General features: G+C 48.5%; 68 protein-coding genes, 2 rRNA genes and 1 other annotated feature (1 of these 71 cut by a window edge). Of the genes, 3 read left to right on the top strand and 67 right to left on the bottom strand.

Annotation, left to right across the window (positions count from 1 at the left end; translation table 11 throughout):
• From BLQ82_RS28940 to BLQ82_RS28785, 32 genes are all read right to left on the bottom strand, one after another.
• Positions 1-805, bottom strand: the 5' portion of a protein-coding gene (locus BLQ82_RS28940; RefSeq protein WP_019908253.1) for a DNA-directed RNA polymerase subunit alpha. The gene continues 140 nt to the left of window position 1, outside the view; 805 of the gene's 945 nt are visible here — the first part of the coding sequence; its start codon is at positions 803-805; its stop codon lies off the left edge, out of view.
• Between the two features lie 131 nt (positions 806-936).
• Positions 937-1332 (bottom strand): 30S ribosomal protein S11, encoded by a 396-nt coding sequence (gene rpsK, locus BLQ82_RS28935; protein WP_062520357.1) that lies wholly within the window; start codon positions 1330-1332, stop codon positions 937-939.
• A gap of 19 nt (positions 1333-1351) precedes the next feature.
• Entirely contained in the window at positions 1352-1720 is a 369-nt protein-coding gene (gene rpsM, locus BLQ82_RS28930; RefSeq protein WP_062520353.1) for a 30S ribosomal protein S13, read from the bottom strand.
• Positions 1721-1739: 19 nt separating this feature from the next.
• Complete coding sequence (gene rpmJ / locus BLQ82_RS28925) at positions 1740-1853, bottom strand: 50S ribosomal protein L36 (protein WP_003322638.1); 114 nt, start codon at positions 1851-1853, stop codon at positions 1740-1742.
• Positions 1854-1906: 53 nt separating this feature from the next.
• Positions 1907-2122, bottom strand: coding sequence for a translation initiation factor IF-1 (gene infA, locus BLQ82_RS28920; protein ID WP_018753971.1), 216 nt, complete (start codon positions 2120-2122; stop codon positions 1907-1909).
• Positions 2123-2124: 2 nt separating this feature from the next.
• A complete protein-coding gene (locus tag BLQ82_RS28915; RefSeq protein WP_062520351.1) occupies positions 2125-2433 on the bottom strand; it encodes a KOW domain-containing RNA-binding protein in 309 nt (102 codons plus the stop codon).
• A gap of 9 nt (positions 2434-2442) precedes the next feature.
• The gene (gene map / locus BLQ82_RS28910; protein ID WP_062520349.1) at positions 2443-3195 is read right to left on the bottom strand and encodes a type I methionyl aminopeptidase; all 753 of its coding nucleotides are present in this window, start codon (positions 3193-3195) and stop codon (positions 2443-2445) included.
• 4 nt (positions 3196-3199) lie between these two features.
• The gene (locus BLQ82_RS28905) at positions 3200-3844 is read right to left on the bottom strand and encodes an adenylate kinase (protein ID WP_025706581.1); all 645 of its coding nucleotides are present in this window, start codon (positions 3842-3844) and stop codon (positions 3200-3202) included.
• A gap of 97 nt (positions 3845-3941) precedes the next feature.
• On the bottom strand, positions 3942-5240 hold the full coding sequence (secY, locus tag BLQ82_RS28900; RefSeq protein WP_062520346.1) for a preprotein translocase subunit SecY: 1299 nt from the start codon (positions 5238-5240) through the stop codon (positions 3942-3944).
• Positions 5240-5680 carry a 50S ribosomal protein L15 gene (gene rplO / locus BLQ82_RS28895; protein WP_020427058.1) on the bottom strand — a complete coding sequence of 147 codons (441 nt, stop codon included), beginning with the start codon at positions 5678-5680 and terminating at the stop codon, positions 5240-5242. Before rplO ends, secY begins: the two co-directional genes overlap by 1 nt.
• A 40-nt stretch (positions 5681-5720) precedes the next feature.
• Positions 5721-5906, bottom strand: a complete 186-nt coding sequence (rpmD, locus tag BLQ82_RS28890; RefSeq protein ID WP_019908243.1) for a 50S ribosomal protein L30 — start codon at positions 5904-5906, stop codon at positions 5721-5723.
• Positions 5907-5920: 14 nt separating this feature from the next.
• Positions 5921-6418, bottom strand: a complete 498-nt coding sequence (rpsE, locus tag BLQ82_RS28885) for a 30S ribosomal protein S5 (protein ID WP_019908242.1) — start codon at positions 6416-6418, stop codon at positions 5921-5923.
• Positions 6419-6444: 26 nt separating this feature from the next.
• Positions 6445-6813 (bottom strand): 50S ribosomal protein L18, encoded by a 369-nt coding sequence (rplR, locus tag BLQ82_RS28880; RefSeq protein WP_062520344.1) that lies wholly within the window; start codon positions 6811-6813, stop codon positions 6445-6447.
• Positions 6814-6897: 84 nt separating this feature from the next.
• Entirely contained in the window at positions 6898-7440 is a 543-nt protein-coding gene (gene rplF / locus BLQ82_RS28875) for a 50S ribosomal protein L6 (protein ID WP_025706584.1), read from the bottom strand.
• 30 nt (positions 7441-7470) lie between these two features.
• On the bottom strand, positions 7471-7869 hold the full coding sequence (gene rpsH / locus BLQ82_RS28870; RefSeq protein WP_019908239.1) for a 30S ribosomal protein S8: 399 nt from the start codon (positions 7867-7869) through the stop codon (positions 7471-7473).
• 32 nt (positions 7870-7901) lie between these two features.
• On the bottom strand, positions 7902-8087 hold the full coding sequence (locus BLQ82_RS28865; protein ID WP_036589425.1) for a type Z 30S ribosomal protein S14: 186 nt from the start codon (positions 8085-8087) through the stop codon (positions 7902-7904).
• A gap of 48 nt (positions 8088-8135) precedes the next feature.
• Positions 8136-8678 (bottom strand): 50S ribosomal protein L5, encoded by a 543-nt coding sequence (rplE, locus tag BLQ82_RS28860; protein ID WP_020427061.1) that lies wholly within the window; start codon positions 8676-8678, stop codon positions 8136-8138.
• A gap of 30 nt (positions 8679-8708) precedes the next feature.
• Positions 8709-9062 (bottom strand): 50S ribosomal protein L24, encoded by a 354-nt coding sequence (rplX, locus tag BLQ82_RS28855; protein WP_019908235.1) that lies wholly within the window; start codon positions 9060-9062, stop codon positions 8709-8711.
• 38 nt (positions 9063-9100) lie between these two features.
• A complete protein-coding gene (gene rplN / locus BLQ82_RS28850; protein ID WP_020427062.1) occupies positions 9101-9469 on the bottom strand; it encodes a 50S ribosomal protein L14 in 369 nt (122 codons plus the stop codon).
• Positions 9470-9508: 39 nt separating this feature from the next.
• On the bottom strand, positions 9509-9775 hold the full coding sequence (rpsQ, locus tag BLQ82_RS28845) for a 30S ribosomal protein S17 (protein WP_020427063.1): 267 nt from the start codon (positions 9773-9775) through the stop codon (positions 9509-9511).
• 43 nt (positions 9776-9818) lie between these two features.
• The gene (gene rpmC / locus BLQ82_RS28840; RefSeq protein WP_019908232.1) at positions 9819-10016 is read right to left on the bottom strand and encodes a 50S ribosomal protein L29; all 198 of its coding nucleotides are present in this window, start codon (positions 10014-10016) and stop codon (positions 9819-9821) included.
• Positions 10006-10440 carry a 50S ribosomal protein L16 gene (rplP, locus tag BLQ82_RS28835; protein WP_020427064.1) on the bottom strand — a complete coding sequence of 145 codons (435 nt, stop codon included), beginning with the start codon at positions 10438-10440 and terminating at the stop codon, positions 10006-10008. Before rplP ends, rpmC begins: the two co-directional genes overlap by 11 nt.
• A gap of 2 nt (positions 10441-10442) precedes the next feature.
• Positions 10443-11108 (bottom strand): 30S ribosomal protein S3, encoded by a 666-nt coding sequence (gene rpsC / locus BLQ82_RS28830; RefSeq protein WP_019908229.1) that lies wholly within the window; start codon positions 11106-11108, stop codon positions 10443-10445.
• Between the two features lie 13 nt (positions 11109-11121).
• Positions 11122-11454 carry a 50S ribosomal protein L22 gene (rplV, locus tag BLQ82_RS28825; RefSeq protein ID WP_019908228.1) on the bottom strand — a complete coding sequence of 111 codons (333 nt, stop codon included), beginning with the start codon at positions 11452-11454 and terminating at the stop codon, positions 11122-11124.
• Between the two features lie 31 nt (positions 11455-11485).
• Positions 11486-11764: a 30S ribosomal protein S19 gene (rpsS, locus tag BLQ82_RS28820; RefSeq protein WP_019908227.1), complete on the bottom strand. Its 279-nt coding sequence runs from the start codon at positions 11762-11764 to the stop codon at positions 11486-11488.
• A gap of 77 nt (positions 11765-11841) precedes the next feature.
• Complete coding sequence (rplB, locus tag BLQ82_RS28815) at positions 11842-12672, bottom strand: 50S ribosomal protein L2 (RefSeq protein WP_020427065.1); 831 nt, start codon at positions 12670-12672, stop codon at positions 11842-11844.
• A 27-nt stretch (positions 12673-12699) separates the two neighbouring features.
• Positions 12700-12993 carry a 50S ribosomal protein L23 gene (gene rplW, locus BLQ82_RS28810; protein WP_019908225.1) on the bottom strand — a complete coding sequence of 98 codons (294 nt, stop codon included), beginning with the start codon at positions 12991-12993 and terminating at the stop codon, positions 12700-12702.
• Positions 12993-13616, bottom strand: coding sequence for a 50S ribosomal protein L4 (rplD, locus tag BLQ82_RS28805; protein ID WP_062520343.1), 624 nt, complete (start codon positions 13614-13616; stop codon positions 12993-12995). The genes rplW and rplD overlap by 1 nt, the downstream gene beginning before the upstream one ends.
• Positions 13617-13641: 25 nt before the next feature.
• Positions 13642-14265: a 50S ribosomal protein L3 gene (gene rplC, locus BLQ82_RS28800; protein WP_074648785.1), complete on the bottom strand. Its 624-nt coding sequence runs from the start codon at positions 14263-14265 to the stop codon at positions 13642-13644.
• A 39-nt stretch (positions 14266-14304) separates the two neighbouring features.
• Positions 14305-14613 (bottom strand): 30S ribosomal protein S10, encoded by a 309-nt coding sequence (gene rpsJ / locus BLQ82_RS28795; protein WP_006676490.1) that lies wholly within the window; start codon positions 14611-14613, stop codon positions 14305-14307.
• A 257-nt stretch (positions 14614-14870) separates the two neighbouring features.
• On the bottom strand, positions 14871-16220 hold the full coding sequence (locus tag BLQ82_RS28790; RefSeq protein WP_074648780.1) for a globin-coupled sensor protein: 1350 nt from the start codon (positions 16218-16220) through the stop codon (positions 14871-14873).
• A 225-nt stretch (positions 16221-16445) separates the two neighbouring features.
• On the bottom strand, positions 16446-17156 hold the full coding sequence (locus tag BLQ82_RS28785) for a Crp/Fnr family transcriptional regulator (RefSeq protein WP_062520340.1): 711 nt from the start codon (positions 17154-17156) through the stop codon (positions 16446-16448).
• A 63-nt stretch (positions 17157-17219) separates the two neighbouring features.
• Between BLQ82_RS28785 and BLQ82_RS28780 the strand changes: the two genes are divergently transcribed.
• Together BLQ82_RS28780 and BLQ82_RS28775 are read left to right on the top strand one after the other, a co-directional pair.
• Entirely contained in the window at positions 17220-17777 is a 558-nt protein-coding gene (locus BLQ82_RS28780; RefSeq protein WP_341874807.1) for a V4R domain-containing protein, read from the top strand.
• 36 nt (positions 17778-17813) lie between these two features.
• A complete protein-coding gene (locus tag BLQ82_RS28775; RefSeq protein WP_062520338.1) occupies positions 17814-18155 on the top strand; it encodes a cupin domain-containing protein in 342 nt (113 codons plus the stop codon).
• A gap of 209 nt (positions 18156-18364) precedes the next feature.
• Here BLQ82_RS28775 and tuf read toward each other — a convergent pair whose 3' ends face one another.
• The 25 genes from tuf to BLQ82_RS28650 all read right to left on the bottom strand — a co-directional run bounded on the left by tuf (position 18365) and on the right by BLQ82_RS28650 (position 44732).
• Complete coding sequence (gene tuf / locus BLQ82_RS28770) at positions 18365-19555, bottom strand: elongation factor Tu (protein ID WP_020427072.1); 1191 nt, start codon at positions 19553-19555, stop codon at positions 18365-18367.
• A 108-nt stretch (positions 19556-19663) separates the two neighbouring features.
• Entirely contained in the window at positions 19664-21742 is a 2079-nt protein-coding gene (gene fusA, locus BLQ82_RS28765; protein ID WP_062520336.1) for an elongation factor G, read from the bottom strand.
• A gap of 48 nt (positions 21743-21790) precedes the next feature.
• The gene (gene rpsG, locus BLQ82_RS28760) at positions 21791-22261 is read right to left on the bottom strand and encodes a 30S ribosomal protein S7 (RefSeq protein ID WP_020427074.1); all 471 of its coding nucleotides are present in this window, start codon (positions 22259-22261) and stop codon (positions 21791-21793) included.
• A 45-nt stretch (positions 22262-22306) separates the two neighbouring features.
• On the bottom strand, positions 22307-22726 hold the full coding sequence (gene rpsL, locus BLQ82_RS28755) for a 30S ribosomal protein S12 (RefSeq protein WP_020427075.1): 420 nt from the start codon (positions 22724-22726) through the stop codon (positions 22307-22309).
• Between the two features lie 133 nt (positions 22727-22859).
• Positions 22860-23111: a ribosomal L7Ae/L30e/S12e/Gadd45 family protein gene (locus BLQ82_RS28750; RefSeq protein WP_020427076.1), complete on the bottom strand. Its 252-nt coding sequence runs from the start codon at positions 23109-23111 to the stop codon at positions 22860-22862.
• A 182-nt stretch (positions 23112-23293) separates the two neighbouring features.
• Positions 23294-26905, bottom strand: a complete 3612-nt coding sequence (rpoC, locus tag BLQ82_RS28745) for a DNA-directed RNA polymerase subunit beta' (protein ID WP_062520334.1) — start codon at positions 26903-26905, stop codon at positions 23294-23296.
• Between the two features lie 110 nt (positions 26906-27015).
• Positions 27016-30561, bottom strand: coding sequence for a DNA-directed RNA polymerase subunit beta (gene rpoB, locus BLQ82_RS28740; RefSeq protein WP_039832596.1), 3546 nt, complete (start codon positions 30559-30561; stop codon positions 27016-27018).
• A gap of 424 nt (positions 30562-30985) precedes the next feature.
• Positions 30986-31582, bottom strand: a complete 597-nt coding sequence (locus BLQ82_RS28735; protein WP_062520332.1) for a class I SAM-dependent methyltransferase — start codon at positions 31580-31582, stop codon at positions 30986-30988.
• Between the two features lie 139 nt (positions 31583-31721).
• Positions 31722-32084 carry a 50S ribosomal protein L7/L12 gene (gene rplL, locus BLQ82_RS28730; protein WP_062520330.1) on the bottom strand — a complete coding sequence of 121 codons (363 nt, stop codon included), beginning with the start codon at positions 32082-32084 and terminating at the stop codon, positions 31722-31724.
• A 65-nt stretch (positions 32085-32149) separates the two neighbouring features.
• Positions 32150-32653 (bottom strand): 50S ribosomal protein L10, encoded by a 504-nt coding sequence (rplJ, locus tag BLQ82_RS28725; RefSeq protein WP_062520328.1) that lies wholly within the window; start codon positions 32651-32653, stop codon positions 32150-32152.
• Positions 32654-32717: 64 nt separating this feature from the next.
• Positions 32718-32871: a sequence feature (ribosomal protein L10 leader region), on the bottom strand.
• Between the two features lie 68 nt (positions 32872-32939).
• A complete protein-coding gene (gene rplA, locus BLQ82_RS28720) occupies positions 32940-33632 on the bottom strand; it encodes a 50S ribosomal protein L1 (RefSeq protein ID WP_020427082.1) in 693 nt (230 codons plus the stop codon).
• A gap of 81 nt (positions 33633-33713) precedes the next feature.
• On the bottom strand, positions 33714-34139 hold the full coding sequence (gene rplK / locus BLQ82_RS28715) for a 50S ribosomal protein L11 (protein ID WP_020427083.1): 426 nt from the start codon (positions 34137-34139) through the stop codon (positions 33714-33716).
• A gap of 75 nt (positions 34140-34214) precedes the next feature.
• Positions 34215-34748, bottom strand: a complete 534-nt coding sequence (gene nusG, locus BLQ82_RS28710) for a transcription termination/antitermination protein NusG (protein WP_020427084.1) — start codon at positions 34746-34748, stop codon at positions 34215-34217.
• A gap of 21 nt (positions 34749-34769) precedes the next feature.
• Positions 34770-34961, bottom strand: coding sequence for a preprotein translocase subunit SecE (secE, locus tag BLQ82_RS28705; protein ID WP_020427085.1), 192 nt, complete (start codon positions 34959-34961; stop codon positions 34770-34772).
• 20 nt (positions 34962-34981) lie between these two features.
• On the bottom strand, positions 34982-35131 hold the full coding sequence (rpmG, locus tag BLQ82_RS28700) for a 50S ribosomal protein L33 (protein WP_074086515.1): 150 nt from the start codon (positions 35129-35131) through the stop codon (positions 34982-34984).
• A 483-nt stretch (positions 35132-35614) separates the two neighbouring features.
• Positions 35615-36259: an RNA polymerase sporulation sigma factor SigH gene (gene sigH, locus BLQ82_RS28695; RefSeq protein ID WP_019908203.1), complete on the bottom strand. Its 645-nt coding sequence runs from the start codon at positions 36257-36259 to the stop codon at positions 35615-35617.
• A 163-nt stretch (positions 36260-36422) separates the two neighbouring features.
• Positions 36423-36944, bottom strand: coding sequence for an NYN domain-containing protein (locus tag BLQ82_RS28690; RefSeq protein WP_062520327.1), 522 nt, complete (start codon positions 36942-36944; stop codon positions 36423-36425).
• A gap of 2 nt (positions 36945-36946) precedes the next feature.
• Positions 36947-37708 carry a 23S rRNA (guanosine(2251)-2'-O)-methyltransferase RlmB gene (gene rlmB / locus BLQ82_RS28685; protein WP_025706601.1) on the bottom strand — a complete coding sequence of 254 codons (762 nt, stop codon included), beginning with the start codon at positions 37706-37708 and terminating at the stop codon, positions 36947-36949.
• Between the two features lie 41 nt (positions 37709-37749).
• Positions 37750-38187, bottom strand: coding sequence for a Mini-ribonuclease 3 (locus BLQ82_RS28680; protein WP_062520325.1), 438 nt, complete (start codon positions 38185-38187; stop codon positions 37750-37752).
• Positions 38184-39590 (bottom strand): cysteine--tRNA ligase, encoded by a 1407-nt coding sequence (gene cysS, locus BLQ82_RS28675; RefSeq protein ID WP_062520323.1) that lies wholly within the window; start codon positions 39588-39590, stop codon positions 38184-38186. The genes BLQ82_RS28680 and cysS overlap by 4 nt, the downstream gene beginning before the upstream one ends.
• 57 nt (positions 39591-39647) lie before the next feature.
• Positions 39648-40340, bottom strand: coding sequence for a serine O-acetyltransferase (gene cysE, locus BLQ82_RS28670; RefSeq protein ID WP_020427091.1), 693 nt, complete (start codon positions 40338-40340; stop codon positions 39648-39650).
• 510 nt (positions 40341-40850) lie between these two features.
• On the bottom strand, positions 40851-42314 hold the full coding sequence (gene gltX, locus BLQ82_RS28665) for a glutamate--tRNA ligase (RefSeq protein ID WP_062520321.1): 1464 nt from the start codon (positions 42312-42314) through the stop codon (positions 40851-40853).
• Positions 42315-42364: 50 nt separating this feature from the next.
• Positions 42365-42853 carry a 2-C-methyl-D-erythritol 2,4-cyclodiphosphate synthase gene (gene ispF, locus BLQ82_RS28660; RefSeq protein ID WP_062520319.1) on the bottom strand — a complete coding sequence of 163 codons (489 nt, stop codon included), beginning with the start codon at positions 42851-42853 and terminating at the stop codon, positions 42365-42367.
• Positions 42850-43548: a 2-C-methyl-D-erythritol 4-phosphate cytidylyltransferase gene (gene ispD, locus BLQ82_RS28655; protein WP_062520317.1), complete on the bottom strand. Its 699-nt coding sequence runs from the start codon at positions 43546-43548 to the stop codon at positions 42850-42852. Before ispD ends, ispF begins: the two co-directional genes overlap by 4 nt.
• 95 nt (positions 43549-43643) lie before the next feature.
• A complete protein-coding gene (locus BLQ82_RS28650; RefSeq protein ID WP_062520315.1) occupies positions 43644-44732 on the bottom strand; it encodes a PIN/TRAM domain-containing protein in 1089 nt (362 codons plus the stop codon).
• A 215-nt stretch (positions 44733-44947) separates the two neighbouring features.
• Here BLQ82_RS28650 and BLQ82_RS28645 point away from each other — a divergent pair, with 215 nt between their 5' ends.
• Positions 44948-45343 carry a nucleoside triphosphate pyrophosphohydrolase family protein gene (locus BLQ82_RS28645; protein WP_025706608.1) on the top strand — a complete coding sequence of 132 codons (396 nt, stop codon included), beginning with the start codon at positions 44948-44950 and terminating at the stop codon, positions 45341-45343.
• A 146-nt stretch (positions 45344-45489) separates the two neighbouring features.
• On the opposite strand, the gene pssA is transcribed toward BLQ82_RS28645, so the two are convergent.
• From pssA to BLQ82_RS28595, 10 genes are all read right to left on the bottom strand, one after another.
• Positions 45490-46227, bottom strand: coding sequence for a CDP-diacylglycerol--serine O-phosphatidyltransferase (gene pssA, locus BLQ82_RS28640; RefSeq protein ID WP_062520313.1), 738 nt, complete (start codon positions 46225-46227; stop codon positions 45490-45492).
• Between the two features lie 64 nt (positions 46228-46291).
• Complete coding sequence (gene disA, locus BLQ82_RS28635; protein ID WP_020427098.1) at positions 46292-47359, bottom strand: DNA integrity scanning diadenylate cyclase DisA; 1068 nt, start codon at positions 47357-47359, stop codon at positions 46292-46294.
• A 13-nt stretch (positions 47360-47372) separates the two neighbouring features.
• Positions 47373-48740, bottom strand: coding sequence for a DNA repair protein RadA (radA, locus tag BLQ82_RS28630; protein WP_039832588.1), 1368 nt, complete (start codon positions 48738-48740; stop codon positions 47373-47375).
• A 243-nt stretch (positions 48741-48983) separates the two neighbouring features.
• The gene (clpC, locus tag BLQ82_RS28625; RefSeq protein WP_062520312.1) at positions 48984-51452 is read right to left on the bottom strand and encodes an ATP-dependent protease ATP-binding subunit ClpC; all 2469 of its coding nucleotides are present in this window, start codon (positions 51450-51452) and stop codon (positions 48984-48986) included.
• A gap of 36 nt (positions 51453-51488) precedes the next feature.
• Entirely contained in the window at positions 51489-52553 is a 1065-nt protein-coding gene (gene mcsB, locus BLQ82_RS28620) for a protein-arginine kinase McsB (RefSeq protein WP_062520310.1), read from the bottom strand.
• A gap of 28 nt (positions 52554-52581) precedes the next feature.
• On the bottom strand, positions 52582-53106 hold the full coding sequence (mcsA, locus tag BLQ82_RS28615; protein ID WP_062520308.1) for a protein-arginine kinase activator protein McsA: 525 nt from the start codon (positions 53104-53106) through the stop codon (positions 52582-52584).
• 29 nt (positions 53107-53135) lie between these two features.
• Positions 53136-53597 carry a CtsR family transcriptional regulator gene (locus BLQ82_RS28610; protein ID WP_020427103.1) on the bottom strand — a complete coding sequence of 154 codons (462 nt, stop codon included), beginning with the start codon at positions 53595-53597 and terminating at the stop codon, positions 53136-53138.
• 432 nt (positions 53598-54029) lie between these two features.
• The gene (locus BLQ82_RS28605; RefSeq protein ID WP_062520306.1) at positions 54030-55202 is read right to left on the bottom strand and encodes a GNAT family N-acetyltransferase; all 1173 of its coding nucleotides are present in this window, start codon (positions 55200-55202) and stop codon (positions 54030-54032) included.
• A 417-nt stretch (positions 55203-55619) separates the two neighbouring features.
• A 5S ribosomal RNA gene (gene rrf, locus BLQ82_RS28600) occupies positions 55620-55736 on the bottom strand.
• A gap of 208 nt (positions 55737-55944) precedes the next feature.
• Positions 55945-56260: ribosomal RNA gene (locus BLQ82_RS28595) — 23S ribosomal RNA — on the bottom strand; the annotation flags it as partial.

The raw sequence follows: 56260 nt of genomic DNA, 5'->3' as shown, positions 1-56260 counted from the left end.
CACGTTTGAGGCAGTTGTAAGAACGAACAGAAAGATCCAGCTCTTCGATTGTCATCTCAAGCACTTTTTCTTTTTTGTCTTCTTCTTTTTCCACCATAATTTCGGCGTCTTTCGCTTCATCCGTAAGACCTACGAACAAAACGAGGTGCTCGTTCAAAATTTTGGCTCCCAGGCTTACAGCCTCTTCCGGTCTAATACTGCCATCCGTCCAAATTTCCATCGTCAGCTTGTCGTAGTTGGTCACTTGACCGACACGAGTGTTGTCGATGCCGTAATTCACACGGGAGATAGGCGTATAGATGGAATCCACCGGAATAACGCCGATGGGCTGATCTTCGCGTTTGTTACGGTCCGCCTGGACGTAACCGCGGCCACGGCCTGCAAAAATTCGCATGTGAAGTCTCGCGCCAGGTCCCAGCGTTGCAATATGAAGATCCGGGTTCAGGATCTCAACATCGCTGTCCGCACGGATATCACCTGCGGTAACGATGCCTTCACCTTCAGCATCAATCTCGAACACTTTCTCTTCGTCTGAATGAATCTTCAGGGAAAGAGCTTTAAGGTTCAGAATGATCTCCGTCACATCTTCCATTACGCCAGGAACGGTCGAGAACTCATGCAGAACGCCGTCAATTTGGACCGAAGTCACTGCGGCTCCCGGAAGGGAGGAAAGCAGAATCCGGCGAAGCGAGTTCCCCAGAGTCGTGCCATATCCACGTTCCAGCGGTTCAACTACGAATTTCCCATAGGTTCCTTCATCATTGGCTTCTACGGTCTCAATCTTCGGCTTTTCGATTTCTATCACGAGTGTACCCCTCCTTCAAACGTCGCTCCTATATGAAACTGTCACCCCATCAGGTGCATCATGTAGTATGCCTAAACACCTATTATTAGCAGATGCGTCAGAATTATACCACAATCACAATTCTGATTTCACTATACGCGACGACGTTTCGGCGGACGGCATCCATTGTGAGGAACCGGAGTTACGTCTTTAATGAGGTTGACTTCAAGGCCAGCGGCCTGAAGGGAACGGATGGCTGCTTCGCGGCCCGCGCCCGGTCCTTTAACCATAACTTCAACGGACTTCATGCCGTGTTCCATAGCTGCTTTAGCTGCAGTTTCGGCTGCCATTTGCGCTGCAAATGGAGTCGACTTACGGGAACCTCTAAATCCTTGACCGCCGGAGCTTGCCCAGGAAATTGCATTTCCGTGAGGATCCGTGATCGTAACGATAGTGTTGTTGAACGTGGAACGAATATGTGCCACGCCAGACTCGATATTTTTCCGGTCGCGACGTTTAGTACGTACGACTTTTTTCGGTTTAGCCATTGTCTCTTATCACCTCTTCTTATTTCTTTTTGTTTGCTACCGTACGACGCGGGCCTTTCCGGGTACGGGCATTTGTTTTGGTACGTTGACCACGAACAGGCAATCCACGACGGTGGCGAACACCGCGGTAGCAGCCGATCTCAGTAAGACGTTTAATATTCAAGGAAATTTCACGACGCAGGTCACCTTCAACCTTAACATCTTTGTCGATCGTTTCACGCAGTTTGCTGACTTCATCTTCCGTCAAATCACGGACACGTGTGTTAACGTCAATGCCTGTTTCATTAAGAATTTTCTGGGAAGTCGTTTTACCGATTCCGAAAATATAAGTCAAGGCGATCTCAACGCGTTTATCACGTGGCAAATCCACTCCAGCTATACGAGCCATTTTACGCTACACCCCCTTCTTAACCTTGTTTTTGTTTGTGTTTCGGATTTTCGCAAATTACCATAACAGTCCCTTTGCGGCGGATGACTTTGCATTTTTCGCAAATGGGCTTTACAGAAGGTCTTACCTTCATGTTAATTACCTCCTCAAAGTTTTGCGAAGCAAAACTTTTGTTGTAGTTCCCATCTATTTACGGTAAGTTATACGGCCTTTAGACAAATCATAAGGCGATAACTGCACGACCACTTTGTCCCCGGTTAGGATACGGATAAAGTGCATCCGCAATTTCCCGGACACATGGGCAAGTATTTGATGACCGTTCTCAAGCTCTACCTTAAACGTTGCATTCGGCAACGGTTCAATGACCGTACCTTCCACTTCAATGACATCTTCCTTAGCCACAGTTAGTCTCCTTTCTCATTAGCACTTTTTCCAGCAGGTTTACCGTACTTCATGACTGCAAAACGCAGTTTTCCGTTCGTCACCCGGCCGGTTTCTTCCAAACTGTCTACAATCTCACTGCTGATGAAGGGTATGAGCTCCAAATGCTGAATATTCTTCTTCTTCGGCGCATCAAACTTGCGTTTGTCCCCATCTGCAATATATACAAATCTGCTATCAACAACTGCGATAACAACGGCAGCCTCTCCGGCATCTTTGCCTTTGAGAATTCTCACGATTTGACCAACCTGCGGGCTGCTCCCAGTATTCACGAAGATCACCTACGCATTCAGTTTTGTGAAAATTTCCATGCCGTCCGGTGTAACAGCTACTGTATGTTCAAAGTGAGCACACAATGAACCGTCTACCGTAACGACCGTCCAGTTATCTTCCAGCGTTCTGACATATCTGTCCCCTGCGTTCACCATCGGCTCAATCGCGAGTACCATACCCGGTTTCAGACGTGGTCCGCGGTCCGCTATGCCATAATTCGGAATTTGCGGTTCTTCATGCAGTTCTGCCCCAATGCCATGGCCAACATACTCGCGCACGACGGAGAATCCGGCATCCTCGATGTATTGCTGAATAGCGTGGGAGATTGTAAACAAGCGCACATCCGGTTTGACTAACGCCAGTCCCGCGTACAAGGAGCCTTCCGTGATGTCCAGCAAACGCTGAGCCTCTTCGGAAATGCTGCCCACCCCGTAGGTCCAGGCGGAATCACCGTGATAACCGCGGTACTCTGCACCAATGTCCAGCGTAACGATATCGCCTTCGATCAGTTTACGCTTACCCGGAAACCCATGCACCAATTGTTCGTTGACTGAAGCGCAAATGCTGGCAGGAAAACCGTTGTAACCTTTGAAAGACGGCACAGCACCTTGACTGCGAATGTATTGATCGGCGATTCTGTCGAGTTCTCCTGTCGTAATGCCTGGCTGGATAACCTCAGCGATCAGACGGTGGCTCTCGGCAACAATTCGACCAGCTTCCCTCATAAAGGCAAGTTCCTGTTCGGATTTACAGATGATCATTACATTAACCCCGCAGCAAAGATACGATTTCGGAAGAAACGACATTGATTTCGTTTTCCCCGTTCACCTGACGCAAAAGACCTTTATTGTCATAAAACGCAAGCAGAGGCGCTGTCTTATTATCATACTCGTCCAGGCGCTTGCCTACGCTCTCTTCGTTGTCATCCGGACGTTGATACAATGCACCGCCATCAATGTCGCAAATGCCTTCTTGCTTCGGCGGGTTAAAAATCAGATGGTAGGATGTTCCGCAAACGGTACAGATCCGGCGCCCGGTAAGACGCGCCATCAGCAGTCCACGGTCCACATTCAAGTTGATTACATGATCCAGCGAACGATTCAAGCGGCTCAAGATATCTTCCAGCGCTTCCGCTTGCGAAAGGGTTCTTGGAAAGCCATCCAATAAAAAACCTTTTTCGCAATCGGACTGCTGCAGCCGTTCTTCAACAATTCCAATGGTCACATCATCAGGTACAAGCAAGCCTTGATCGATATAAGATTTGGCCTTGAGTCCAACAGGTGTTCCTTGCTTAATTGCCAAGCGGAAGGCGTCTCCTGTCGAAATATGAGGAATACCCAGTTCTTTTACAACTACAGCTGCTTGTGTCCCCTTGCCTGCCCCAGGAGGGCCCATGAATAAAATGTTCACGATTTCTCTTCTCCCCCCAAAAGTTCGCCACCAAGCAAGAAACAGCACAATAGGTGCCGGAAAGTCAGTGAGTTCATGCTTCTCCGGAACCTATCGACTATTTATTGATGAAGCCTTTGTAATGGCGTTTGATCAGTTGGCTCTCGATCTGCTTCATCGTATCCAGTGCTACACCGACTACGATCAGCAGGGCAGTACCACCAATCTGTACCTGCCGGGGCAACCCGGACAAAGAACCGAACAATACAGGCAAGACAGAGATTACAGCCAGAAACAGTGCACCGGACATCGTCAGGCGTGACATCACTCTGGTTAAATACTTCTCAGTTGCCTTACCTGGACGGATTCCTGGGATGTAACCACCATTCTTTTTCATGTTGTCAGCCATTTGCTGGGGATTCATCTGAACAAACGTATAGAAGAACGTAAATCCGATGATCATGATCACATAAAGAACCATGCCTAGCGGCTTATCATGAGCAAGATTGTTGGTGACCCATTTAGCCCATTCATGAGTTGACCAGAAGCTCGAGAGTACAATCGGAAATTGAAGTAGTGAAACGGCGAAGATAACCGGAATTACACCTGCCGCATTAATCTTAAGCGGGATATGTGTATTCTGTCCACCGTACATTTTGTTACCGACCACTCGTTTAGCGTATTGTACAGGGATTTTCCGGATACCTTGTTGCACAAAGATAACCCCTGTAATAATCGCTACAATCACGATCAGTATAATAACGACTTTAAGAATATTCAGGAACACCTGATCCGGCTGAATAAAGCTCGATTGTGCCGTAGTGGTAATATATCCCGGGATGGCGGCGACGATGCCCGCAAAAATCAGGATCGAAATCCCGTTCCCTATTCCCTTTTCTGTTATCTGCTCACCCAGCCACATCAAGAACGATGTCCCCGCCGTCAATATGATCGCGATAAGCAGGTAATCCGCAAAGGTTGCATTTGGAATCATCTCAGTTCCATATATCCGGTTAAACCCGATCGATGTAGCAAAAGCTTGAATCAGACCGAGTACTACGGTGCCGTAACGGGTGATTTGCGCCAGTTGCTTTTTCCCGTGCTCCCCTTGTTTAGCCCATTCGGCAAACTTGGGGACAACATCCATCGAGAGCAATTGCACGATGATGGATGCCGTAATGTACGGGTAAATACTGATCGCAAAGATTGAGAAGTTTTTGAGCGCTCCGCCCGAGAAGGTGTTCAAAAGACCCATCAAAGCTTCGCCGCCCTGATTTGTTGATTCCAGTACTTCTTTGTTCACACCAGGAACCGGTACAAAAGAACCGATGCGGTAAATGATCAGAACGAACAGGGTAAACAGGATCTTTTTGCGCAAATCTTCAATATGCCATATATTCTTAAGCGTCTTGAACATTAGATCACCTCGGTTTTACCGCCGGCAGCCTCGATTTTCTCTACCGCAGATTGAGAGAACTTATTTGCTTGTACAGTCAATTTAACGGCCAGTTCGCCATTACCGAGAATCTTAATGCCGCTTTTGGAATTTTTGACAACACCAGTTTCAATCAGCAACTGTGGAGTCACTTCTGTTCCTTCAGCAAAGCTGTTCAGATCTTCCAGGTTCACAATCGCATACTCTTTACGGGTAGGATTGATGAAACCACGTTTAGGCAGACGACGATAGAGCGGGTTCTGTCCACCCTCGAAGCCCGGACGAACACCGCCGCCGGAACGGGAGTTTTGCCCTTTATGACCGCGGCCGGAAGTTTTACCGTTCCCGCTACTTGGACCACGACCAACGCGGTTGCGTTCTTTGCGTGAACCAGGAGCTGGAGCAAGTTCATGTAACTTCATCGTTTGCACCTCCTTATTTTTGTTAATTTATGCGAGGCGTTTAGCCTTCAATTTCTGTAACAGACAACAAGTGGCTCACTTTGTTGATCATCCCGCGAATTGCAGGAGTATCATTGTGAACTACGGACGAGTTGGTTTTACGCAGGCCGAGCGTCTTAACTGTAACACGTTGTGTTTCCGGACGTCCAATCACGCTGCGTACGAGGGTGATTTGCAATTTTGCCATTGACGTTCCCCTCCTTAACCGCGCAATTCTTCGACAGATTTGCCGCGAAGCTTCGCGACCTCTTCAATGCGTTTCAGGCGGGAAAGTCCCTCCAAAGTTGCATTGACCATGTTCATGGAATTCGAAGAACCCAAAGATTTTGTCAAGATGTCGCCAACGCCTGCCAATTCCAATACGGCACGAACAGGACCGCCGGCAATAACGCCAGTACCTTCCGATGCTGGTTTCAGCAACACGCGTCCTGCGCCGAAATGTCCAGTAACCAGATGGGGAATCGAAGTTCCTACGATTGGAATGTGAATCAGGTTTTTCTTGGCGTCTTCAATGCCTTTACGGATGGCATCCGGAACTTCGCCGGCTTTACCGATACCTGCACCGACATAGCCGTTGCCGTCGCCCACAACAACAAGTGCGCTAAAGCTGAAACGGCGTCCGCCTTTTACAACTTTTGCAACACGGTTGATGTGTACAACTCTTTCTGTCAGCTCTAAACTGTTCGGATCTATACGCAAGTCGTTAACCTCCTTTTAGAAATATTCTAGAATTCAAGACCAGCTTCGCGAGCTGCGTTAGCCAAAGCTTGAATCCGTCCATGGTACAAGTATCCTCCGCGGTCAAATACAACCACAGTATGTCCTTTTTCTTTGGCGCGCTCAGCGATCAATTGGCCCACTTTGCCTGCAGCTTCAACGCTGCCGCCATTCCCGATAGTAGCGCTCAGATCTTTATCCAGTGTCGAGGCAGATACGATTGTAACGCCTGTCACGTCATCGATCAATTGAGCGTAGATGTGTTTCGAAGAACGGAACACGTTCAAACGTGGACGCTCAGCAGTCCCCTGAATTTTCTTACGAACACGCAGGTGTCTTTTGAGACGAGCCTTGTTTTTATCCTCTTTTGTAATCATGACTTCCCTTTCACTCCCTTCAGTTTGCCGTAAACAGCTTCACTTTAAGATGCACGGGGTATCTTACAATTAAGATCAAACCGATTATTTCTTCTTACCGGCTTTACCTTCCTTGCGGATGATACGCTCGCCTTCATATTTGATACCTTTACCTTTATACGGCTCAGGTTCGCGTACGGAACGGATCTTGGCAGCATATGCGCCAACACGCTCTTTGTCGATACCTTTAACGATAATCTTGGTGTTCGCAGGAACTTCGAACTCGATGCCTGCTTCCGGTGTAATTTCTACCGGATGGGAGTAGCCAACATTCAGTACGATTTTATCTCCGGATTTGCTTGCACGATATCCGACCCCAACCAGCTCCAGAGATTTCGAGAAACCTTCAGTCACACCGCTAACCATGTTGTTGACAACGGAGCGGGTTGTGCCGTGAAGTGAACGATGCAATTTGTTGTCCGACGGGCGAACAACGGTGATTTCGTTATTTTCAACTGTAACCTTCATGTCTTTATGAAGCTCACGAGTCAAAGTGCCTTTAGGACCTTTTACTGTAATAACGGTGTTGTCCAAAGTGACATCTACACCGCTAGGTACTGCGATTGGTTTGCGACCAATACGAGACATGTGTTGCACCTCCTTATCTTGTGACGTTTATTACCAAATGTAGCAGACAACTTCTCCGCCCGATTTAGACTGACGAGCTTCCTTGTCGGTCATAACTCCCTTAGATGTGGAGATAATCGCGATTCCAAGACCGCCGAGTACACGAGGCACTTCATTGCTCTTCGTGTAAACGCGAAGGCCTGGTTTACTGATTCTTTTAAGACCGGAGATAACGCGCTCCTGGTTCGGGCCGTATTTCAAGAAGATACGGATAATCCCTTGTTTGCTGTCTTCAACGAATTCAGCATCACGGATGAAACCTTCACGCTTCAGAATGTCCGCGATTTGTTTCTTCATTGTCGAAGCAGGCATTTCTACTGTCTCGTGACGCACAGTGTTGGCGTTACGAATACGAGTAAGCATATCTGCGATAGGATCAGACATAGTCATTTGTGTAAACCTCCTTCCCGTTTATAAACTTCTTACCAACTTGCTTTTTTCACGCCAGGAATCTGGCCTTTATAAGCTAACTCACGGAAACAAATTCTGCAAATTTTGAACTTTTGCAGTACCGAATGTGGACGACCGCAACGCTCGCAACGTGTATATGCACGTACTTTGAACTTTGGTTCGCGTTGTTGTTTAACTTTCATTGAAGTTTTTGCCACTTAGCCTGACACCTCCTAAACATTTTCGGAGAAATGGATGAACCGTCCTTATTTTGTGAAAGGCATTCCCAGCTGAGTCAGAAGCTCGCGGGATTCCTCATCCGTCTTAGCAGTTGTTACGATAACGATGTCCATACCGCGTGCTTTGTCTACTTTATCATATTCGATTTCGGGAAAAATCAATTGATCCTTAAGACCAAGTGTATAGTTACCGCGACCGTCAAATGATTTAGACGAAACCCCACGGAAGTCACGTACGCGTGGAAGAGTTACGTTAAGCAATTTGTCCAGGAAGTAATACATGCGATCTCCGCGCAGTGTTACTTTAACCCCGATCGGCATGTTTTCGCGCAGTTTAAAACCGGCGATGGATTTCTTTGCTTTGGTGATTACTGGCTTTTGACCAGCGATCAACTGCATATCGTTTACTGCAGCATCAAGTACCTTGGAGTTTTGAACAGCATCACCCACACCCATGTTGATGACGATCTTCTCGATCTTAGGCACTTGCATAACAGTTGTATAGTTGAACTTCTGCATCAAAGCAGGTGTGATTTCATTCAGAAAACGTTCTTTCATTCTTGCCGCCATGAAGATTTACCTCCTTTCTTTGGGACTGTATTAGTCGATAATCTCTCCGGATCTCTTAGCTACCCGAACCTTCTTACCGTTATCGAGCACTTTGTAACCAATACGTGTAACCTTACCGCTCTTCGGATCAATGTGCATTACGTTAGACACATGAATCGAAGCTTCCTGCTCGATGATTCCACCCTGTGGATTCAATTGGTTCGGCTTTTGGTGTTTTTTCACCATGTTCACGCCTTCTACCAGGACGCGGTTTTCACGAGGATAAGCAGCGATGACACGGCCTTTTTTACCTTTGTCTTTCCCGCTGATCACAAGCACCACATCATCTTTTTTCACGTGCAGTTTATTGTTATGGGATTCCAGAACTTTTTTCACTCTAGGCATTTATTACACCTCCTATGACGCTTTTTGGGACATTTCCTTTAGATTACTTCCGGTGCCAAGGAAACGATCTTCATGTAGTCTTTATCGCGAAGTTCGCGAGCAACTGGTCCGAAGATACGTGTTCCGCGCGGGCTTCTGTCGTCTTTAACAACAACAGCTGCGTTTTCATCGAATGAAATGTAAGATCCATCTTTACGGCGAACGGAACGTTTGGTACGTACAACTACCGCTTTAACAACATCACCCTTTTTGACAACGCCGCCTGGTGTTGCTTGTTTAACGGAACAAACGATCAGATCACCGATTGCTGCTGTACGGCGTCCAGTACCACCCAGTACGCGGATACACATCAGTTCCTTCGCACCAGAGTTGTCAGCCACATGCAAACGTGTAAATGGTTGAATCATTATTAATTTCCTCCTTCCGATCAAGCTTCATAGGTCGTCTTAGATGATAACCGCTGCTTCTACCACTTCAACCAGTCTCCAGCGTTTGTCCTTGGACAATGGACGAGTTTCCATGACTTTCACGATATCACCGATTTTTGCAACATTTTCTTCATCATGTGCCTTGAATTTCTTCGTGGACTTGATGCGTTTGTGGTACAAATTGTGCTTTTTATAGGTTTCAACAGCAATTACGATGGTTTTATCCATTTTGTCGCTGACTACTTTACCGATCAGCACTTTACGTGCATTACGTTCTTCGCTCATAGTTAGCCTCCTTCCTGATTACGGATTAAGAATCCGCCGTCACTTAACTGATCCCAAGTACTCTTTGATGGATAACGGTTTTAGCACGAGCTATTTCCTTGCGCACATCACGAATCCGAGTCGGGTTATCCAGTTGGCCAGTTGCCAATTGAAAACGGAGATTGAAGAGCTCTTCTTTGAAACCAGCGATCTTCTGTTCAATCTCGGCAGTGGTTAAGTTGCGAAGTTCATTAGCTTTCATTTGCTTCACCACCCAATTCTTCACGTTTCACAAACTTAGTCTTTACAGGCAGCTTGTGAGCGGCAAGACGCATCGCTTCACGAGCGATTTCTTCCGACACGCCTCCGAGTTCGAACATAATCTTGCCCGGTTTAACTACAGCTACCCATTTTTCAACGTTACCTTTACCACTACCCATACGAACCTCGAGAGGCTTCTGGGTAATAGGCTTATCAGGGAAAATCTTGATCCAAACTTGACCGCCACGTTTGATGTAACGTGTCATTGCGATACGGGCAGCTTCGATCTGACGGTTAGTAATCCAAGAAGGCTCCAGAGCTTGCAGACCGAATTCACCGAAGTTGAGTTCAGTACCGCCTTTTGCCATACCCTTCATGTGACCGCGTTGTTGCTTGCGGTGTTTAACGCGTTTTGGTACCAACATGATTAGTTGCCTCCTTCCTGAGCAGCTTGTTTCTTAGCTGGGGGAAGAACTTCTCCACGGTAGATCCATACTTTTACACCGATACGGCCGTAAGTTGTATGTGCTTCAGCCGTTCCGTAGTCGATATCGGCACGAAGCGTATGAAGTGGAACTGTTCCTTCGCTATAACCTTCTGAACGGGCAATCTCAGCGCCGCCAAGACGTCCGCCTACTTGAGTTTTGATACCCTTTGCGCCGGAACGCATAGTTCTTTGAATTGCTTGTTTCAGTGCACGACGGAACGATACGCGACGTTCCAATTGTTGTGCAATACTTTCAGCAACCAGAATTGCATCCAACTCAGGGTGTTTGATTTCATTGATGTTGATGTGCACTTTTTTGCCGCCAGCGATAGTTGTAACTGCGCTGCGAAGTACTTCTACTTCTGCTCCGCCTTTACCAATTACCATACCTGGTTTAGCAGTGTGAATTGTAACATTCACCCGGCTTGCCGCTCTTTCAATCTCGATGCGGGAAACAGAGGAATCCTTCAACTTGCCTTTAAGGTATTCCCGGATTTTGACGTCTTCCATTAAAAGAGTACCGAAATCTTTGCCTGCATACCATTTAGATTCCCAATCGCGAATAATACCGATTCGGAGTCCGACTGGATTTACCTTTTGACCCACGTGTTATCCCTCCTTATTTCTCAGATACCACCAAAGTAATGTGGCTGGTACGTTTATTGATCCGGCTTGCACGGCCCATGGCGCGCGGACGGAAACGTTTCATAGTTGGACCCTGGTTAACGAAAACTTCGCTAACGAACAAACTGTTCACGTCCATAGAATAATTGTGCTCAGCATTGGCGATCGCCGAGTTAAGCAGTTTTTCAACTACCGGAGAAGCGGATTTTGGAGTGTGGCGAAGAATTGCAATTGCTTCCCCCACTTGCTTGCCGCGAATCAAGTCAACAACCAGTTTCGCTTTGCGAGCGGAAATCCGCACCGATCTTGCATGTGCTTTTGCTTCCATTGTTTTCCCTCCTCTCAAACGAAGACCTTAATTATCTTCTGGTTTTCTTATCGTCACCCGCATGGCCTTTGTAAGTACGTGTTGGCGCGAACTCGCCCAACTTGTGCCCTACCATATCTTCCGTTACGTATACAGGCACGTGTTTGCGGCCGTCATATACACCAAACGTATGTCCGATAAACTGAGGGAAAATAGTTGAGCGACGGGACCAGGTTTTAACAACGACCTTCTTATCTGCCGCGTTCAATTCCTCAACTTTTTTCAGCAGGTAGCCATCGATAAACGGCCCCTTTTTTAAACTGCGACCCATGTATGAATCCTCCCTTCATCCGGTTCTTCAAACCGCGAATCGACGCTTCGCGTGTATGCTAACTTACCAGAAGCGTCTTATTTTGTGCGGCGGCGAACGATATATTTATCAGATGCTTTGTTTTTCTTACGCGTTTTGTAGCCGAGGGTTGGTTTGCCCCAAGGAGACATAGGCGATTTCCGTCCGATTGGAGCGCGGCCTTCACCACCACCGTGTGGGTGATCGTTCGGGTTCATGACAACACCGCGTACTTCTGGACGTTGGCCAAGCCAGCGACTGCGTCCGGCTTTACCGATTTTGATCAATTCATGATCTTCGTTACCTACGGAACCGATCGTTGCGCGGCATACGCTGAGGATTCTGCGTACTTCACCGGAGTTCAGACGAACGGAAACGTATTTTTCTTCTTTACCAAGTAGTTGAGCTTCTGTACCAGCAGCGCGAACCAGCTGTCCGCCTTTGCCTGGCTTCAACTCGATATTGTGGATAACTGTACCTACCGGAATGTTTTCCAGAGGAAGGCTGTTACCAATTTTGATATCGGCTGCAGGGCCCGACTCTACTTTATCCCCAACTTTGAGGCCTTTAGGAGCGATGATATAACGTTTCTCTCCATCAGCATAGTGGATCAAAGCAATGTTTGATGTACGGTTCGGGTCATACTCGATTGTAGCAACGCTACCTGGTATGCCGTCTTTAGTCCGTTTGAAATCGATGATACGGTATTTACGCTTGTGTCCGCCGCCATGGTGACGAACCGTAATTTTACCTTGGTTGTTGCGTCCTGCTTTTTTGCTCAGAGGCGCAAGCAACGATTTCTCTGGCTGGTTTGTTGTGATTTCTTCAAACGTAGACACGGACATTGCGCGTCTTGCCGGAGAGGTCGGTTTGTACTTTTTGATTGGCACTATATTTCCCTCCTTACTTCACAGAATTTATTCTACCGCTTCAAAAAATTCGAGCGGCTTGCTGTCCGGGCTAAGCTTAACGATGGCTTTTTTCCACTCTGGAGTGTAACCAGAATATTTGCCGTAACGTTTCAGTTTGCCAGGTACGCGCATTGTGTTCACACTAACTACTTTTACTTTAAAAATAGCTTCAACAGCTTTTTTGATTTCGGTCTTATTAGCACGGATATCCACTTCAAAAGCGTACTTCAATTCGCTCATGTATTCGGATGTGCGTTCCGTAATCACCGGACGTTTGATAATATCACGAGGATCTTTCATTACGCGAACACCTCCTCTACCTTCTGAACTGCTTCTTTAGTGATAATCAGTTTGTCGTACGTCAGTACGTCAAGAACATTGATGCCGTCAGCCGCCAGGAATTTCACCCCGGGGATGTTACGAGCGGAAAGAGCTACATTGTCGTCATAGCTAGGAGCTACGATCAGAGCTTTGCTGCCCACTTTCAGGTTATTCAGAATTGCTGCGAATTCTTTCGTCTTCGGAGCATTCATAGTCAGGCTATCCAAAACGATAATGTCATTCCCGATAACTTTCGAGGACAAAGCCGATTTGATGGCCAAACGCCGAACCTTCTTAGGCAATTTCCAGGAGTAGCTGCGTGGTGTTGGTCCGAAGACTACGCCGCCGCCTTTCCATTGTGGAGAACGGATGGAGCCTTGACGAGCGCGACCTGTACCTTTTTGTTTCCAAGGTTTACGTCCGCCGCCACGCACTTCAGAACGTCCTTTTACTTTGTGTGTACCACGACGCAGGGAAGCTCTCTGCATAAGCACAGCTTCGTGCAGGACATGCACATTCGGTTCAATACCGAATACCGTTTCGCTCAGTTCAACTTCGCCAACTTCGTTACCACTGATATTAAAAAGTGTTACTTTTGGCATTTCATGTTCCTCCTTTCTTCAGTAATTATTTCTTTACGGTTTCTTTAACTTTCACGAAGCTGTTTTTAGGGCCCGGAATTGCGCCTTTAACCAGCAACACATTACGTTCTACGTCTACCTTGATGATCTCAAGCTTTTGAACCGTTACAGTCGTGTGACCCATATGTCCTGGCAGGCGTTTGCCCTTAGGAACACGGTTAGCTTGAATGGAACCCATGGAACCCGGTCTTCTATGGTAACGCGATCCGTGAGCCATTGGTCCGCGGCTTTGGCCCCAACGTTTGATAACGCCTTGGAAACCTTTACCTTTAGTAGTGCCAGTTACGTCAACAAATTCGCCTTCAGTGAAGATATCAGCCTTCAGTTCCTGTCCAACCTCGAGAGCCCCGAGGTCAACACCGCGAATTTCACGAACGTAGCGCTTAGGTGTTGCATTTGCCTTTTTGGCGTGACCCTGTTCAGGCTTGTTGGAGCGGCTTTCCTTTTTGTCGGAAAAGCCCAACTGCACTGCTTCATATCCGTCGATATTCAGGTCTTTCTTTTGCAGTACCACACAAGGTCCAGCTTCGATAACCGAAACGGCAATTACATTACCTTCTGGAGTAAACACTTGAGTCATACCGAGTTTTTTTCCTAAGATACCTTTCAATGTTGACACCTCTTTTCTTTTCCTAGTTACTTAGTAATATTACAATTTGATTTCGATATCTACACCGGACGGTAGATCCAAGCGCATCAAGGCATCCACAGTTTGTGGTGTTGGATTCACAATGTCGATCAGACGTTTGTGAGTACGCATTTCAAACTGCTCACGGGAATCCTTGTACTTGTGTACCGCACGGAGAATAGTAATAACTTGTTTCTCAGTTGGCAACGGAATCGGCCCGGATACACCAGCACCCGAACGTTTTGCTGTTTCAACGATTTTCTCTGCGGATTGATCAAGAATTCTGTGGTCGTATGCTTTCAAGCGGATACGAATTTTTTGCTTTGCCATTTTAGTCCCTCCTTCTATCGCCCAATTTATTATCGGACATACTCCGTGAAAATTTTCTGACGTCGACCTCATGGCAAAGGGGCCGGGTGTGTCAGTAACCTCTCACATCATCGCAACGTCTCAGAACAACATTTATTATTATATATAATAGGCGGTAACATTGCAAGTGAAAATAGAAAAACAGTGCATAATTTTTTCAGGCACTGTTTTCTTCCTATTATTATAGAAGTAATTGCGCAGCGAACGCTGTTTATCGCTTAGAGATTGTCTGTAGCTTTCTTAAAATACTCTGCAGATGCTGCTGTTTGTGCTGTACTTGATCCGATCCCTTCGATGGTCTGAATCAACACTTTAATCTCTTCTTCTACGGTCACTATCTCCTGTGTGCTAAGCTGCATGGATTTCACAATATCACTGAAGAGCTGACTGGTTTCTATAGATTGGAGTTTGCCGCTTTTGGTCAGCTCCTGCACTTTCCGGATTTCCTCAACGACCTGGATCGTGAGACTGCCCGATTGCTGGGTCAGCTCTCCAATCCGCACAACTGTATTCTTCGTATCCTCTGCCAGACGGCTAACCTCCCCGGCAACCACACCGAAACCTTTGCCGTGCTCACCCGCCCGTGCTGCTTCGATGGTGGCGTTGAGCGACAGTATTTTTGTCTGATCAGCTATGTCCTGGACTGCAGCCACAATCTTCTGAATTTGCTTGGATGAGCTGCTTAGTTCATTCACTGACCGTACCATAGCATGTGTGCTCTCATAGATGAGGTTAATCTGACCTGTAAGACTATCCAGATGACCATGTCCTTCTGTGGCCATTCCTTGTGACTCCAGAGCGGACGTAGCAGTACGGCGGAAGGTATTGTTCACTTCATTGCTGCTCGCCACCAGCTGCTCTACAGCAGCATTGGTATCGATGCTCAGATCTATAAGTTCACCGCTGAATTCGGCAATTTTCTGCTTCAGTTCATTTTTCACTAAAAGATACTGCTCTTCCTTCTCCCGGATATTTTCTTTCTCATAGGCTTCCAGAACCAGCTGTTGCTCCAGATTCAGCAGCTTGGTTACCGTCTGAACAACCTTGAGCCTTTCATCGTCCCTATCGGTTTCATTGTAAATGACGGTGATAAATACATTTTGCAAATTTTGAAAAGCGGAAAGATACCACTTGGGCTCAAGGCCAACACGCTTATGTATTTTGGCAATAGTCAGTCGTTTGGCGATATATTCTTCATTAATAGAACCTTCAAACATTTCAATAATATGTTCTCTTAAGGTTTTTTTGAGCCGTTCTATACTGCTGTGTTCCAGAATGATCGCCTGCAGCTTGTCCACACCCAGCACCGTCTTATAAAACTGGTCGGAAATGTAGTCGATATCCTTCTCCACAATTGGTTTCATTCGTCGTAGCAGTACGAGATCTTCTACAGATAAATCTATCATTTGCATTTGCTCATTCAACTCATCATGACCTTCAAGGATATAAAAAGAACTTCCCGTTAGAGATGAAGATTCATCACTAAGAGATGAGGGGGCGGCGAGGTCTTCCTTATCGGTATTGTGTGACAAAAATCCATGTTTAAAAGAAAATGGCCTTTTTTCCATACCCAGCTCCCCCATATTTCTAATAATTTACATTATTATATAGAAATATTCTACTGCATAAGCTGTCGAGATGTAAAGAATTTTAAATATTATTTTGTAGAAAATTGTCGTTTAATTTAAATAAAAATGCAGATTACTGTCTATAGTTGTCGAATTGCAGAACGTATATTTACAGCAATAAGGTTCAGTCAATTTCAATATATAACAATCTGGAACTTTCCTCTCTCAGTATCCTCCTATCCGGCAGAGGGCTTCCATATCTATAATTTCTACACTTCTTCGGTGTACAGCAATAATATTTCCGGCTTCTAATTTGTGCAGCTTGCGGCTTAGGGTTTCAGCGGTAGTTCCAATCATGGCTGCAATTTCTTTTTTCGCTGAAGGAAGTTCAACTACTTGGTTTCTGGTTGGGGGAAATGGCCCTGTTTTGTTCCCATATGTCAACTTTACCAGCAGTCTTGCAAGCCGTGTTTCTACCTCAAACATATGCATGACACCTGCTGTCTCCTCTGCCTGCTGCAGCTGCTCGCTCATGGACATCAAAAAGCTGAACGCCAAGGAAACATTTTGCTCTAAAAGAGGCAGAAAATCTTTGCGCCGCAACCGGCATACCCTGCCACTCTCTACAATTTCTGCAGTAAAGTTATTCCGTTTATGGTGCAGCAGCGCGAACTGCCCGAAATAATCTCCCGGAAAAAGATATCTCACCACATGCTGCTTTCCCTCTTCATTACTTTGGGTCAATTTAAGGAGTCCGCTTTTCACCACAAACAATGAATCCGACTCTTCACCCTCTCTGAATACCTGCTGGCCTCTATTATAATGATGGGATTCAATGATCGCTTCGATCATCACCAGTTCTTTGTCTAAAAGGCTCTCAAACACCGGCACTCCCCGGACACAGGATAAGGACTCACAAGCATTACAGTTCATCATTCTTCTCCCTCCCTTTCTTCTCTGCTATTTCACCATAACAAGGATTCTAAGGAGCCCAAGTGATTGTCCGCACAATATTGCAGAAAAATTGATCTGCATCAAGGAAATGCAACCCTTTCTCCCGCAAAATTAGGGTATAGAAATAGAAATATGAAGGAGCTGAAGCCGGCCATGCTGCAATATACCTTTGAAGATATGAAAAAGATGGACCGTTCACAACTGGGGGATATGGTTCCCCTTGAATTATTCCGGACTATCCGTTTAATTGGCTTAAATCAGGGACTGCCCCTCGGCGGCAAAGGGACTACGCTTACAATCGGAAGGAAAATTGGTGAAAGTCTGCCTGCCACCACAGTTGAAGAGCTGCTTATGCTGTTTGAGTCCCTTAAGATTGGAATTCCTCGTATAATTCACTCTGATGAGCACAAAATTAACATTGCTGTGGAGGATTGCTTCTGTAAAGGTCTTCCTTCACTTGAGGAGGAGAAAATGATTTGTGATTTGGAAGGAGCCATTCTCGAAGGATCTCTCACTAAAATTATGGGACGAAGAGTTGCCGTCAAAGAGATCAAATGTAATGCTGCCGGTCATGAACATTGTGAGTATGAAGTTAAGCTGTAATTGCATTAAATAAAATAATTGAAAGCAGGGATTAACATGGAAAAAAAGACAGTAGCCGAAGCGGTTCAGTATCAGGAAGAACATTTTACGAAGAGAGTGCTTTTTCAAAAAGGCGATAGTTTGGTATTTGTGCTTAACTTTATGCCCGGTCAGCAACTGCCTGTCCACAAGCACCCTGGAGCTGAGGTATACCTCTTAGCCTTAAAAGGAAAAGGAAGCATCCAAGTGAACGGAGCGGATTATGCTTTTGTGGAAGGAGATATCCTCCATATTGCCGGTGATGAATCCTTTGCCTATGCTAACACCAGTGATCAACCCGCAAGTTTGCATGTGGTCTTAAGTAAGACTCCTTCACCCATGTATGCCAAGGAAATCTAAAAATAGATTGCGGCTCTACTTTCAGATATTTGAAAGTGGAGTTTTTTTATACAAGCATAAACGGCTTCGCCTTCTTCAATAGGGGTACCGTTTCTACGAGAAATTTGTAGCGTGAAACATATAAATGCTTATATTTAAAAAAACAGGGACTCTTCGTTAGAAGAATCCCTGCATTTGGGTTCATATCTATCCTAACGGATAGAACCGAATTATTTTTGGATAGAAGCAACAGTACCGGCGCCAACTGTACGTCCGCCTTCGCGAATGGAGAATTTAGTACCTTCTTCAATAGCGATAGGGGAAATCAGTTGTACGGTTACAGTGATGTTGTCACCAGGCATAACCATTTCAGTACCTTCTGGCAGGTTGATGATACCAGTCACGTCAGTTGTACGGAAGTAGAACTGTGGACGGTAACCAGTGAAGAATGGTTTGTGACGTCCGCCTTCTTCTTTAGTCAGAACGTAGATCTGAGCAGTGAACTCAGTGTGTGGGTTAACGGAGTTTGGCTTAGCCAATACTTGTCCGCGTTCGATCATGTTGCGGTCAACACCACGCAGCAGGGCTCCGATGTTGTCACCAGCTTGAGCGGAATCCAGCAATTTACGGAACATTTCAACGCCCGTAACAACGGATTTTTTCTTGTCTTCGTGAATACCCACGATTTCAACTTCTTCTCCGACTTTAACTGTTCCGCGTTCTACGCGACCAGTTGCCACAGTACCGCGGCCAGTGATGGAGAATACGTCTTCGACAGGCATCAAGAAAGGCTTGTCAGTATCGCGTTCTGGAAGCGGAATGTACGTGTCGATCGTTTCGAACATTTCAACGATCTTTTGTGCATAGTCGCCATCAGGGTTCTGCAGAGCTTCACGAGCGGATCCACGGATGATTGGAGTGTCATCACCTGGGAATTCGTATTCGTTCAGCAGATCGCGTACTTCCATTTCAACCAGTTCCAGAAGCTCTTCGTCTTCAACCATGTCGCATTTGTTCAGGAATACGACGATGTAAGGAACGCCTACCTGGCGGGACAACAGGATGTGTTCGCGAGTCTGTGGCATAGGGCCGTCAGCTGCGGATACAACCAGGATTGCTCCGTCCATCTGCGCTGCGCCAGTGATCATGTTTTTAACATAGTCGGCGTGTCCAGGGCAGTCTACGTGAGCGTAGTGACGGTTAGGAGTTTCATATTCAACGTGAGCTGTGGAGATAGTGATACCACGTTCGCGTTCTTCTGGAGCTTTGTCGATCTGGTCGAATGCTACAGCAGCGCCACCGTATTTCTTGGACAATACAGTAGTGATTGCAGCAGTCAGGGTTGTTTTACCATGGTCGACGTGACCGATAGTACCGATGTTAACGTGCGGTTTGTTACGTTCAAACTTTGCCTTTGCCATTTGAACAGTTCCTCCTTAATGTGGGGTTCCTTATATTTGAGCCGCCCGCCTACATGCAATTCTTAGATGACTGAGTTTAATATCCGGACGGCAAGTTAAAAAATGCGATTACTCTGCGCCTTTGTTCTTGGAGACGATTTCTTCAGCGATAGTCTTAGGCACTTCTTCGTAGTGAGAAAGCTCCATCGAGAATACGCCGCGTCCTTGAGTACCGGAACGGAGTGTTGTGGAATAACCGAACATTTCGGAAAGAGGCACCTTCGCACGGATAATCTGCGCACCACCACGGGAATCCATACCTTCGATTCTGCCGCGACGGGAGTTCAGCATACCCATTACATCGCCCATGTATTCTTCAGGAACAGTTACTTCCACTTTCATGATTGGCTCAAGCAGGACAGGCTTACACTTGTCTTTGGCTGCTTTGAGTGCCATCGAGCCGGCGATTTTGAACGCCATTTCGTTGGAGTCAACATCATGGTAGGAACCATCTACGATGGTAGCCTTAACGTCTACAAGCGGGAAGCCTGCGAGAACGCCGTTTTTCATCTGCTCTTCAATACCGGCAAGTGCAGGAGCGATGTATTCTCTAGGAACGGAACCACCGACAACTTTACTTTCGAATTGGCTGCCAGTACCTGGTTCGAGAGGTTCGAATTCAACCCATACGTGACCGTACTGACCGCGACCGCCGGATTGGCGAACGAATTTACCTTCGACGCGTGCTGGTGCTTTGAATGTTTCACGGTAAGCAACCTGTGGTTTACCCACGTTGGTTTCTACCTTGAATTCGCGGCGCATGCGGTCGATGATGATGTCAAGGTGAAGCTCACCCATACCTGCCAGGATGGTTTGGCCAGTTTCTTCATCAGTATGCGCACGAAGAGTTGGATCCTCTTCAGTCAGCTTACCTAGAGCAACGCCCAATTTATCTTGGTCAGCTTTGGTTTTTGGCTCAACTGCGATTTCGATAACCGGATCAGGGAAGTTCATGGATTCCAGGATAACCGGATGTTTCTCATCGCAAAGTGTATCACCGGTACTTGTGTCCTTCAGACCAACGGCTGCCGCGATATCACCAGCGTAAACGATGGAGATTTCTTGGCGGCTGTTCGCATGCATCTGCAGGATACGGCCGATGCGCTCACGTTTGTTCTTAGTAGCGTTAACTACGTAAGAACCGGATTCCAGGATACCGGAGTATACACGGAAGAACGTAAGTTTACCAACATAAGGGTCTGTCATGATTTTAAATGCCAGTGCTGAGAATGGTTCTTCATCCGAAGAGTGGCGAACCGCTTCAGTACCGTCATCCAGATGACCTTGAATAGCAGGTACATCCAGAGGAGATGGCAAGTAATCAACAACAGCGTCCATCATCAGCTGAACACCTTTGTTGCGGTAGGAGGATCCGACAATTACAGGGAAGATCTTAACCTCACATACGCCTTTGCGCAGTGCAGCCTTGATTTCATCAACTGTAATTTCTTCGCCTTCCAGGTACTTCATAGTCAGATCTTCGTCGAGTTCTGCAACCTTCTCGATCAGCTCGAGACGGCGCTCCTCAACTTGTTCCAGATATTCTGCCGGAATGTCCGTAACTTCGATGTTTTGTCCCAGGTCATCTTTGAAGATGTGAGCTTTCTGCTCAACCAGGTCAATAATACCAACGAAGTCGTTTTCGGCACCAATTGGCAGCTGAATTGCAACTGCATTGGCTTGCAAGCGATCACGCATGCTTTCTACAACGTTAAGGAAGTCCGCGCCGATGATATCCATTTTGTTGACATATGCGATACGGGGAACACCATACCGGTCAGCCTGTCTCCATACAGTTTCAGACTGAGGCTCAACGCCCTCTTTCGCACTGAAAACGCCTACTGCCCCATCCAATACACGAAGGGAACGTTCAACTTCAACAGTGAAGTCAACGTGTCCCGGAGTATCAATGATATTGATGCGGTGACCTTTCCACGAAGCGGTTGTAGCGGCAGAAGTAATGGTGATTCCGCGCTCTTGTTCTTGTTCCATCCAGTCCATTGTAGCAGCACCCTCGTGAACTTCACCGATCTTGTGCGTACGGCCTGTATAGAATAGAATCCGCTCAGTGGTAGTAGTCTTACCAGCATCAATATGTGCCATGATCCCGATATTACGTGTATTTTTCAAGGAGAACTCTCTTGCCATGAAATGGGTCTCCCTTCAAAATATAAGTTATTTGAACGGCTTTAGATCCTACCAGCGGTAGTGAGCAAACGCTTTGTTCGCTTCAGCCATTTTGTGCGTATCTTCGCGTTTCTTAACGGAAGCGCCTGTGTTGTTGGAAGCGTCGATGATCTCAGCCGCCAAACGCTCTTCCATAGTCTTCTCACCGCGGTTGCGTGAGTAGTTCACGAGCCAACGTAATCCCAGAGCAGTACGTCTCTCAGGTTTAACTTCGATAGGCACTTGGTAGTTAGCACCGCCGACACGACGAGCTTTAACTTCCAATACCGGCATGATATTCTTGATGGCAGCTTCGAAAACTTCCATCGGCTCTTTGCCAGTACGTTCTTGGATCAATTTAAACGAATTGTACAGAATGCTTTGAGCGACACCTCTTTTACCACCCAGCATAATACGGTTGATCAAACGGGTAACCAACTTGCTATTATACAATGGATCTGGCAATACATCTCTCTTAGTAACTGGACCTTTGCGTGGCATGGATATCCCCCTTTCTTAAATGTTTATTATTCAGGTCTTATAATCTTATTTCTTAGCCTTAGGACGTTTCGCACCGTATTTGGAGCGAGCCTGCATCCGGTTAGCTACACCTGCAGTATCAAGAGCGCCACGTACGATGTGGTAACGAACTCCCGCAAGGTCCTTAACTTTACCTCCGCGCAGCAATACTACACTGTGCTCTTGAAGGTTATGTCCGATCCCCGGAATGTAAGCAGTCACCTCAAGACGGTTCGTCAAACGAACACGGGCATACTTACGAAGTGCGGAGTTTGGTTTACGTGGTGTCATTGTACCTACACGAGTGCATACACCGCGTTTTTGCGGAGCGCTCAAGTTTGTAGCCTCACGCTTCAGGGCGTTGAACCCTTTTTGCAGAGCGGGAGATTTGGACTTTTCGATTTTGGCTTGACGGCCTTTACGAACCAATTGATTAATAGTTGGCATGTTGTGCCACCCCCTTCCTGAAATGATAATCCATTTACGAACATTAAGTCCACAGACCCAGGTGGTTCATAAAAAGACAAATGAAAAGTTCTTGCCTCCGGAGTGTACCCCCGGTACAAAAACAATTTCCTTGCTATTGTTTTAAGACGGCTGCCATAGCAGCACCAACTTCTATACCGCAGGCTTTGCCCAAGTTCAGCATGGTGTCCACATAAGTGATCTTCACGCCCTGTTTGTTGCAAAGCATAACAATTCTGGAAGTAAGCCGTTGATCTCCGTCCTCCGCCACATAGACTTCTGCGGCTTGGCCCAACTCTACCGCCTTGACGGTTTGTTTGGTACCGATCTTGACCTGAGCATCCTGCAATCCCATATCATCAGTCATAATAAAATATTACCTCCAATGAATAAGAATAGCGCGGCTACTCACGCACCTTAGACATATTAGCATTATCATCCGATGATGTCAAGAAAATCAGTAATAATTTTATTGAAAATCACAGCAGTCAGCCGCGCCACGATCCCATAGAGAACCGTGACGCGATTAAACTGCTTATGGTGACTCCATTATTCAGCAGGTACAGTCTCTAAGTCTTCCAGCATGTTTTCTTCATTCGGATCGCTCAGTTTGACATTGCGGTAACGGTTCATACCCGTACCGGCAGGAATCAGCTTACCAATCAGAACGTTTTCTTTCAGGCCGAGAAGTTTATCCACTTTTCCTTTGATTGCAGCATCTGTCAGGACACGAGTCGTTTCCTGGAAGGACGCCGCAGACAGGAAGGAATCTGTCTCAAGAGAAGCTTTGGTAATCCCGAGCAGCACTGGCTTAGCGACTGCCGGCTCTTTACCGGTAAGAATGGCTTCCTTGTTGGCAGCTTCATATTCATGGATATCCGAGAAAGCGCCTGGCAACAGATTAGTATCGCCAGCTTCGATGATGCGGATTTTGCGCAGCATCTGCTTAATCATAACTTCAATGTGCTTATCATTGATTTCTACGCCTTGGTTACGATATACACGCTGCACTTCCTGCAGAATGTAGTTCTGTACCCCGCGGATCCCTTTGATGCGCAGCATTTCTTTTGGATCGATCGAACCGTCTGTCAGCTCATCCCCAGCTTCAATCTCCTGGCCTTCACTGACACGCAGACGGGAACCATAGGTGATAGAGTAGGTCTTGGATTCTGCTTCACCTTGAACCTCAATTTCGCGGCGGTCCTTGGTTTCACGGATTTCCTTGATTACCCCGTCAATTTCACTGATTGTCGCCTGTCCTTTAGGGTTACGGGCTTCAAACAGCTCTTGAATACGCGGCAAACCTTGCGTGATGTCATCACCGGCAACACCACCGGTATGGAACGTACGCATGGTAAGCTGGGTTCCCGGCTCACCGATGGATTGAGCGGCGATAATCCCTACGGCCTCACCGATATCCACATGTTTGCCTGTTGCCAGATTGCGTCCGTAGCATTTTTTGCAGACTCCGTGACGGGCACGGCAGCTCAGCACGGAACGAATTTGCAGCTTGGTTACCCCGGCATTCACAATTTCCTCAGCCTTGTCGGAGTCAATCAGATCGTTGCGGTTAACGATGATTTCCTTCGTTTCCGGATGACGGACGGTTTCAAAGGAGTAACGTCCTTCAATACGGTCGTACAGATCCTCAATAACTTCCTTGCCATCCTGAATACGGCTGACAGTGAAGCCTTTGTCTGTGCCGCAGTCATCTTCACGGACGATAACATCTTGTGCCACGTCAACGAGACGGCGGGTCAGGTAACCAGAGTCCGCTGTACGCAGCGCTGTATCCGCCAGACCTTTACGCGCTCCGTGAGTGGAGATGAAGTACTCGAGGACTGTAAGGCCTTCACGGAAATTCGCCTTAATCGGCAATTCAAAAATCCGTCCTGACGGCGTAGCCATCAGACCGCGCATACCGCCCAGCTGTGTAATCTGCGATTTGTTACCGCGCGCCTTGGAGTCAACCATGAGCATGATGGAGTTGAACCGGTCCATCGATTTCAGCAGGATGTTCGTCAGATCATCCTTAGTCTTCGACCAGATTTCAATAACCCGGTCATAACGCTCATCATTGGTAATCAGACCACGGCGGTACTGGTTCGCAACCACATCAACCTTGGCTTCCGACTCTTTAAGAATGGTTACCTTTTCTTCAGGCACAATAACATCCGATACGGCTACTGTTACACCGGAACGAGTGGAGTACGTGAAGCCGAGTTGCTTGATTTTATCCAAAATCATGGATGTCTTAGTGGTATGGTAAATTTCAAAGCAGCGGGCAATAATCAGACCCAAATACTCTTTACCAACGGCACTTGCGTCCGGCAGGCTCATGATCAGTTCGCGGATATCCGCGCCCTTCTCATAGATGAAGTACTTCTCTGGCGTGCCTTGCAGCAGATTGGTCTTAGTTGCTTCGTTGATATACGGGAAGCTGCTCGGATAGATTTCATTGAAGATAATCTTACCGATCGTCGTAACGAGCATTGCGTTCTGCTGGGCTTCGGTGAAGCATGTTTTACCGAGAGCTTTAGCAGGAATAGCTACACGTGCATGCAGGCCTGCGGTTCCACGCTGGTAAGCCGATACGGCTTCGTTCACCGTGCGCAGAATCATACCGGTCCCTTTTTCTTCCTTGTTGTCCATGGTCAAATAGAATGTACCAAGGACCATATCCTGGGAAGGGGTAACAACCGGTTTGCCGTCCTTAGGGTTCAGGATGTTGCCCGATGCCAGCATTAGAATACGAGCTTCAGCCTGAGCTTCCGCTGACAGAGGTACGTGCACCGCCATCTGGTCACCGTCAAAGTCGGCATTGTAAGCCGTACATACGAGCGGGTGCAGACGAATGGCATGGCCTTCAACCAGGATCGGTTCAAATGCCTGAATCCCCAGTCTGTGAAGCGTAGGTGCGCGGTTCAGCAGAACCGGATGCTCCTTAATAACGTCTTCAAGCACATCCCAGACTTCAGGGCTTACACGTTCAACTTTACGTTTGGCGCTCTTGATGTTGTGGGCAAGCCCCTTGTTCACGAGTTCTTTCATGACGAACGGTTTGAACAATTCAAGCGCCATTTTTTTCGGCAGACCGCACTGGTACATTTTGAGATACGGTCCTACAACGATAACGGAACGGCCGGAATAGTCAACGCGTTTACCGAGCAAGTTCTGGCGGAAACGTCCCTGCTTACCTTTCAGCATGTGGCTGAGCGATTTGAGCGGACGGTTACCAGGCCCTGTTACAGGCCGGCCACGGCGGCCGTTGTCAATCAATGCATCCACAGCTTCTTGAAGCATACGTTTCTCGTTCTGCACGATAATATCAGGTGCACCGAGATCGAGCAGTCTCTTCAGACGGTTGTTCCGGTTAATTACACGACGATACAGATCATTAAGGTCAGACGTAGCAAAACGTCCGCCATCGAGTTGAACCATTGGACGAAGCTCTGGAGGAATAACCGGAAGCACATCCATGATCATCCAGTCAGGCTTGTTGCCGGAGTTGCGGAAAGCCTCGATTACTTCCAGGCGTTTGATCGCCCGGTTGCGGCGTTGGCCCTGAGCTGTACGCAGCTCTTCTTTGAGGAACTCCAGTTCTTTATCGATATCGATATCCTGAAGGAGCTTCTTAACGGCCTCGGCACCCATGCCGGCTTGGAATCCGTAGCCATATTTTTCACGGTAGCTGCGGTATTCTTTCTCGGACAGAAGCTGTTTCTTCTCCAGCGGTGTTTCACCTGGATCAGTTACAACATAAGATGCAAAGTAGATGATCTCTTCAAGCGATCTCGGGGACATGTCGAGGGCAAGGCCCATACGGCTAGGAATCCCTTTGAAATACCAGATATGAGAGACAGGTGCTGCCAGTTCGATGTGACCCATGCGTTCACGGCGAACCTTGGCACGCGTTACTTCAACGCCGCAACGGTCGCACACAACGCCTTTGTAACGTACACGTTTGTACTTGCCGCAATGACATTCCCAGTCCTTTTGCGGTCCGAAAATGCGCTCGCAGAACAAGCCCTCTTTTTCCGGTTTCAAGGTACGATAGTTAATGGTTTCCGGTTTTTTTACTTCTCCGCGGGACCAAGAGCGAATTTTTTCCGGAGAAGCAAGCCCGATCTTCATAAATTCAAAACTGTTAATGTCCAACAAGGAGCAACCCTCCTTAATCTATATCCTGATTTATTACCGCATAGGCCCTCTCTTGACGGTTAGGTCAACAGAGGGCACGGTTCAATTACATGAAATTAATCTTTATCTGACTACTCTATTCCGACTTCCGCGCCTTCCAAGTTAAGGCTCAGCTTGTCGCCTGACGTCTCGTCCTCATCGTCCAGTTCTTTCATCTCAATCTCCTGCTCATCGCCGCTGAGGATTTTGACATCCATACCAAGCGACTGCAGTTCCTTGATCAATACTTTGAACGCTTCAGGCACGCCAGGTTCCGGCAGGTTCTCACCTTTGACGATGGATTCATACGTCTTCACACGGCCAACCACGTCATCGGATTTCACCGTCAAGATTTCCTGCAGTGTATAAGCAGCGCCGTAAGCTTCAAGTGCCCAAACTTCCATTTCCCCGAAACGCTGTCCACCAAACTGTGCTTTACCGCCGAGAGGCTGCTGGGTAACGAGTGAGTAAGGACCTGTGGAACGGGCATGAATCTTATCATCAACCATGTGCGCCAGCTTGATCATGTGCATGACACCGACAGTTACTTCACGCTCGAAGCGTTCGCCTGTACGTCCGTCGTACAGCACAGTCTTACCATTGCGCTGCATGCCGGCTTCTTCCATCGTATCAAAGACGTCATACTCGCGTGCACCGTCAAATACCGGAGTAGCTACATGAATGCCCAGACGAAGGGCAGCCATACCAAGATGGACCTCCAGCACCTGTCCGATGTTCATACGGGAAGGAACGCCCAGCGGGTTCAGTACTACTTGTACCGGCGTACCATCCGGCAGGAATGGCATATCTTCTTCAGGAAGAATACGGGCAACGACACCCTTGTTACCGTGACGTCCGGCCATTTTATCACCCTCAGAGATTTTACGCTTCTGGGCGATGTAGACACGAACCAGCTGATTCACACCCGGAGGCAGCTCATCGCCGTTCTCACGTGTGAATACTTTGACGTCAACGATAATACCGTCACTACCATGCGGAACACGCAGGGAAGTATCACGAACTTCACGTGCTTTTTCCCCGAAGATTGCATGGAGCAGACGTTCCTCGGCAGTTAACTCAGTTACACCCTTAGGAGTTACTTTACCTACAAGGATATCACCGGCATTGATTTCCGCACCAATGCGGATGATGCCGCGTTCGTCCAAATTGCGCAGCGCTTCTTCGCCGACATTTGGAATGTCACGGGTGATTTCTTCTGGTCCCAGCTTCGTGTCACGAGCTTCGGATTCGTATTCTTCGATATGGATCGAAGTGTATACATCTTCTTTCACCAGCTTTTCACTCAGCAGGATCGCATCCTCGTAGTTGTAACCTTCCCAAGTCATGAACGCAACAACTACGTTGCGGCCCAAGGCCAATTCGCCCATTTCAGTGGAAGGACCATCCGCAAGAATGTCGCCCTTCTTCACAATGTCGCCTCTTTTGGCAAGCGGACGTTGATTTATGCAAGTCCCTTGGTTCGAACGCATAAATTTGTGTAATTTATACTTAACGATATCACCTTTGACTTCTTTGCCTTCAACCATCTCAACCCGGCGCAGCCAGATCTCATTGGCAGAAGAGCGTTCAATAATACCGTCATATTTGGAGACAATACATACACCGGAGTCCTTAGCGGACTTATGCTCCATTCCCGTACCGACAAGCGGAGCCTTCGGAATCAGAAGCGGAACGGCTTGGCGCTGCATGTTAGATCCCATCAGTGCGCGGTTGGAGTCATCGTTCTCCAGGAACGGAATGAGCGCCGTAGCGACCGATACAACCTGTTTTGGCGAAACGTCCATGTAGTCTACACGGTTACTAGGCATAGTCGTGATGTTGTCTGAATCCTTGTTGTAACGGACGATAACCATATCTTCCTTAAAGGTTCCATCTTCATCAATTTGTACGTTTGCCTGCGCAACTACATAGTTATCTTCTTCATCGGCGGTCAGATAATCGATATGTTCCGTTACCTTGCCAGTCTTCGGATCCACCCAACGGTACGGAGCTTCGATAAAGCCGTATTCATTGATGCGGGCAAAGGTGGACAAGGAGTTAATCAGACCAATGTTCGGACCTTCCGGTGTTTCGATTGGACACATCCGGCCGTAGTGACTGTGATGAACGTCCCGAACTTCAAAGCCCGCGCGTTCACGAGTCAGACCGCCGGGTCCGAGTGCAGACAGACGACGCTTATGCGTAAGTTCTGCCAGCGGGTTCGTCTGGTCCATAAACTGCGACAGCTGCGAACTGCCGAAGAACTCTTTAATGGACGCGATAACCGGACGAATATTGATCAGGGCCTGCGGAGTAATTGCATTCGCATCCTGAATCGACATTCTCTCACGCACTACGCGCTCCATACGGGACAGACCGATACGGAATTGGTTCTGCAGCAGTTCACCTACGGAACGCAGACGGCGGTTCCCCAAGTGGTCAATATCATCCGTGTTGCCGATACCGTGCAGCAGATTAATAAAGTAGCTGATTGAGGATATAATATCAGCCTGGGTAATATGCTTAACGGATTTGTCGATATTGCCGTTGGCAATCAGCTTGATAACCCGGCCTTCCTCGATCGGCGAGAATACATCGATCGTTTGCAGGGGGATATCTTCACTGTCCAGCACTCCGCCGGTAACCCGGTAGGTCTTGGCAGCGACATCCTTCTCAAAATAAGGAATCAGCTCATCAAGAAGTCTGCGGTCAACCATTTGTCCGGATTCCGCCAGAATTTCTCCAGTGGATTCATCAACCAAAGGCTGTGCCAGACGCTGGTTAAACAACCGGTTCTTAATGTGCAGCTTCTTATTGATTTTGTAACGCCCTACATTGGCCAAGTCATAGCGTTTTGGATCGAAGAAACGTGCAACCAAAAGGCTCTTGGCATTATCCAGTGTCGGCGGTTCGCCCGGACGCAGACGCTCGTAGATTTCAATAAGCGCCTTCTCCGTGGAGTCCGTATTGTCTTTATCCAGCGTATTGCGAATATATTCATCATTACCAAGCAGTTCCAGAATTTCAGCATCACTGCCGAAACCGAGAGCACGCAGAAGCACTGTAACTGGAATTTTACGGGTCCGGTCGATACGGACATACATGATATCCTTAGCGTCGGTCTCCAGTTCAAGCCAGGCTCCGCGGTTTGGAATTACTGTGGCGGTGTAGGTTTTTTTGCCGTTCTTATCTACTTTCGTGCTGAAATAGACGCTTGGAGAGCGAACCAACTGGCTGACAATAACCCGTTCCGCACCATTGATAATAAAAGTGCCGGTCTCCGTCATCAGCGGGAAATCTCCCATGAACACTTCCTGCTCTTTGACCTCACCGGTCTCCTTATTAATGAGCCGCACCTTCACACGTAGAGGAGCCGCATATGTTACGTCCCGCTCTTTAGCGTCGTCAACCGTATACTTCGGTTCGCCTAGGCTGTAATCAATGAACTCAAGCACCAAATTCCCTGTGAAATCCTGGATTGGCGAGATGTCCTGAAACATTTCACGCAAACCTTCCTCCAAAAACCAATCATACGATTTTTGTTGGATCTCGATCAGGTTAGGGACCTCGAGTACCTCTTTAATTCTCGCATAGCTCCGCCGAGTGCGTCGACCATACTGAACAAGATGTCCTGCCAACTTTACTCACCCCTCATGTCTACTCACTTAAAAATTGATTGCGAACCCTTGTTTGGACCCGTATAATGGAACCATAACATAAGGATTCAGCCACAAATAAAGAAAAGCCCTTATCGAAATCTTCGAAAAAAGAGCGCATCTTTTCCACGGCCAAAATACTCCTTATCCGTAGATTTGCCTAAAACGTAGGTATTATACGTCACCAAGCAACAGTTTATGCGCTATTATCTATTGACCCGGCGACCTTCGCCGTGACAGGAACATAGAGAACTGAATTCGCAAAAACTTGCCGTACGGCCTGCGCTTACCGGGCGACAATAAATTACTTGACATTTCAGCAAACTAAAGACATGGAGCCTAGCTTAATACTGACATTTTATAATAATAACACTATCGACAACACATGTCAACATGTTATATATTTTTATTTCCGGGCTTTAATTATCCGATAGCCTTTATCTTTGCCCACTTCTTCTACATCCCCAAACAAACTTTCAAGCTTAGCTGCCGCCGATGGCGCTCCCTGTTTCTTCTGGATAACCACCCACAGCGTTCCGCCTTCATTCAAATGGTCATAGGCCTCTTCAAAAATCCGGTGCACCACCACCTTGCCGGCACGGATCGGAGGATTGGTTACAATCACATCAAACTTCTGTCCCTTCACTGCAGAGAGTACATCACTCTCCATAACAGTAACGTTGTGGGCCCCATTGTTCCGGGCATTCTCACGGGCAAGTTCTACCGCCCGGCTGTTGATATCAATCATCGTGACATGTCCCTTGGGCGCCAGGTAAGCTGCACTGATCCCAATAGGGCCATAACCGCAGCCCACATCAAGCACGGTTGATCCGTCCCGAATCTCCATTGCTTCAATCAGTACACGGCTGCCGTAATCAATGTCTCCCTTGGAAAAGACACCGGCGTCGCTGGTAAAGCGGAGGCTTTTTCCTCTCAGAACCGTCTCAATGGTGCGTCTGTCATGACGTACATCCGGTTGCTGCGAGTAATAATGCTGCGACATATAATCCTCCCTTTCAATTCTGCTCGTTCTATCGAGACGTAACTTATACAGCAACCCCCTTGAACAAGTTCAAGGGGGTTGCTAGAGAGCCGGGAGCAAGCACAACACCCATTCCCGGGGTCAAACCACAAGGCTTATATTACTTCACTTCTACAGCTGCGCCTGCTTCTTCCAATTTCGCTTTTACAGCTTCTGCATCTTCTTTGCTTACTTTTTCTTTGATTGGTTTTGGAGCGTTGTCTACGAGGTCTTTAGCTTCTTTCAAGCCCAGACCTGTGATTTCGCGAACGATTTTGATAACGTTGATTTTGGAAGCGCCAGCGCCTGTCAAAATTACGTCGAATTCGGATTGCTCTGCTTCTGCAGCAACTGCAGCGCCTCCGCCCATTGCTACTGGAGCTGCAGCAGTTACGCCGAACTCTTCTTCGATTGCTTTAACCAGGTCGTTCAGTTCCAATACGCTCATGCCTTTAATTTCTTCCAAGATTGTTTCTTTACTCATGATTGAACCTCCATTTTATATTATAATTTGTTTGTGTTAAAGATTATAATGCTGGAAGCAAAGGCTTACGCGCTTTGTTCTTCCTTCTCAGCGACAGCTTTAACTGCAAGCGCGAAGTTGCGCATTGGAGCTTGAAGCACGCTAAGCAGCATGGACAGCAAACCTTCGCGGGAAGGAAGCTCAGCCAGTGCTTTCAGTTGGTCCGCATCGATGACACGGCCTTCTACAACGCCGCCCTTAAGTTTCAGAGCTTCGTTCTTTTTAGCGAAATCGTTCAGAATCTTGGCTGCTACTACGGCGTCTGTTTCGCTGAAAGCGACCGCTGTAGGACCAGTCAGAACCGCATCGAGTTCAGTCAGTTCAGCCGCAGCTGTAGCGCGACGAACCAATGTGTTCTTCAGGACTTGAAAATCAACCCCGGCTTCACGAAGCTGCTTGCGCAGTTCAGTCACTTGGGAAACATTCAATCCGCGGTAGTCCGCAACAACAGTAGAAACACTGTTCTGCAGCTTGCCAGTTACAACATCAACCGCATCCTGTTTAGCTTGGATTACTTTTGCATTTGCCAATTGTATACACCTCCTGAAAATTATGTTACGACGATTTTTTCCGGGGAATGCTCGCCGTTCCTACGCAGGCATTAGAAAAGCCTCCGCAGATTCACGAAGGCTTGATAAAACGAAAGCGGTCAGGCAAGCGCCATACACTTCTTGTTTCTATCACAACACCTCGGTAGGAAATTAAGCCTTGCGGCACCTACTGTCTACGGTAAGCATATTCAAGTTCAAGAATGATCACCTTAAAGTTCACAACTGTTACAGATTATCAAAGATGACTCCAGGAGTCAACCTTTATTTATCTAAAAGCAGTAGTGTTCACACGAGCGCTTGGTCCCATAGTGGACGAAACTGCGATGCCTTTCAGGTATACACCTTTGGCAGCTGCCGGTTTCGCACGGTTAAGAGCGTCGATCAGAGCTTTAAGATTATCGTTCAATTGTTCAGCATTAAAAGACACTTTGCCGATAGGCGCGTGAATTTGGCCTGCTTTATCGAGACGGTATTCGATTTTACCGGCTTTAATTTCTTGAACAGCCTTGGTAACGTCGAAAGTAACTGTGCCGGCTTTAGGGTTAGGCATGAGGCCTTTACCACCAAGCAGACGGCCAAGCTTACCGACTTCGCTCATCATATCAGGTGTAGCTACGCAGACATCGAATTCAAACCAGCCCTGTTGGATTTTGTTGATCATATCCTGATCGCCTACATAATCCGCACCGGCAGCTTCTGCCTCTTTCGCTTTTTCACCTTTTGCAAATACAAGCACGCGTTGTGTTTTGCCTGTGCCGTGAGGCAGGACAACAACACCACGAACAGCCTGGTCTTGTTTACGCGGGTCTACACCCAGACGAACTGCTGCTTCAACGGTTTCGTCGAATTTGGCAGTTGCCGCCTTTTTCACAAGCTCTACAGCTTCTGAAGGCTCGTAAGTCGCTTCGCTGTTGATCAGCTTAGCGGATTCCTGGTACTTCTTACCATGTTTAGCCATGAAAATGTTCCTCCTTTGTGGTATTAGCGGAAATTCCTCCCACATATTGCGGTCATGCAAGACCGGTTCACCGAAAACATATTAGTCTTCGATTGTGATACCCATACTCCGGGCAGTACCTTCAACCATACGCATTGCAGCTTCGATAGAAGCAGCGTTAAGGTCAGGCATTTTGGTTTCAGCGATTTCACGAACCGCTGCGCGGCCCAGCTTCGCTACTTTTTTCTTGTTTGGTTCACCGGATCCTTTTTCTACTTTTGCAGCGATGCGAAGCAGAACGGCAGCCGGAGGAGTTTTGGTGATGAAGGTAAAGGAACGGTCTTCAAATACTGTAATTTCAACCGGGATGATCAGACCAGCCTGGTCGGCAGTACGAGCGTTGAATTCCTTACAGAATGCCATGATGTTGACACCTGCTTGACCTAACGCCGGACCTACTGGAGGCGCTGGATTCGCTTTCCCTGCAGGAATCTGCAGTTTCACCATTTTGATAACTTTTTTAGCCATGAGTGACACCTCCTTGCGTAAATAGTGGTATTCGAACGCTAGATAGCGTTCTCCCACAAGAAACCCTTGCGACTGTTATATTTTCTCCACTTGAGTGAAATCCAACTCCAGCGGGGTTTCCCGTCCAAACATGTTGACATGCACTTTGATCTTGCTCTTGTCAGCCAAAATTTCTTCCACGGAGCCCACAAAATTCGCAAACGGACCAACCATAATACGTACGGATTCCTTGATTTCGAAATCAATCTTCGCTTTAGGTTCAACCATGCCCATATGCTTCAGAATTTGTTCAACTTCTTCCGGAAGCAGAGCGGTAGGTTTGGACCCGGAACCTGTCGAACCAACAAATCCGGTAACGCCCGGCGTATTGCGGACCACATACCATGAATCATCAGTCTGAACCATTTCGACCAAAACATATCCAGGGTAAACTTTACGCATAACGGTTTTTTTCTTGCCGTCCTTGTTTACCAGTTCTTCTTCCATAGGAACAAGAACACGGAATATTTTGTCTTCCATGCCCATAGACTCAACGCGTTTTTCCAAATTGGCCTTAACCTTATTCTCATACCCGGAATAGGTATGAACAACATACCATCTTTTTTCCATATCAAGCCACCTGGGACCTCTCTAAATAATCGCTTCAATCACAGCGGAAATACCGATGTCCAGAACCCAGAAGTAAAGAGCAATCACTACAATTGTACCGAGAACGATCAATGTGTAGTTCTTCAATTCCTTACGGCTAGGCCAGCGAACTTTTTTGAGTTCACTCCAGCTCTCAGTGAAAAAGGAAAACAAAGACTTGAAACTACGTTTCACGCCGACTACACCTCCAAAGACTATCTGGTTTCGCGATGAGGAGTTTGCTCGTTACAGAACTTGCAAAATTTCTTCATCTCCAAGCGGTCGGGGTGATTTCGCTTGTTTTTGGTTGTCGCATAGTTTCTTTGTTTGCAACTTGTACAAGCCAAAGTGATAATTACCCGCATGATGTGCACCTCCCGAAGACGTCCTTCTAATCTTAAATTAGAAGACGCAAATATTGATCCTAAAAAAAGCCGCGAATTTAGGCCTACCTAAAACACTTTAGCATAATGTCAACCACTGTGTCAACGAAAGAATTCCCCCATCGCATTGGGTAATTTCAGGTGCTGTAGCCATGTAGAACGTGTTGTCTTTGGTCTTAATTTTTCACATCAACCGCTGTCTAGTAAGACCAGAATCCATAATTGCATGAACCCTTTTCAGATCCTCAAGGAGAATCTTCCGGTATCGTCTGCTGAAACGAAAGTTTTCCTTGGTTGTGCTGCGTTCGGCATGACTTATCCATCTCTACTTAACATTATGGAGCATTTGCACTGGGTGTAAACCTGCTGACAACGGGACGATTACAATTCTCTTGTCCATTCAGTTGAAAAGCACAAAACACTAAAAAAGACTCGAGTCCCGAGCCTTTCCTGTACAGTATATCATCAATTGTCACGCACTTCCAGATATCTTTCCAATTTACGTTTCACCCGCTGCAAGGCGTTGTCAATCGACTTCACATGCCGCTTCAAATCCTCTGCAATCTCCTGATAGGACCGTCCGTCCAGATAGAGCATCAGAACCTTGCGTTCCAGATCACTCAGAATCTCAGCCATCTTATCTTCCAGACCGATGAATTCCTCCTGGTTGATAATGAGCTCTTCGGGATCCAGCACCTGGGTTCCGCAAATGACATCCATCAGGGTCCGGTCAGAATCCTCATCATAGATCGGCTTGTCCAAAGAGACATAGGAATTGAGCGGAATATGCTTCTGGCGGGTAGCCGTCTTAATGGCAGTTATAATCTGGCGGGTAATACAGAGTTCAGCAAAAGCCTTGAATGAAGAAAGCTTGTCACCCTTAAAGTCACGAATTGCCTTATACAGGCCAATCATGCCTTCCTGTACAATATCTTCACGGTCTGCCCCAATCAAAAAATAGGAACGGGCCTTGGCTCGGACAAAATTACGGTACTTGTTAATCAGATGCTCCAATGCGCCACTGTCGCCACCACGGAAGATCTCGACAATTTCTTCATCACTTATGAAATCATACTCGGACAGCATTATTTCCTTGAGGTCGACACTCACCAAGAATCCCCCCGGCTGCAACGCAAGACACATCGTCACTTCGCGAAATATAGGATCAGTATATATTATGTTACCTTACACCGTCAACCGCAGATTGACCAAAAACAATCTTCAATAGCATATTATGGCATTTTATCCGAAAACGCTTCATTCTCCAGCCTTCTTACTGACGCCGCCAGTCTTCTAGACGTCTACGGGTCTCTGGCGGCAGTTTCTCTTCCAGGGAATGCCTTGTGGAGCTGATGTTTCCGGGCTCAATCACCTTTTTGACCTGCTTCTGGCTCTCTTCGATTTCAAGCCGCAGTTCCCTGGCAGACAACCGCAATGCTCCTTGAGCAAAAATGACATGCTGCTCCACAAAATCACTGGTGGCCACGTAAATCTGCCGTCTGCGGTGACTGAACTCACCGACCAGCCGCTCAATGCATTCATCGGCCGTTTCTTTTTCTTTGGTGAAAAACACCTGCACTTTTCCCTGCACAAAAGACCTTCCCAGGCCCGGCACACGGTAAGCATCGAATACGGCAATGACGCGCAGCCCGGAAAACGCCTGATAATCTGCCAGCATATCCAGCAGCCGGTCCCGCGCTCCCTGCATTCCTGAGAGTGACAATTCGGCAAGGTCAGACCAGCCGCCAATCATGTTGTATCCATCCACAAGCAGAATATCGCGCCAGTCGGCCATAACTATCCTTGCTGATGCCGGCGGCGCAGCACCTCGTACATGATGACGCCAGCAGCGACCGATGCATTTAACGAATTGATCTTACCGGCCATAGGCAGCTTCAGCAGAACATCGCATTTCTCCCGGATCAGACGGCCCATTCCTTTATTCTCGTTCCCGATTACCACCGCTACCGGACCTGTAAATATATCCGATGCATACAGATTCTGATCGGTATCCACGTCGGTGCCAACTACCCAGACTCCCAGCTCTTTGAGGCGGTCAATGGTCTGTCCAAGGTTGGTAACACGTGCAACGGGCACATATTCAACGGCTCCTGCAGAGGTTTTGGACACAGTTGCTGTGATCTGTGCAGACCGTCTCTTGGGAACAATAACTCCATGTACACCCGTGCAGTCAGCGGTACGCAGAATGGAGCCAAGATTATGGGGGTCTTCGATTTCATCCAGCAAAAGCAGAAAAGGAGGTTCTCCCTTGGCTTCTGCCGCTGCCAGGATATCCGCAACCTCTGCATACGCAAAAGGTGCCGCCTGTGCAACTACCCCTTGATGCTGTACCCCGGGTGCAAGCTGGTCCAGCTTTCTTTTGTCCACATGCTGAATCACAATTCCCGCTTTGCGCGCTTCGGCAATAATGGGTGCGGTCAGATGCTTTTGCGCCGTTTCGGCGATCCAAATCTTATTGAGTGTACGGCCGGCACGAAGCGCTTCAAGCACTGAATGCTTGCCGGCCAATACTTCCTCTTCTGTTTTCAATTCTTCCATGTTCATGCCTCCTGTTCTCTAAAATATATACCCATGCAGCCTTACTTAGGCCGATTCATCATGTATTGTATGCTGCTGTCAACAAGCTCCCGGATTCTGGCCTGCTGGCCTGTGTAATACAAATAGCCGATCAAGCATTCAAAAGCAGTGGCATGCCGGTATTCCAGAACATCCGCATTTTTGGGAATGGTCCCGGATTTGGCATTTCTTCCTTGCCGGGCGACATCCTTCTCCTCATCGGTAAGCATCGGTTCCAGGTAGGCAAGGATCGTGCTTTGCGCTTTGGCCGAGACCAGCCCTGTCGCTGTACGGTGCAAATGATTCGGGCGAAGATTCGGCAGCGAGATTAAATACTGGCGTACCGCTACCTCATAGATAGCATCTCCGGCATATGCCAGTACTAGCGGAGAGAGCAGCCGGGCCGGCTTGGAGGGCTCATAGGGAAACCAGGCACTCTCCAGATTAAATGGCCCGCTCATTTCCGCCGCCACCGCATGCCTTGAGGAGTATCCTCAAGCAGAATCCCCATGGCATTCAGTTCATCGCGGATCTCATCGGAACGTCCCCAGTTTTTATTCTTGCGCGCTTCGGCCCGTTCAGCGATCAGCTTCTCCACTTCCTCGCCGGCAACCTCTTCCTCAGTCTCCGGGGTCAGGCGCAGCACAGCATTCATCTCGGCAAAAGCCTGCAGCAGGGCCGAGAAATCTGCGGACAGTGCTTCCGGATTCGCAAGTGTATTATTCGCAAGACTTACCCAGTCAAACATGGCGGTAATAGCATCCGGAGTGTTGAAGTCATCCTGCATTCTGGCATGGAAATTGGCTGCAATCGCGGCCAAACGCTCCGTGATCTGCTCGCTTGCCCGGCCTTTGGCCCCTTCTGGATCAAGCTCAAGCCGGTGCTTTACATTGCTCTCCGCGAGAGCGATGCGCTCTGCGCTTTTTTCTGCGGACAGCATGGATTCTTCAGTGAAATTCAGCGGGTTGCGGTAGTGGGTGGAGAGCATAAAATAACGGATGGCCCCCGCTTTGAAGCGCTGGCGGATATCTTTCACCAGCAGACCGTTGCCGAGCGATTTCGACATTTTTTCGTCACCGATATTAATGAACCCGTTATGCATCCAGTAGTTGGAGAGCGGTTTGCCGGTTAATGCCTCCGTCTGGGCGCATTCGCATTCATGATGCGGGAACTGCAAATCCTGTCCGCCGCCATGAATATCAATAGTATCGCCAAGAAATTCACGGGCCATGGCCGAGCACTCAATATGCCAGCCGGGACGGCCTTCACCCCATGGGCTGTGCCAGTGGACTTCTCCAGGCTTAGCTGCCTTCCAAAGGACAAAATCCTCGGGTTTTTCTTTGCGTGAATCCACTTCCACCCGGATGCCGAACTGCAGCTCATCCAGATTCTGGCGGGACAGCTTGCCATAATCGGCAAATTTGGCTGTGCGGTAATAGACGTCGCCGCCACTCTCATAGGCATAGCCTTTATCCTCAAGCTCCTTGATGAATTCGATAATCAGCTCCATGCTCTGAGTAACGCGCGGGTTCATCGTCGCTGATTTTACGCCAAGCCCCGCAAGATCCTCCTGATAGGCAGCGATAAAAATCTCCGCAACCTCAGCTACTGTAGTCTTCATCTCCTCGGCCTTGCGGATCAGCTTGTCATCCACATCCGTGAAGTTGGTCACATAATTTACTTCGTTCCCTATTTGCTCCAGGTAGTTCCGGACCATGTCAAAAACAATCACCGGTCTGGCATTTCCGATGTGCATATAGCCATACACGGTGGGTCCGCATACGTACATCTTCACCTTTCCTGATTCCTGTGGAACAAATGTTTCCTTGCTGCGTGTCATTGTGTTATAGATTTGCAAAGCCATCCTTGATTCCAACCCTTTCTGCCTGCCCCCGGTTTCTCCTGAAGAATCCCGGTATGCTTAAATTTCGTAATCACCGATATACTGCTGGCTTTCCAGCCGGCGCTGCTCTTTTTTCTGCTTGTCTTCCGTACCGAGCTGCTCTCTGATCTCTTCGATCTCTTTTTGCAGGAAACGAAGTGAATCGACAAGCGGGTCCGGCATCTTGGTATGGTCGAGCCTGTCGGATACCCGTTCCCCGTTGCGCTTGACCACCCGCCCGGGGTTGCCCACCACCGTACTATTGCTTGGCACCTCACGGAGAACAACCGCGTTGGAGCCGATATTGCAATTATCGCCGATCTGGAACGATCCCAGTACTTTTGCACCGGAGCCAATTACAACGTTGTTGCCTACGGTCGGATGACGTTTTCCTTTTTCTTTTCCCGTTCCCCCCAGCGTAACTCCCTGATAGATAATCACATCATCACCGATTTCACAGGTCTCTCCGATTACAATACCCATTCCATGGTCAATGAATAGGCGGCTGCCGATCGTTGCCCCTGGATGAATCTCCACACCGGTCATGAACCGGCTCACCTGGGAAACGATACGCGCAAGTGTAAACCACCGCCGCTTATAAAAAGAGTGGGCTATCCGGTGTGCCCAAATCGCATGAAGTCCGGCGTAAGTGAAGACAACCTCAAACCAGCTGCGGGCTGCCGGATCGTTGTCGAATACTGCCCGAATGTCCGACTTGATATGCTTAAACATCACGGTTCCCCTCTTCTTTGGCTTCCCGCCTCCTGTTTACAGGTACGCAAGGAAGGTATTGTCTGCAGCCCACATTCCCTCTATGTGTATGCTGTGAGCCTTGTCTTACACGTACAACTCTCCCCATATTTCAACAAAAAACGCCTCTGCAGCATAAAGCTGCAGAGACGTTTAACCGCGGTTCCACTCTGCTTGGACATGGGCTATTGTACTGGTCAGCATTTCCGGCCAGCAAGCACCCTGTGTCCCTCTTGGCGTCTGTAACGGCAACGTTCCCGGCACGGTCTAACATTCCAGGCAGGAACGCTCAACCGTGCAGCTCACAGGCGCATGTTCTGCGGCAGACAAATGAATAACTTCCAGCCTGCAAAGGGGAAACCCTTAGCGGTTATTCTCTCTGGCAATTGTCTTTGTACGCATACTTTTCCTGATCCCAGCTATTATTATATTCTTCTATCTTAGCTAAAAGACAACGGACTGACAAGGGGTTATCCGCTCTGTTGTCCCTGCTTAAGCCCCTTTGATCTGCGATTTCAGACGTTCAATGACCCGGCTTCGGCCAAGCAGCACTATGGTCGCGTTCAAATCACGGCCATGCGTTTGTCCGGTTAAAGCGACACGAATCGGCATAAACAGCGCTTTGCCCTTATGCCCGGTCTCTTTCTGCACTTCCTTGATCAGAACAGCCATGTTGCCGGCAGTAAAATCATCAGTGGCTTCCACTTTGGCCAGGAAAGCGGACAGGACCTCAGGAACCTGGCTTTCGGCCAAGATCTGGGAGGCCTCCGTTTCAAGCTCTACGTGGCTGCGGAAAAACAGCTCTGACAGCTCCACGATATTCGACGCGGAAGTCATCTGCTCCTGGTACAGAGCAACCAGACTTTCCGCCCAAGCCTGCTGTTCCTCATTCAACGATTCCGGCAATCTTCCGGCTTTTTGCAGATGGGGAATAGCCAAAGCCGCGATCCGCTTCGGATCGGCATGTTTGATATAGTGGTTGTTCAAATGCGCAAGCTTATTCGTGTCAAATACAGCCGGACTCTTAGAGAGACGGTTTGCGGTGAAGATGGAGATCAGCTCTTCCTTGCTGAAAATCTCCTCCTCGCCTTCCGGCGACCAGCCCAGCAGAGCAATGAAGTTGAACAGTGCTTCCGGCAAATAGCCGAGCTGATCATACTGCTCGATGAACTGGATAATGGATTCGTTGCGTTTGCTCAGCTTCTTGTGGTCATCACCGACAATCAGTGTCATATGGCCAAACAGCGGCGCTTCCCAGCCAAGGGCTTCATAAATCATCAACTGGCGGGGGGTATTGGAGATATGGTCTTCTCCACGCAGGACATGGCTTATTTCCATCAGATGGTCATCCACTGCCACCGCGAAGTTATAGGTCGGTATTCCATCCTTCTTCACAATGACAAAGTCGCCCATTTCTTTGCTATTAAAAGAAATGCTGCCCTTTACGATATCATCAAAGGTATAAGTGCGGTCCTCCGGCACACGGAAACGGATGCTTGCAATGCGTCCTTCCGCTTCATACGCCTTCTGCTGCTCCTCGGTCAGATTCCGGTGCTTGCCGGAATAACGCGGAGTCTCGCCGCGTGCAGCCTGCTCTTCACGTTCCGCTTCCAGCTCTTCTTCGGTGCAGTAGCACCGGTATGCAAGACCACGGTCAAGCAGCTCCTGCCAGTATATGCGGTACAGATCCAAACGTTCAGTCTGGCGGTAAGGTCCATATTCACCACCGACATCCACGCTTTCATCCCAATCCATTCCCAGCCACTTCAAATATTTGAGCTGGCTTTCTTCTCCCTCAGCAATGTTGCGCTTTACGTCCGTATCTTCGATCCGGATAATGAATTTGCCGCCCAGATTACGGGCGAACAGATAATTGAACAATGCCGTTCTGGCATTTCCGATATGTAAATGTCCCGTAGGGCTTGGTGCGTAGCGCACCCGGACTTGATCTGCCATGTCAATCCCTCCGCTTCATAATGGTTAAAATTAGGCAACGTGCAGCCATCTCAAGATGATATCACATCTTGGAGCAGACAGACAATAGATTGTGCCGCAATTCCTTCTCCGCGTCCGGTGAAGCCAAGCTGCTCGGTGGTGGTTGCTTTTACATTCACCTTCGATGTCTCGGCACCCAGTACATTCGCGATAATCTCGGTCATTTGCGGGATATAAGGTGCCATCTTCGGCTTCTGGGCAATAATCGTGGAGTCGATATTTCCGAGCTTATAGCCGCGCTCACGGGCAAGTGCCCACACCTGCTCCAGCAGCTTCAGACTGTCCGCATCCTTGAACGCCGGGTCGGTATCGGGAAAATGCCTGCCGATATCGCCAAGCCCCAGCGCGCCCAGAATGGCATCGCTCACCGCGTGCAGCAGCACATCGGCATCGGAATGTCCAAGCAATCCTTTTTCATAGGGTATGGTGACACCGCCAATAATGCATGGCCTTCCTTCCACTAACTGGTGTACATCGAAACCTTGTCCTACAGCAATCATGTTTGTACCTCTCCCCTGCTTCTTTGTGTAAATTCTGCAAAATCAAGATCCTCCGGTGTGGTAATCTTAATGTTGGCGTAACTCCCCTCCACAACAGCAACCGGAATACCGCTGCGCTCCGCCAGACTGGAATCATCGGTGCCGAGAAATCCGTCGCGCTCTGCCGATTCATACGCCGCAAGCAGCTCGGACAGACGAAAAGTCTGCGGGGTCTGAATCGCCCACAGACTTCGCCGATCCGGTGTAGACAGCACTTTGCCATCCTTGTCCACCTGCTTGATCGTATCTTTTACCGGTACAGCAAGCACTGAGGCACCAATCTCCCTGGCAAGCTCATAGCAGGCTGTGATTTCGTTAATCTGCACAAACGGACGGACTCCATCATGCACCATTACCCAGGCTGTCTGAAGATGTCTCAGCCCCCTATGCACGGAATGCTGGCGTTCGGAGCCCCCGGTTACTACAGATATCACTTTGTCGAGTCTGTAGGTCTTAACCCACTCCCGGCAGCGGTCCACATCTTCTTTGCCCGTAACCAGTACGATTTGAGAGATCAGCGGATGCCGCTGAAATACCTCCAGGGTATGCACGATAATAGGTTTCCCCTGCAGCAGCAAATACTGCTTGCTCTCTACAGTCCCCATTCTTGTTCCTCTGCCTGCCGCCACGATCACGGCGCCTACACTGTTTGACATTCTGCCCTTCTCCTGTCTGCACGTATACCCCCATCATAACGTGTTTGACGGCTATTTCCAACCCGCTGGAGCAGCTTTCACAGTCCCGGAACTGTTTATTGCGCTTTTTCCATCAGCTTTGGCTTGGCAAAGATCATGCGTCCCGCCGAAGTTTGCAGCACACTGGTGACCAGAACCTCCATGGTTGTACCGATATATTCACGCCCGCCTTCAACCACAATCATGGTTCCGTCATCCAAATAGGCAACGCCCTGACCATGCTCCTTGCCATCCTTGATCACTTGCACGATAATCTCTTCACCAGGGAGAACCACCGGCTTCACCGCATTGGCCAGATCATTAATATTAAGAACCGACACTCCCTGCAGTTCACATACCTTATTCAGGTTAAAATCATTGGTTACCACCTTGCCGCGCAGTACTTTTGCCAGCTTCACCAGCTTGCTGTCCACTTCAGAGATTTCCTCAAAATCACCTTCGTAGATCAGGACCTTCACATCCAGCTCTTTTTGGATTTTGTTCAGGATATCCAGCCCGCGCCGCCCGCGGTTGCGTTTCAGCAGATCCGAAGAATCGGCAATATGCTGCAGCTCCTCCAGAACGAATTCCGGGATTACGATGGTTCCTTCAATAAATCCCGTTTTGCAGATATCGGCAATCCGCCCGTCAATAATGACGCTTGTATCCAGAATCTTGTGTTCTTCCAGCCCGCGGCCTTCCGGCTCCGGTGCTTGTCCCCAGCGGCCGGTTGTCCACAGCGAAGCCAGCTCCTCTTTCTTTTCCAGCCCAATACGCAGCCCCATATACCCGAACGTAAGCGTAGCAGCCACCTGCAGCAGTTCTCCTGCCTTTCCAAGCCAGGCCATTGCAGGATACAACAGCAGGGATAACAAAAGCCCTCCCGTAAGCCCAGCTGCACCTGCAGCCAGTTCATTCATCGGGATGCGCGAATAATACTGCACCGTTTCCCGCAGTTTCGAACCTCCCCACTCCGCGCATAAAGTCCCCGCAAACAAAAAAATAATGGCACCCAGCACCGCAAACAAAATACTGCCCTGCACGGGCAAGCTGTCTCCCAGTTTATCCATTCCTGCCGGGAATCCTCTTTCTGCCGCATGGTATAGCGTATACCCTGACCAAGCTCCGCATACTGCGGCAAGCATTAAAATTAATTTTTTCCACATACCCTTAGGCACCTCCTTTTATTCATCCAAAAATGATCTGTTCCTCACCAGTATGTTCCATTTTTTGGGACAATAATCCGTGAGCCTGTTATTTTTTCTGACAAGAGACAGCAACTGCAGTAAAAAGATAACCGGAAACTTCTATTATTTGGTTGAAAACAGGGGAGGGCCTGACATATAATGAACTCAATTACGAACCCAGGGGTGAATGGATAATGAGCGCACCAAGTTTACAGGCCTTCCAGGATCAAGTCTCCGAACTGCTGCTCCGTCACCGTAGTCTTCTGGATGTAATGTCCAAAAACGGGCAGAGCAGCGCTTCCGTCAATCGTGCAGTCGTCAAAGCCATTACCGAATGCGGCTGTATTCAGCTGCACGCCAAGAAGCAGGTATTTGAGCCCGGTTTGGGGCTTGAACAAGCCAAGGAACTTGCAGGGACTCATCTTCAAGGGGAATTGTGTGAGAACTGCCGTGAGGTGGTGGCCTCGGAGCTGGGACGCGAGCTGTTCTATATGTCTGCCCTCTGCAATTTGCTTGACATTAATATGGACGAGGTTGTAGAAAAGGAATCGCAAAAATGCGCCACGCTAGGATTGTTTAATTTCTCCTGATCCGCTTGATGCGCTCTTTTTTCTCCACAATCCAAAAAGGCTTCGCCATCCACTGATCCCAGGGAACGGCAAAGCCTTTTTTGCGTTTGCATATTTGTTAAAAAACCTAATAATAACGGTGAATCTCTCTGCCTTGCAGCAGCTGATTATCCATTCTTGGATTGATATACTTTATCTTCTGCGCGGCGTCTGCGGCGGTGGCGGCGGCGGGCCGTCAGCCGGTCGATATTTTGCTTAAATCCATACAGCGCATATAACGCAAGCAGTACAAAAATCACCTTGGAGATTTGCTCCGGAAAAATCACGGCAACCGCAACCGCGATCACAATTACTACAGGTGAGCCGACAACTGCCTTTTTGGGCAGGCCAACCTTTTTGAAATTCGGATATTTAACCGTGCTGACCATGAGATAGGACAACAACAGCGTAGCAACAATCATATATGGAGCCGATACATCTTTATGAAAAAGCGCCAATGTAGCCAGCACCCCACCCGCAGCCGGAATCGGAAGCCCTACAAAATATCCCGGAATGCCGGGGCGGACATTAAAACGGGCCAAACGAAGCGCACCGAATACCGGAAAAATTGCCGTTACGGTCCAGCCTAATGCAGAATTCAAATCCTGTAAGCTTGTAATATACATGATTAGAGCCGGCGCTACTCCAAACGAAACGACATCGGATAAAGAGTCCAGCTCCTTGCCAAATTCACTTTCGCATTTCAGCGCCCGCGCAACACGACCGTCCAGCCCGTCTAACAGCATAGCGATAATCACCATGATAGCGGCCATGCTCAGTTTACCGTCAAACGCCATCATGATACCAAACATCCCAAGCATTAAGTTACCAATGGTAAATAAACTCGGAATTGATTTTTGTATCATTTCTTCACCTCTGTTTTCTTACTGTGAGCCATTAAGTCTTCAATATTACGTGATTGTATGTTATTTACATTTGCCTGTCAATAAGAACTTGCTTCTGCAGCCGTTTCAGTCCGTCCTGAATATTGCGGGCGCGCACTTCTCCGATGCCATCCACCTCATCCAATTCGGCGATGCTCGCCGTCATCAGGTTAGGCAGCATTTCAAACCGTTCAACCAGATTGTGGATGATCACATTCGGCAGCCGCGGAATTTTGTTCAGCAGACGATATCCGCGCGGCGTCACCACTTCCTCAGAAGAAATCGCCGTAGAAGAATACCCGAGCAAACGGGCAATATGATTATCATCCATCAGGTCATCATCGCTGGTGCGTTTGAGTCCGGCGATTATTTCGCGGATTTTGTCCTCCTGCTCCTCTCTGGCATAGTCTCTGTACAGAAGCCATGCTTCTTCCTCTGTATTTCCAACCAGTTCTTCCATTTGCATACTGATAAGACGCCCTTCATTACCAAGCTCATTGATATAGCGCTTGATCTCCATCTTAATCCGCAGCACCATTTCCACACGTTGAATCACTCCGACTACCTCAGCTACAGTGACAATCCCCTCATACTCTGAAGCCGACAGATTGGTCAGACTCTGCGTGAGCACGGCTCTATATTTTTCCAGCGTTTGAATCGCCTGATTGGCCTTGGCCAGGATCGATCCGATTTCTTTGAGCGCATACCGGATGGAGCCCTGATAGAGCGTGATGATATTCCGCCGCTGGGAGATGGAAACAACAAGCTTGCCTGTCTGCTTGGCAACACGCTCGGCTGTCCGGTGCCGGATGCCTGTCTCGATAGAGGAGATGGAGGAATCAGGAATCAGCTGTGTATTCGCATAGAGAATCCGCTTCAAATCTTCGCTTAATATAATCGCGCCGTCCATTTTGGCCAGCTCATATAAATAATTGGGCGAAAAATCACAGTTAATGGAAAAACCGCCATCTACAACCTCCATCACTTCAGGACTATATCCGACAACAATAAGCGCGCCTGTCTTCGCGCGAAGCACATTCTCCAGGCCTTCCCGGAAGGGTGTTCCCGGCGCCGCCATTCTGAGCAGGTCATTCATATTTTCTAATTCCTTCATTGTTCAGTGCCCCCTAATCTAACGCGACCGCTAGTGCATCTGCTACGGTGCTGACGCCAATAATCTGGATATCCTGCGGATGCTTCCAGCCTTTCATGCTTTTTTCGGGCATTATGACTCTCCGGAAGCCCAGCTTAGCAGCCTCCTTGACGCGTGTCTCCGCACGGGAAACCCCTCTCACTTCTCCAGTAAGTCCAACTTCGCCAAAAAAAACATCGTAAGGCTTTGTCGATATATCACGGAAGCTGGAAGCAATACTGACGGCAACCGCCAGATCAATGGCTGGTTCATCCAGCTTCACCCCGCCAGCAACATTGAGGTAAGCATCCTGGTTCTGCAGAAACATCCCCATCCGCTTCTCGAGTACCGCAATAATAAGTGCCATTCTTTGATGATCCATGCCCGTGCACATCCGCCGCGGGGAAGGGAAATGGGTGGCGGCTACCAGCGCCTGAAGCTCGACAAGCACGGGTCTGGTGCCCTCCATACTGGCAACAACGGCTGATCCGGCTACTCCCAGCGGGCGCTCCGACAAAAAGAGCTCGGAGGGATTCTCCACCTCGGTAAGCCCGATTTCCCCCATCTCAAAAATACCAATCTCATTAGTGGAACCAAACCGGTTCTTGACCGCTCGCAGCAACCGGTATGTGTGATGCCGCTCCCCTTCAAAATAGAGCACACAATCGACCATATGCTCCAGCATTCGCGGTCCGGCAATAGCCCCCTCTTTGGTCACATGCCCTACCAGAACCGTGGCAATTCCGCGAATTTTGGCAATCCGCATGAACCTTGTTGTACATTCCCGGACCTGCGTCACACTGCCGGGTGCGCTTGTCACTTCCGGCATAAATACGGTCTGAATAGAGTCAATGACAAGAAACTGGGGCTGGATCTGTTCAATGGCTTCTTCAATGCTCTCCATATTTGTCTCACACAGCACATACAGCTCTGCCGACAGCGCCCCGAGGCGGTCTGCACGCAGCTTTGTCTGCCGGACTGACTCTTCTCCTGAAATATACAATACACGCAATCCCTGGGTGGTCAGCGCATGGGAGGTCTGCAGCAGGAGCGTCGATTTACCGATCCCCGGATCACCGCCTACCAGCACCAGCGAGCCGGGCACAATGCCTCCCCCAAGCACACGGTTAAGCTCACCAATGCCTGTCAGGATACGCGGCTCCTTATCACTTTCTATATTTATGATCGATTGCGCCTTTTCTTTACTCTGAAAAATCGGTGCAGTCATCCCTTGTGTTTTAACTACGCTTTCCGTCTCTTCCACCATGGAATTCCATGCCTGGCAGCCGGGACATTTACCGAACCACTTCGGCGATTCGTAGCCGCATTCGGTGCAGAAAAATTTCGTTTTTGGTTTAGCCATGTGTGCTCCTATCAGTCCAAACTTACTAAAATTGCGGATAATTTACTCATACTCAAAGTTTACCATTTCTGCACACTGAACGGAAGGTCACTTATGATCTACTTTTTTACAATCTTCCTCATTAACGTGCCTGAAATACCGCTCAATTAAACATCGGTATTTAATGCGAATTATATTATAATTCAAAAAAGCTCCCGCTCCTCTATACGGAGGAGCGGGAGCTTTGTTTCAAATACGCAGCTGTTATTCGGTTCCAACCTCTTTTTCCGGAGTGACTGCTACCGGCGGTTCCACTGTGGTTACCACAAGCTCACCGTTAACTTCATCAATCTTGAGGGAATCCCCTTTCTTGATGTTGCCCTTCAGCAGCTCTTCGGACAGACGGTCTTCGATATGCTTCTGAATGGCCCGGCGCAGTGGACGGGCACCAAAGGCAGGATCGTAGCCTTCTTTGGCCAGGAAGGCCTTGGCACCATCTGTAAGCATAAAGTCCACATCATATTCACGCAGCCGCTTGCGCAATTCATCGGACATGAGCGTGACGATTTCGGCAATATGCTTTTCTTCTAGGGAGTGGAAGACGATGATTTCGTCAATACGGTTCAGGAACTCAGGGCGGAAGCTCTTCTTGAGCTCTTCCATGACTTTTCCCTTCATGTTATTGTAATCCGCTCCTGCATCCTGCACAGCTGTAAATCCAAGCGTCGAATTCTTCTTGATTGCCTGTGCCCCAACATTGGAGGTCAGAATGATCAGAGTGTTGCGGAAGTCGACTACACGGCCTTTGGAATCAGTCAAGCGGCCGTCTTCCAGCACCTGCAGCAGGATATTGAATACCTCCGGATGTGCCTTCTCAATTTCGTCCAGGAGCACTACAGAATAGGGCTTGCGGCGGACCTTCTCGGTCAATTGTCCGCCTTCTTCATAACCGACATACCCTGGAGGCGCCCCGACCAGACGGGAAGTGGAATGCTTCTCCATGTACTCGGACATATCGATACGGACCACCGCGTTTTCATCACCGAACATAGCTTCGGCAAGCGCACGGGCCAGCTCGGTTTTACCTACCCCGGTTGGTCCGAGGAAGATGAAGGAACCCATTGGACGTTTAGGGTCTTTAAGACCTGCACGCGCCCGGCGCAGTGCCCGGCTGACAGCCTTCACTGCTTCATCCTGACCAATGACACGTTCATGGAGCAGGGCTTCCATGTTCAGCAGGCGGTCGGTTTCTTCTTCCTTCAGCTTGCTGACAGGAATACCTGTCCAGCTGGCAACCACTTGAGCAATATCCTCTGGCGTTACTTGGGAATCGGTACGTCCCTGTTTTTCTTTCCATTGGTTTTTGGTAGTATCCAGTTCCTCACGGATTTTCTGTTCGGTATCGCGCAGTGCAGCTGCTTTCTCGAACTCTTGGCTCTGCACAGCGGAATCCTTTTCCTTGCGGATATCGTCCAGACGCATTTCCAGTTCCTTCAGATTTGGCGGGATGGTGTAAGAGTTGAGTCTTACCTTGGAACCTGCTTCATCAATCAGGTCAATCGCCTTATCCGGCAGGAAGCGGTCAGGGATGTAGCGGTCGGACAGCTTCACCGCTTCCACGATAGCTTCATCTGTAATCTTCACCCGGTGATGGGCTTCATAGCGGTCACGCAGACCGTAGAGAATTTGCACAGCTTCTTCCGGAGAAGGCTGATCCACCGTGATCGGCTGGAACCGGCGCTCCAACGCTGCATCCTTCTCAATATATTTGCGGTATTCATCCAGCGTGGTCGCCCCAATGCATTGCAGCTCTCCACGGGCGAGTGCAGGCTTCAGAATATTGGAAGCATCAATGGCGCCTTCCGCACCGCCTGCGCCGATCAGGGTGTGCAACTCATCAATGAAGAGTACAATATTCCCCGCCTGGCGAATCTCATCCATAATTTTTTTGAGGCGGTCTTCGAACTCACCGCGGTATTTCGTACCGGCAACCACAGAACCCATGTCCAGGGTCATTACGCGTTTGTCCCGCAGAGTTTCCGGAATTTCGTTGTTAATGATTTTCTGTGCCAAACCTTCAGCGATCGCTGTTTTACCAACCCCAGGTTCACCAATCAGCACCGGATTGTTTTTGGTCCGGCGGCTGAGCACTTGAATTACACGCTCAATCTCCTTGCTGCGGCCAATGACCGGATCAAGGTTGCCGTCTTTGGCATAAGCGGTCAAGTCACGGGCCAGACCATCCAGTGTAGGCGTGCTGACATTGGCAGGTGCACCGCTGTGGCTCGAAGTAGCTTCGCTGCTGCCCAGAAGCTGAAGAACCTGCTGGCGGGCTTTATTCAGGCTGATTCCGAGGTTATTAAGTACACGGGCGGCTACGCCCTCGCCTTCACGGATCAGTCCGAGCAGAATATGCTCTGTTCCGACATAAGTGTGGCCCAGCTTACGGGCTTCATCCATTGACAGTTCGATCACCTTTTTGGCACGAGGAGTATAAGCAATGTTTGTAGGCTGTTCTTGTCCCCGGCCGATCAGTGTTTCCACTTCGTCCTGGATTTTCTCAAGACCCAGACCCAGACCAATCAAAGCTTTGGCGGCAATGCCGTCTCCTTCACGAATCAGTCCGAGCAAAATATGTTCTGTCCCAATGTTGTTGTGTCCCAAACGAACGGCTTCTTCCTGCGCCAGTGCGAGCACCTTTTGTGCGCGTTCCGTAAATCTTCCAAACATCATATCCCCTGCACCTCCACGGATAATAAATATCTATAATTAATGTTGTGATCCCAGTGTCTCCCGGAGCAGCTTCGCCCGGTACATATCGCATTCGGTGGCCGTCATCTCGTCTCCGAACATTTTTTGCAGAAAGCCCGGCTGTGTCTTCACATTCAGCTCGTTGAGCACTGAAATCGGCGGTCCTTCCAGAATTCCAAGATCGACTCCCAGTCTCAGGTCAGAGAGCCGCTGTGCGGACTCCTTCAGCTCCATCACCGCTGCATAAGACAAAATCCCGTAGGAACGTTTGATTCTGTCCGTAATCCGCAGAGCCGAATCGGCCAGCAGACGCTCCCGAGCATTGCGTTCATGTTCAATAATCTGGGTGACTACGCTGTGCAGATTCTCAATAATCTCATTTTCAGTCTGCCCCAGCGTGATTTGGTTGGAAATCTGAAAGATGTTCCCTACCGCTTCGCTGCCTTCACCGTAAATTCCTCTTACTGTGAGTCCCACCTGATTCACTGCGGATAAAATCCGGTTGATCTGGTGAGTCATGACAAGTGCGGGTAAATGCACCATCACCGATGCCCGCAGCCCTGTGCCCACATTAGTGGGACAACTGGTCAAATACCCTCTTCGATCATCAAAGGCGTAATTGACCGAGCCCTCAAAAATATCATCAATGGCTGTCGCCCTTACCCAAGCCTCTCTAACCTGCAGACCAGGGAACAGGCACTGAATGCGCAGATGGTCTTCTTCATTAATCATAATGCTGACCGACTCATCCTCGTTCAGGATCACTGCACCGCCCCGGGAGTCATTGGCCAGATTAGGGCTGATGAGGTGCTTCTCCACAAGCACTTTTTTGTCCAGCTCATCGAGCTCATCCAGCTTCAGCAGTTGAAAGCTGCCGAAATTTGCAGCTGCTTCCCCTTGAAAAACCGGAGCAAGCTGCTCCAGCACCTCTTCCGACTGCTCTGCCGAAGCCAGCAAAGGGAAGGGAAGATGCTCCAGATTGCGGGCGATCCGCATCCGGCTGCTGATGACAATCTCGGAATGACTGCCGCCGCAGCGCATCCATTCACTAAGGGCTTGTTCGGTAAACCGGAGACTTGACATGGCTTATCCCCCCTATATATCAAAGACTTTACTCTTGTGGCATTTCTTTTTCAAGTTTTCGGATCTGGTCCCTCAGCTCAGCTGCGGTCTCAAACTCCTCATCTGCAATACTCTGCTGGAGCTCCTGCTTCAGCTCATCAATTTTGCGTTTGCACATGATCTGTGCTCCGGCACGTTTGGGAAGCTTGCCGACATGAGCGGTGCTCCCATGCACCCGTCTGAAGAGCGGATCGAGCGTGCTGTCAAAATACTTATAGCAGGAGCTGCAGCCAAAACGCCCAAGCTTGCTGAACTGGGAGTAAGTCATGCCGCAATTCTCACATCGCAGACCCTGTACAGTCTGGGCCGCTGCATTTTTTTCCTTGCCGGCTCCCTCCAGGTCCAAGAGACCCGACAGCAGGCTGTGAATAGAGAACCCTCCGGCAGTTCCGGGAATTAGCTCCCCTTTCTCACGCGCACAGCTTTCACAAATATGAAACTCCGTCTTCTCCCCATTTACAATCTTGGTAAAATGGAGTGTCGCCGGTTTGACCCCGCATTCCTGGCAAAGCATAAGCGGTGTCCCTCCTTCAAATTTGACCGTTATTTGCCCAATAAGGAGATTAGCATGGCCTTCATTAGCTTGGCACGAATCTCATCCCGGTACGGCAGATTAACCGTCAGGCATTCCCGGGAAACAGCGGCGCGCATGAGACACGCTTCACGCTTGGTTAGAAACCGGGCCTCCTCCAGCTGATAAATCAGTCCTTCGGCGGAATTTTGATCGATATCCTTCCCTATTGTAGAATTGAGATGGGCGTACAATGCCACATTCTGCGGAAGCTCGAAACGCTGAATCCGAATGTAGCCTCCGCCGCCGCGCTTGCTCTCAACTACATAGCCCTTTTCCAAAGTAAAACGTGTACTGATGACATAATTGATCTGAGACGGTACGCATGAGAACTGGTCCGCCAGGTCATTGCGCTGAATTTCCACCGTACCTTCGGGACTTTCATGCAAAATATTCTTCAGATATTGTTCGATAATATCGGAGATATTACGCATCACTCATCCTCCAGTGTTCAAAGCTTATAGTACCTCTTGCTTGTGCTTACATCCGGTAATGATCTCTAAGAACTTAACCCAAGGGCAATAGCCCGAATCGGGGTGAACCCGGGGTTAAGCTTCATACGGCATCAAACCGGAGGTATACCAAAAAAGCCATTCATGAAGAGCCTGCCGCCATTGTTGTTGCCTTTCATCAGAAAACTGATTGTGAGCTGCGTTGACTTTGACTTTCTTTGACTTTTTTCATATTATAACACATTCTCACTGAATTCCAAGGGGTTGCTTTTATTTTTTACTTTTTTGGCCCATTGTATTCCGTTCTTCCTCAACTAAGAGGCAACTAAAGCGGTCCGCAGTGAAATTAGCATGGTCTATTGTAAAAAGCTCCCCTGCCTCTTCTCGAAGCCGGGAGAGCCCTAAACTGCAGGATCAGAAAAAATCAAACAATGCCGTTTTGGCTTGGGGAATAACCGTCTCTAGCCAATCTAAGTCAGCTGAGCCTCCAGTTAGCTGTCCATACTTCGCCAGTTCCACAGGACGTTTGTACCCCAGCAGCATCACAGTAAGTGTACCAATGGTGCAGCTCAAATCAGCAGCGGCCTTCTCACCCTCCAGACGTTCTAAAGTTGCCGTCCCCTCCGCAGTCACACTCCATTGCCACAATCCGCTGTTCCAAGGGGCATGCTCATCTTCAATATAGAGAGTTCTACTCTCAAGGCTGTTGTGGCTCCGGAAGGTAAAATTCTCTATAAAGGTCCGCGCATTCACAATCCGTGCCATAAAGTATGGATAATTCTCCTGCGCGACCCGCGGGTCCGGGAGCAAATAAGGAAGGATATCATCTGAAGGCACCAGCTTGAGCGAAGCTCCGGTAACCATGGAATCGTGATTGGCCAGAAATGTCCACAAGCCTCTGCGCGCCTGTTCGTTCATAAAGATAAATTCATCAATAACCAGTTCATTGTTTTCTATTTTATACAGCACATAGCCTTCCGGCTCACCAAGCTCTGAGTAAAAAACACAATGATGCATGTCCGCATCCAATACTCTTTGCTTCCACCACTCCTGATCACGCTGCAGGGTTCCATTGTATTCAGCGGCAAATCGGCTATACAGCCCTTCCAGTATTTCGAGAGCGGCAGAATCACGTTTTACACTGCCCTGAATTTCAGTTTTCCGCGGGAATTTGTCCACAGGAATAGAATACTTCTTATACTCACAGTAGACCTCCCAGCCGAACTTACGGTAAAAGGGGATCAAAAACGGATGCAGAAAAGACAATGTCTGTCCCGACTCGTTCATCGTTTGCAGCGTATGTGATAATAGCTTGGCCACAAGCCCCTGCCTGCGGTTCTCCGGCCATGTGGATACTCCGGCTATTCCACCCATAGGAAATACTTTGCCTTGTATGTAGACCTGAAGCGGAAGTAAGGTCAATTGAGCACCCAGCACCCCGTCCTCAAAGACACCCCATACTCTTTCATGTCTGAACTTCTGTCTGGCTTCAGCTCTGTCTTCATCCGCAACCTTATATTTAAAAGCATATTCGGACAAGCTCAAGCCCGCTTCAAACTCCTCAGAATGCAATTGCCTGATTTCCACTTCCGCTCACCTCATCAAAGTTAGTATTAGTACTCTCTACGTGAGTATAGCAAGCAAAACGCCTCAGCGCTATTCTGCCGGAGAAAAACAGAATCTCTACAAGTTATCCACAGATAAAACACAAAACAATTCACGTTCAAACGGTTTTATACATGTACGAAAAAGTTATCCACTATTTCCAGAACATTATCCACATAATCCACTTTTTATCCACAAAAACCGTGAATTACTAGGGTTTCCTCTTGACTCCTCCACATTCTTATGCTTTTTAGCAGGAGGTTTGGTGTATAGATTGCTTACTGTAATTGTATCCACATGTGTGCAACTTTTCTGAAGTTGCTGAAAATTATCCACAGCTTTTCCACAACCCTGCACAACGCAAAAAAGCCACTGTCAGTAACTCAACAGTGGTTGTCCGCTTGGCGGCGTCCTACTCTCCCAGGACCCTTCGGTCCAAGTACCATCGGCGCTGGAGGGCTTAACGGTCGTGTTCGGGATGGGTACGCGTGGAACCCCTCCGCTATCGCCACCAAACGTGATTTTTGCGCTGATTTTACTTCCGCAGAATCGCTTCAGCAAAATATCAGTCCCTATAAAGGACATACAGCTTAAAATCGTTCAGGGTCTTGCTCCCTGAAAACTGAATCCGAAACGAAAATGGCGTTTGCCCTTCTTACGGGGCCCCCGGAAGGTACTCGGAATCGGCTTCGTCAGCCTCTTCTTCACTTTGTGGGGTATTTTTTTGGATAAGCCCTCGACCGATTAGTATTGGTCAGCTCCACACGTTGCCGTGCTTCCACCTCCAACCTATCTACCTCGTCGTCTTCAAGGGGTCTTACATACTGGGAAATCTCATCTTGAGGGGGGCTTCACGCTTAGATGCTTTCAGCGCTTATCCCGTCCGTACGTAGCTACCCAGCCATGCTCCTGGCGGAACAACTGGTGCACCAGCGGTACGTCCATCCCGGTCCTCTCGTACTAAGGACAGCTCCTCTCAAATTTCCTGCGCCCACGACAGATAGGGACCGAACTGTCTCACGACGTTCTGAACCCAGCTC

This window comes from Paenibacillus jilunlii (assembly GCF_900102965.1).
Classification (GTDB): Bacteria; Bacillota; Bacilli; order Paenibacillales; family Paenibacillaceae; genus Paenibacillus_AQ; species Paenibacillus_AQ jilunlii.
This window is presented reverse-complemented; position numbering and strand designations above follow the sequence as displayed.

Bases quoted from the DNA above. Each gene is read 5' to 3' on its own strand.
- rpsK (WP_062520357.1), bottom strand. From the start codon at position 1,332: ATGGCTAAACCGAAAAAAGTCGTACGTACTAAACGTCGCGACCGGAAA.
- rpsM (WP_062520353.1), bottom strand. From the start codon at position 1,720: ATGGCTCGTATAGCTGGAGTGGATTTGCCACGTGATAAACGCGTTGAG.
- rpmJ (WP_003322638.1), bottom strand. From the start codon at position 1,853: ATGAAGGTAAGACCTTCTGTAAAGCCCATTTGCGAAAAATGCAAAGTC.
- map (WP_062520349.1), bottom strand. From the start codon at position 3,195: ATGATCATCTGTAAATCCGAACAGGAACTTGCCTTTATGAGGGAAGCT.
- secY (WP_062520346.1), bottom strand. From the start codon at position 5,240: ATGTTCAAGACGCTTAAGAATATATGGCATATTGAAGATTTGCGCAAA.
- rplO (WP_020427058.1), bottom strand. From the start codon at position 5,680: ATGAAGTTACATGAACTTGCTCCAGCTCCTGGTTCACGCAAAGAACGC.
- rpmD (WP_019908243.1), bottom strand. From the start codon at position 5,906: ATGGCAAAATTGCAAATCACCCTCGTACGCAGCGTGATTGGACGTCCG.
- rplR (WP_062520344.1), bottom strand. From the start codon at position 6,813: ATGATTACAAAAGAGGATAAAAACAAGGCTCGTCTCAAAAGACACCTG.
- rplF (WP_025706584.1), bottom strand. From the start codon at position 7,440: ATGTCTCGTATTGGTCGCAAACCAATCGCAGTACCTAGCGGTGTAGAT.
- rpsH (WP_019908239.1), bottom strand. From the start codon at position 7,869: ATGACTATGTCTGATCCTATCGCAGATATGCTTACTCGTATTCGTAAC.
- rplE (WP_020427061.1), bottom strand. From the start codon at position 8,678: ATGGCGGCAAGAATGAAAGAACGTTTTCTGAATGAAATCACACCTGCT.
- rplX (WP_019908235.1), bottom strand. From the start codon at position 9,062: ATGCCTAGAGTGAAAAAAGTTCTGGAATCCCATAACAATAAACTGCAC.
- rplN (WP_020427062.1), bottom strand. From the start codon at position 9,469: ATGATTCAACCATTTACACGTTTGCATGTGGCTGACAACTCTGGTGCG.
- rpsQ (WP_020427063.1), bottom strand. From the start codon at position 9,775: ATGAGCGAAGAACGTAATGCACGTAAAGTGCTGATCGGTAAAGTAGTC.
- rpmC (WP_019908232.1), bottom strand. From the start codon at position 10,016: ATGAAAGCTAATGAACTTCGCAACTTAACCACTGCCGAGATTGAACAG.
- rplP (WP_020427064.1), bottom strand. From the start codon at position 10,440: ATGTTGGTACCAAAACGCGTTAAACACCGCAAGCAACAACGCGGTCAC.
- rplV (WP_019908228.1), bottom strand. From the start codon at position 11,454: ATGGAAGCAAAAGCACATGCAAGATCGGTGCGGATTTCCGCTCGCAAA.
- rpsS (WP_019908227.1), bottom strand. From the start codon at position 11,764: ATGGGTCGCAGTTTAAAAAAGGGGCCGTTTATCGATGGCTACCTGCTG.
- rplW (WP_019908225.1), bottom strand. From the start codon at position 12,993: ATGAAAGATCCTCGTGATATTATCAAACGTCCGGTGATTACGGAACGC.
- rplD (WP_062520343.1), bottom strand. From the start codon at position 13,616: ATGCCAAAAGTAACACTTTTTAATATCAGTGGTAACGAAGTTGGCGAA.
- rpsJ (WP_006676490.1), bottom strand. From the start codon at position 14,613: ATGGCAAAGCAAAAAATTCGTATCCGCTTGAAAGCATACGACCACAGA.
- BLQ82_RS28790 (WP_074648780.1), bottom strand. From the start codon at position 16,220: ATGGAAAAAAGGCCATTTTCTTTTAAACATGGATTTTTGTCACACAAT.
- BLQ82_RS28785 (WP_062520340.1), bottom strand. From the start codon at position 17,156: ATGATGAACTGTAATGCTTGTGAGTCCTTATCCTGTGTCCGGGGAGTG.
- BLQ82_RS28775 (WP_062520338.1), top strand. From the start codon at position 17,814: ATGGAAAAAAAGACAGTAGCCGAAGCGGTTCAGTATCAGGAAGAACAT.
- tuf (WP_020427072.1), bottom strand. From the start codon at position 19,555: ATGGCAAAGGCAAAGTTTGAACGTAACAAACCGCACGTTAACATCGGT.
- fusA (WP_062520336.1), bottom strand. From the start codon at position 21,742: ATGGCAAGAGAGTTCTCCTTGAAAAATACACGTAATATCGGGATCATG.
- rpsG (WP_020427074.1), bottom strand. From the start codon at position 22,261: ATGCCACGCAAAGGTCCAGTTACTAAGAGAGATGTATTGCCAGATCCA.
- rpsL (WP_020427075.1), bottom strand. From the start codon at position 22,726: ATGCCAACTATTAATCAATTGGTTCGTAAAGGCCGTCAAGCCAAAATC.
- BLQ82_RS28750 (WP_020427076.1), bottom strand. From the start codon at position 23,111: ATGACTGATGATATGGGATTGCAGGATGCTCAGGTCAAGATCGGTACC.
- BLQ82_RS28735 (WP_062520332.1), bottom strand. From the start codon at position 31,582: ATGTCGCAGCATTATTACTCGCAGCAACCGGATGTACGTCATGACAGA.
- rplL (WP_062520330.1), bottom strand. From the start codon at position 32,084: ATGAGTAAAGAAACAATCTTGGAAGAAATTAAAGGCATGAGCGTATTG.
- rplA (WP_020427082.1), bottom strand. From the start codon at position 33,632: ATGGCTAAACATGGTAAGAAGTACCAGGAATCCGCTAAGCTGATCAAC.
- rplK (WP_020427083.1), bottom strand. From the start codon at position 34,139: ATGGCTAAAAAAGTTATCAAAATGGTGAAACTGCAGATTCCTGCAGGG.
- nusG (WP_020427084.1), bottom strand. From the start codon at position 34,748: ATGGAAAAAAGATGGTATGTTGTTCATACCTATTCCGGGTATGAGAAT.
- rpmG (WP_074086515.1), bottom strand. From the start codon at position 35,131: ATGCGGGTAATTATCACTTTGGCTTGTACAAGTTGCAAACAAAGAAAC.
- BLQ82_RS28690 (WP_062520327.1), bottom strand. From the start codon at position 36,944: ATGGCCGACTGGCGCGATATTCTGCTTGTGGATGGATACAACATGATT.
- rlmB (WP_025706601.1), bottom strand. From the start codon at position 37,708: ATGGAAGAATTGAAAACAGAAGAGGAAGTATTGGCCGGCAAGCATTCA.
- BLQ82_RS28680 (WP_062520325.1), bottom strand. From the start codon at position 38,187: ATGAGCGGGCCATTTAATCTGGAGAGTGCCTGGTTTCCCTATGAGCCC.
- cysS (WP_062520323.1), bottom strand. From the start codon at position 39,590: ATGGCTTTGCAAATCTATAACACAATGACACGCAGCAAGGAAACATTT.
- cysE (WP_020427091.1), bottom strand. From the start codon at position 40,340: ATGTTTAAGCATATCAAGTCGGACATTCGGGCAGTATTCGACAACGAT.
- gltX (WP_062520321.1), bottom strand. From the start codon at position 42,314: ATGGCAGATCAAGTCCGGGTGCGCTACGCACCAAGCCCTACGGGACAT.
- ispF (WP_062520319.1), bottom strand. From the start codon at position 42,853: ATGATTGCTGTAGGACAAGGTTTCGATGTACACCAGTTAGTGGAAGGA.
- ispD (WP_062520317.1), bottom strand. From the start codon at position 43,548: ATGTCAAACAGTGTAGGCGCCGTGATCGTGGCGGCAGGCAGAGGAACA.
- BLQ82_RS28650 (WP_062520315.1), bottom strand. From the start codon at position 44,732: ATGTGGAAAAAATTAATTTTAATGCTTGCCGCAGTATGCGGAGCTTGG.
- BLQ82_RS28645 (WP_025706608.1), top strand. From the start codon at position 44,948: ATGAGCGCACCAAGTTTACAGGCCTTCCAGGATCAAGTCTCCGAACTG.
- pssA (WP_062520313.1), bottom strand. From the start codon at position 46,227: ATGATACAAAAATCAATTCCGAGTTTATTTACCATTGGTAACTTAATG.
- disA (WP_020427098.1), bottom strand. From the start codon at position 47,359: ATGAAGGAATTAGAAAATATGAATGACCTGCTCAGAATGGCGGCGCCG.
- radA (WP_039832588.1), bottom strand. From the start codon at position 48,740: ATGGCTAAACCAAAAACGAAATTTTTCTGCACCGAATGCGGCTACGAA.
- clpC (WP_062520312.1), bottom strand. From the start codon at position 51,452: ATGATGTTTGGAAGATTTACGGAACGCGCACAAAAGGTGCTCGCACTG.
- mcsB (WP_062520310.1), bottom strand. From the start codon at position 52,553: ATGTCAAGTCTCCGGTTTACCGAACAAGCCCTTAGTGAATGGATGCGC.
- mcsA (WP_062520308.1), bottom strand. From the start codon at position 53,106: ATGCTTTGCCAGGAATGCGGGGTCAAACCGGCGACACTCCATTTTACC.
- BLQ82_RS28610 (WP_020427103.1), bottom strand. From the start codon at position 53,597: ATGCGTAATATCTCCGATATTATCGAACAATATCTGAAGAATATTTTG.